Raw genomic sequence first — 41,964 nt, 5'->3', positions numbered from 1 at the left:
GACAGCGGTTTAGTTCAACGCTTATTAGACCCCGCATCGGGGCATATGCAACGAATGTTCAGCTTTGATCCGTGGCGCGTCAAGTAGGCAAATCCTACGGCTTGACGGGTGTTTGCCGGCTGCCGCCTGTGATCTGGCTGGGCAAGGATGTGCTTTGCATATCTCACCGATTGAAGTGCTATGTCTTATGACCCCGCAAACGCAGGAATAAACCGTATGGTCAGCGGCCCTTCGGCGCCGCGTTTGATGGATGAGGTGCGGCGCGTGTTGCGGCTGAAGCACTACAGCATCCGCACCGAGGGGGTGTATGTAGGGTGGATTCGTCGCTTCATCCTGGCCAATGGCAAGCGGCATCCGCGTGACATGGGCGAAGCCGAGGTCGAAGGGTTTCTGTCGGCGTTGGCGGTGCAGGGTAAGGTCGCCGCGGCCACCCAGAATCAGGCACTGGCGGCGCTGCTGTTTTTGTACAAGCAGGTGCTGAATATCGAGCTGCCATGGATGGAGGGTGTCGTGCGTGCGAAGCGGCCGCAGCGCGTGCCGGTCGTACTTTCGCGTGATGAGGTCACGCGTGTGCTGGCAAGGATGGATGGGCGTCCCTGGCTATTGGCCAGCCTTTTGTACGGTACGGGCATGCGCCTGATGGAAGTGTTGCGGCTACGGATCAAGGACGTGGATTTTGCTCGTAATGAAATCACCGTGCGTGATGGCAAGGGTGGCAAGGATCGGCACACCATGTTGCCGCGATCACTGGCGGAACCCTTGCTCCGTGAAATGGAACGCGCCCGCCTGTTGCATGAGGCCGATTTGGCGTCGGGGTTCGGCGCGGTGTGGTTGCCGCACGCGCTGGCCCGAAAGTATCCGGGCGCACCGCGCGAAATCGGCTGGCAGTATGTATTCCCAGCGGCGGAGCGCTCGATTGACCCGATGGACGGCGTCGAGCGCCGACATCATTTTGGTGATGCGGTGCTGTCGCGCGCATTGAAGGCAGCGTGTCGCGCTGTCGGCATTGCCAAGCCGGTGAGTGCGCACACGCTTCGCCATTCGTTCGCCACGCATCTGCTGGAGTCCGGCTACGACATTCGCACTGTGCAGGAACTGCTCGGCCACAAGGACGTGGCGACGACCCAGATCTATACGCATGTGCTCAATCGTGGCGGCCATGGGGTGCTGAGTCCGCTGGATCGTTGATGCATTGCGCGGCCGCTGACGTGTGCCGGTTCACTCCGCTCTGGGCCAGTTGAGTTCCACCTGGTGCTGCACGCCGTCGTCGGCCAGCGTGATTTGTCCGTCGGGCTGCGGTTCGCCATCCAGCCACAGTGCGGGCACGGTGCCGGGTTCGCCTTGCCGCAGGTCGATCCGGTACAGCGTGTCGTGGTGGCGGTAGTCCAGGCGGAAGCCGTCCCACTGCGCCGGCAGCACCGGCGCGAAGCGCAGCTTGCCGGCTTCCAGGCGCAGGCCGAGCAGGGATTCGACGATCAGCCGGTACATCCAGCCGGCCGACCCGGTGTACCAGCTCCAGCCGCCGCGGCCGACGTGCGGGGCGACGGCGTAGACGTCGGCGCTGACCACATAGGGTTCGACCTTGTAGACGTCCATTTGATTCGCGTCGCTGCCGTGGCTGACGGGGTTGATCATGCGCAGCAGTTCCCAGGCGCGCTCGCGATCGCCCAATTCGGCGAAGGCCATCGTGGCCCAGATCGCCGCGTGCGTGTACTGGCCGCCGTTTTCGCGCACGCCGGGCACGTAGCCCTTGATGTAGCCGGGGTCCAGCGCCGACTTGTCGAAGGGCGGATCGAGCAGCTGGATCAGGCCGGCATCGCGGCGCACCAGGTGCCGGTTCAGCGACTCCATCGCCTGCTGCCGCCGCTGGGCCGGCGCCATGCCGGACAGCACCGACCAGCTTTGCGCGATCGAGTCGATGCGGCATTCGTCGTTGCCGGCCGAGCCCAACGGGGTGCCGTCGTCGAAGTAGGCGCGGCGATACCAGGCGCCGTCCCAGCCGTGTTGTTCCAGTGCCAGGTGCAGGCGCGTGACCTCGCTTTCGCAGCGCTGGGCGAAGGCTTCGTCGCCATGCAGCCGTGCCACTTCAGCGAAGCGGGTCAGCACCTCGCCGGAGAAGAAGCCCAGCCACACGCTTTCGCCGCGACCGGCTTCGCCGACGCGGTTCATGCCGTCGTTCCAGTCGCCGCCGCCGATCAGCGGCAGGCCATGCACGCCGCGCTGGTCCAGGCTGTGCTCGATCGCGCGCACGCAGTGCCGGTAAAGCGTCTCGCGCAGGCCGGCGGGTTGCGGCAGGTCGTAATAGGACTCCTCGCCCGGATGCAGCGGGCGGCCGTCGAGGTAGCCGGCGGTCTCGTCGAGCACGCCGCGGTCGCCGCTGGCCAGCACGTAGCGCGCGGTGGCCAGCGGCAGCCACAGGTAGTCGTCCGAACAGGTGGTGCGCACGCCGCGGTCCAGCGGCGGATGCCACCAGTGCTGCACGTCGCCCTCGACGAACTGGTGCGCGGCGCACAGCAGCAGCTGCGCCCGCGCGATCGCGGGAGCCGCGTGCAGGGTGGCCATCGAATCCTGCAGCTGGTCGCGAAAGCCGAACGCGCCGCCGGACTGGTAGTAGCCGCTGCGCGCCCAGATCCGGCAGGCGATGGTCTGGTACAGCAGCCAGCCGTTGGCGAGCACGTCCAGCGCGGGCTCGGGCGTGTGCACCTGCACCGCGCCCAGCGTGCGTGCCCAGTGCGCGCGCACCTTGTCCAGCGCGTCGGCGGCGCTGCCGTTGCCGCGGAAGCGCTGCACCAGCGCGGCGGCGTCCGCGCCGTTGCGGCCCAGGCCGAGCCGGAAGATCAGCTGGCGTTCGGCGCCGTCGTCGAGGGTGAGTTGCGACTGCAGCGCGGCGCAGGGGTCCAGCCCCGCGCCCACTCGTCCGGACAGGTGGGCGCGGGCCAGGGCGGCCGGCGCGTGCATGCTGCCGTTGCGGCCCAGGAATTCGCTGCGGTCGCCATCGATGCCGCGTGCCGGGTCGTCCACGTCGAGGAAGGCCACCCGATCGGGGAACTCGGTGTTGTACGCGTTGCGGGCGAACAGTGCGCCGCTGGCCGGGTCGGATTCGGTCACCACGTGCATCGCGGTCTTCGCGCGCAGGTCGCCGAGCAGCCACTCGACGTAGGCGGTGACGCTGATTCGGCGCGCGCGGCCCGAGTTGTTGCGCAGCTTCAGCACCGAGAACTTCACCGAGGCATCCAGCGCCACGTAGATCCACAGCTCGGAGCGGATGCCGTCTTCCACGTGCTCGAACACGCTGTAGCCGAAACCGTGGCGGGTGGTGTAGCTGCCGCGGCCGCGACACGGCAGCGGGGTCGGTGACCACACCTGGCCGGTGTCCTCGTCGCGCAGGTACAGCGCCTCGCCGCCGCCGTCGCCGACCGGGTCGTTGTGCCAGGGCGTGAGGCGGAACTCGTGGGCGTTCTCGGCCCAGGTATAGGCGCTGCCGCAGTCGGAGATCACCGTGCCGAAGTGCGGATTGGCCAACACGTTGCACCACGGCGCCGGCGTGCCCTGCCCGCCCTGCTGCACGATGACGTACTCGCGGCCGTCGGCGCTGAAGCCGCCGTGCAGGTTGGCCAGTTGCAGCCGGGCCGGCGCCGGGGCTTCCGCCACGCCCGTGTCGCCGTCGCTGCGCAGCGGACGACTGGGCTCGAAGCGTGGCGCGTGCACGGCCGGTTGCCGTCGTCCGATCTGTTCGGCCAGGCTGCCCCGCGCGTCGCCAAGGATCAGTCGCGCGCTGGCCAGCATCACCACGCGATCCTCGCCGGACAGCTGCTGCGATGGGCGCACGAAGATGCCGCCGGGCCGGTCGAGCAGGCTGGCCTCGCTGCCCGACGCGATCAGGCCCATGATCTGGTCCTGCAGTTCCTGCCGGTAGCCGGCGCGGTCCTCGTTCCAGATCACCAGGTCCACCGCCAGGCCCTTCAGGCGCCAGTACGCGTGCGCCTGCACCAGCTGGCGCACCAGCTCGATCCGCGCGGGGCTGGTGATCGTCAGCAGCACGATCGGCAGGTCGCCGGAAATGGATTGTCCCCACAGGCCGGACTGGCCGCGCCGGTTGGCCCGCAGCACGGCGGGCTGGGCGCGCAGGCTGGCGTTGGGATACAGGATGCTGGTGGCCATGTGCTCGTACAGCTGGGCGTCGGCGAGGCTGGCGTTGAGCTGGCGCAGCAGCACCTGGCTGTGCGTCCAGGCCAGGTCGAACACGCGGTCGGCGAGGTGGCGGTCGCGGTACTTGCCGATCAGCTGGATACAGCCATCGCGCTGCTCGGCGATACCGCTGACGAAGTCGATGGTGGCGGTCTGGTCCGGTTCCAGCGTGATCCGGCAGCGGATCGCCATGATCGGGTCGAGCACCGAGCCGTCACTGTCGGAAAGTCGCGCCTGCTCGCGATCGAACACCTGCGGATCGGCCGTGCTGCGGCCGCGGCCGATGAAGCGCGCGCGATCGGTTTCGTAGGAGATCTCCACGATGTCGGCGTCGTGCACGGCCAGCAGGTGGAACATCCACGGCATGTGCTCGCCGGCCGCGCGGGGACGGCGGGTGCAGACGATCGCCTGCAGCTCGGGCACCAGCTCGGTCTGCACGAACAGCTTGCTGAAGGCCGGGTGCAGCGCGTCGGCGATCGGCGGCGCCAGCACCACTTCGGCGTAGCTGGTCAGCTCGATCGTGCGCCGCGTGCGACCCCGGTTGGTGAGGTGGGTGCGGCGCAGCTCGATGTCGTCTTCCGGTGACACCACGATCTCGGTATGCGCGTCGAACTCGCGTTCGCGCACGCGGAATTCGGCGCGCGCCTCGGAGAAGATCGCCTCGAACTGCTCGGTCTTGCGGCAGGTGGGCTGGTAGGCGGTGGACCAGCAGGCGTTGCTGGCGACCTCGCGCACGTAGCAGAAGCTGCCCCAGTGATCGCGGGTGATGTCTTCGTGCCAGCGGGTCAGCGCCAGTTCGCCGCGCCGGCTGTAGCCGCCGCCGCCGCTGCTGAGCATCACGTGGTAGCGCCCGTTGGAAAGCAGCTGCACCGCCGGCAGCGCCCGGTCGGGATCGGCGAACACGCGCAGCCGCGCCTCCGGGGGAACGCCGCCGGCGCGCTCGGGGAAGCCGGTGGCGTGCAGGTATTCGGCGGCGGTCTTCGGCACGCGCTCCTGCAGCAGCAGGCTGCTGGCCTGGAACTGCGGGTGCGATTCGAAGCGGCGCTGCATCGGTCGCTCCAGCAGGGCGTAGTCCAGCGCCAGCAGGGTCATGCCCTGGTGGTGCGCCATGAACTGCCGCACGATCGCCGCGTCCTGGCCCAGCGGCAGGCGCGCCGGCGTGTAGTCGATCGCTTCGTACAGGCCGTACAGGCCGCGCGCCCCGATGCCGGCCAGGCGCTGCAGGTTCCGGGTGGCCGCCGCGGGCGCCACCATCATCGCCAGCGCGCTGGCGTACGGCGCGATCACCACGTCGTCGCCCAGCCCGCGCTTCAGGCCCAGCCCGGGCACGCCGAACGCACGGTACTGGTAGGTGAAGTGCGCATCGAGCGTGTTGTAGCCCGATTCGGAAACGCCCCACGGGATGCCCAGCTGGTTGCCGTATTCGATCTGCCGGGCCACCGCGGCGCGACAGGTCTGCTCCAGCAGGGTGCCTTCGAAACCGGGCATCACCAGGGTCGGCATCAGGTATTCGAACATCGAGCCGGTCCATGACAGCAGCACCGGTTCGCCGCCCACCGTGGTCAGCAGCCGGCCCAGCGCGAACCAGTTGTCCTTGGGCAGCTGGCCCTGGGCGATCGCCACGAAGCTGGCCAGCCGCGCTTCGGACGCCAGCAGGTCGTAGTAGCTGGCGTCCAGCCGGTGCTGGTCGACGTTGTAGCCGATCGCCAGCAGGTCGCGCGTGCTGTCGTAGAGGAAGCGGTAGTCCATCTGCGCCAGCTGCTCGGCCAGGTGGGCCAGCTGTTCGATCAGCGCGATCCGGGCGGACGCACGCTCGCGTACGCCTTCGGCGTCGGCGGCGTCCGGCCAGCACAACGGTTCGATGCGCGCCAGCTGATGCAGGGTGGGAATGCCGCTGAAGCCCACGGCTTCGTCCGACGGCGCATCGAGTTCGAGCAGCACGGCGTCGGCATGCAGTTCGTCGATCTGCCCGCGCAGGGCATCCAGCCAGAAGCGCGCGTCGCCGGCGGCCGGCGCGTCCGCCGCCGCGGCCAGCGCATGGACGTGCCGGCGCAGCTCGGTGAGCAGCAGCACCGTGGCGCCGGTGGATGCCGGCGGCGTGGCGATGGCCTCGTGCAGCAGGCGTCGCAGCGGCACCAGCTGCGACGGAGCATCGCGCTCGAGTGCGTCGTGCAGCAGTTCCAGCGTGTCGAGCAGGCCTTGCAGCAGGTGCGCGCCGAACACCGGCGCGTCGATCAGCTCGAGCAGGCCGGGGCACAGGGTCAGCAGGTGGCCGGCCAGGTTGCCGCTGTCCACCGCCGACACGTACATCGGCGCCAGCGGCTGCAGGGTCTGGGTGTCGTACCAGTTGTAGAAGTGGCCGCGGTGGCGCGGCAGACGCTGCATGGTGTCCAGGGTCAGCCGGGTGCGTTCGAGCAGGCGCGCCGTGCCGAGGAAGCCGAAGTCGTGGGCGGCCAGGCCCGCCAGCAAGGCCATGCCGATGTTGGTGGGCGAGGTGCGGTGGGCGACCACCGGGCCGGGCTGCTCCTGCAGGTTGTCCGGCGGCAGCCAGTGCTCGGCGGCGTTGACGTGCACGTCGAAGAACGCCCAGGTCTGGCGCGCCAGCGTGCGCAGGAAGCGCTGCTGCCGCGCATCCGGCACGAAGCTGTCCTGCCTGCGCGGCTGGCTGATCCACCAGGCCAGCAGCGGCGAGGCCAGCCACAACAGCAGCAGCGGCGCGGCCAGCCACAACGCCAGCGGCCGTTGCAGCGCCAGCAGCACGATCATCAGCAGCGCCAGCGCGGGGCCGATCCACATCAGCCGCCACGTCGCCAGGGCCGCGTTGCTGCTGCGCCGCTCGACCTCGCTGGAGGTCTGCCATTGCAGCAGGTGCCGATGGCTGACCGCCATTCGCCACAGCGTGCGCACGATCGCGTCGAGATGGTAGTGCGCCTCGTGCGGCAGCCACGCCAGCCCCAGCGCCATCCGCACGAAGTGCTGCACGCCGTCGTGCAGGCCGGCGCGCAGGTGCTGGTCGAGTTCCACGTCGCGCGGCTTCTGCACCAGGTCCAGCAGGGCCGACAGCAGCGGCGGCACCAGCACCATCGCCAGCACCGCCAGGGTCCACGACAGCACCGGCGAGATCACCAGCCAGCCGACCAGCAGCAGTGCCAGCAGCGCGGCCGGCACCAGCGAGCGGCGCAGGTTGTCGAGGATCTTCCAGCGCGACAACGCGGTCAGCGCGTTGCGCCGCCAGCCGTCGTGCGCGGTCGGCGCCCACGGCAGCAGCCACGGCAGCAGCTGCCAGTCGCCGCGAATCCAGCGATGGCGGCGCCTGACGTCGGCGCCGTAGCGGGCGGGCCAGGCTTCGAACAGCTGCGTGTCGCTGAGCAGGCCCGAGCGCGCATGGCAACCCTCGACCAGGTCATGGCTGAGGATGCGGTTTTCCGGGAAGCGGCCATCCAGGGTGCGTTCGAAGGCGTCGACCGCGTAGATGCCCTTGCCGATGAACGAGCCTTCGCCGAACACGTCCTGATAGACGTCCGAAACCATCTGCGTGTACGGATCGATGCCGGCGTCGCTGCCGTACAGCTGGGCGTAGCGCGAGCGCGCCGTGCTGGGCAGGCTGATCCCCACGCGCGGCTGCAGGATCGCGTAGCCGCTGACCACGCGGCGCCGTTCGGGGTCGTACACCGCGCGGTTCAGCGGGTGATCGATGGCGCCCACGAATGCCTGCGCCGCATCGCGTGGCAGCTCGGTGTCGGTGTCCAGCGTGATCACGTACTGCACCGGCGGCAGCGAGGCGATGTCGCCCACCACGCGCATGAAGGCCGCGCCACCGCCGCCGCGCAACAGCGCGTTCAAGTCGGCCAGCTTGCCGCGCTTGCGTTCGTGGCCCATCCAGCACTGCTCGGCGGCATTCCAGCGGCGCGGGCGATGGAACAGGAAGAAGCGGTCGGCCGCGGCGCTGGCGTAGCGGTCGTTGAGCGCCTCGATGCGCCGCTGCGCCAGCCGCAGCAGGTGCTCGTCGCCGGGCAGGGTTTCGCGGTCGGCGTCGGCGAAGTCGGTGAGCAGGGCGAAGTGCAGGTGCTGGTCGCGATTGCCGAGGAAACGCACTTCCAGTGCCTCGACCAGGTCCTCGACGTCCTGTTCGCTGGCGAACAGGCTGGGGATCGCCACCAGCGTGCGCGCGTGCGCGGGGATGCCGCGCGAATAATCCATCCGCGGCAACTGCTGCGGCGCGATGGACAGCGTGGCCAGCCAGTTGAGCAGGCTCAGTCCGAGCTGGCTGGCCAGGATCACGGCGGGCACCGCGATCGCGATCAGCGCCCACGGCGGCAAGCCGTCATGGGCCGCGGCCGCCACCAGTGGTTGGGCGAAGGCGAAGGTGAGCACGGCCAGCGTGCCCAGGTAGATCGGCAGCGGCGCCCGGTCGAATGCCCGGCGCAGCACCACGGCCAGCCGCGGGTGGATGCCCAGGTGGCGCTCCAGCTCGACCCGGCCCCGGTCGACCAGGTAGTAGCCCACGTGTTGCGCCAGCGTGTCGCGGCCGGCGGCGACCGCGGCGGCGCTCAGCGCGATCGCGGCATCGGCCACCGCCAGTTCGGTCAGCTGGTGCTGGCGGGCGATCGATTCCACCACGTGGCGGTAGCGGTCCCGGGTGGCGAAATCCATCGCGGCGTAGATGCCGGCCGGATCGTCGCGCAGGCAGCGCTCGACCAGGCTGCAGTGCTCGGTGAAGTCGCGCCAGTCGATCGCCGCCAGCGTGCGCAGGCTGCCGATGCTGTTGCTGATGGTGACCTGGTTGGTGGCCTGCTGCTGCGCCTCGACCTGCACCAGGTGCTCGACGCTCTGCCCCGATGCGGCCAGGCGCTGCTCGATCCAGCTCAACGGCAGCGCCAGCGCCGGGCTCTGGCCCTGCAGCCGGCGCGCCATTTCGGCCACGAACGGGCCGTTCATCGGCGGGTCCGAGCGGGCCATGTCGGCCACCACCAGCACCACCGAGTTCGGGTCGGTTTCGGTGGTGGCGATCAGGTTGTCGGCCCAGCGCGCGGCGCGGCCGCGGTAGCGCCAGTCGGCCATCACCCGGGCGGCCACCCGGCGCAGGTTCTCGATCAGGGCCAGCCGCAGCATGATCGGGATCGCCCACAACTCGCCCAGCTTCAGCGGCGACACCTCCTGGTAGGCCTGGATGAAACGCTGCAGGCTGTTCACGTCGACGCGGCCGTCGCCGTGCGAAATGATCTCCAGCGCGATGTCGTAGACGCGCGGCAGGCCGGCGGACGGCCCCTGGGCCAGGCGCGACAGTTCGCGGCTGTAGCCCTTGGGCAGGTGTCGCCGGGCGATGCGGATCTGCTCCTCGACCAGGTAGAAGTTGTCCAGCAGCCATTCGCCGGCCGGGGTGATGCGCAGGCGCTTGCGGGTGGCGTGGGTCAGCCGTTCGCAGGTGTGGGTCAGCACCGCCTCGTTGTCGGCCAGCCGCGCCAGCAGCAGGTCGGCGTTGCGCCGCGCGCTGAGCCGGTGCTGGCTCGCCAGCGCCCGCCCGTGCCGCTCCATCTGTTCGGCGCTGAACAGTTCGGCGCGCAGCGCGGGCTCCTGCTCGGGCCGGGTGCGCGCGGCGGCGCGCCGGCGCCGGAATGCGTTCAACCGGCGCAGCTTCAGCAGGTCGAGGAAAGTGCCGATGTTCAAACGGGGCATCCTTGTGGCTTGCCGGTGGGGGACGACGGACGCGGCGGGAAACCCGGCGGCCGTGGCGCGGCGTGGCGAGGGGCCATTCGCCGGGCGCGGCCCCGGCGCAGAAACTACGCGGCGGCATGTGAAGGCCACGCAGGCTAGGATGTGGCCTCACCACCGATGGGAGTGATGCCGTGCCCCTGCAGATCCGTGCCGCCGAACCCGCCGATGTCGCCAGCCTGGTCCAGTGGAACGCGGCGATGGCCTGGGAAACCGAGCAGAAGCAGCTCGACCCGGCGATCCTGGCGCGCGGCGTGGCCGGCGTGTTCGAGCAGCCGCAGCGCGGCTTCTACCTGGTCGCCGAACGCGACGGTACGGCAGTTGCCAGCTTGCTGGTGACGCGCGAATGGAGCGACTGGCGCAACGGCGATTTCTGGTGGATCCAGAGCGTCTACGTGATCCCCGCCGCGCGCCGCGGCGGCGTCTTCCGCGCGCTGTACGCGGAAGTGGAGCGGCGCGCCGCGGCGGCCGGTGCGGTGGGCCTGCGGCTGTACGTGGAAACCGAAAACCGCCACGCCCAGGCAACCTACGCAGGCCTGGGCATGCAGCGCTGCCACTATTTCATGTACGAGATGCCGCTGGCGGCGGCTTCGTAGCGCAGGGCACGCCCTACGGCGCGGACACCGGTTCGGCGAGCAGCTTCTGCAGTTCGCTGGCCGGCATCGGCATGCCGTACAGGAAACCCTGCAGCTGCGAGCAGCCGGCGTGGCGCAGGAAACTGCCCTGCTCGCGCGTTTCCACGCCTTCGGCGATCACGTCCTTGTTGAGGCTGCGCGCCATCGCGATGATCGCGCTGGTGATGGTCGCGGTGTCGTGATCGCTGATGATGTCGCGCACGAACATGCGGTCGATCTTCAGCGCGTCGATGGGGAAATGCTTCAGGTAGGACAGGCTGCAATAGCCGGTGCCGAAGTCGTCCAGCGACAACCGCACGCCGCGGTGCTTGATCCGCTGCAGCAGGCCCGTGGTCGCCTCGCCGCCGGACATCACCATGCGTTCGGTCAGTTCCAGCTCCAGCAGGCGCGACTCCAGCCCGGCCTCCTCCAGCACGTCGTCCAGCCAGGTGTAGAAATCCGCGTGCTGGAACTGCAGCGGCGACACGTTCACCGAAATCGGGATCTCGTGCCCGGCCTGCTGCCACATCCGCGCCTGGCGGCAGGCCTGGCGCAGCACCCAGGCGCCGATCGGCAGGATCAGCCCGGAATCCTCGGCCACCGGGATGAACTGGTCCGGCTTGTACAGATCGCGCCCGTTGAGCTGCCAGCGCAGCAAGGCCTCGGCTCCGACGATGCGGCCGCTGTGCGCGTCGACCTTCGGCTGGTAGTGCAGCTTCAGCTGATTGCCCGGCAAGGCCTGGCGCAGGCCCGTCTCGATTCGCCGCTGCGCGCGCGCCCGCTCGTTCATCGACGCGGTGAAGAAGCGATAGCCGTGCTGGCCCTGCGCCTTGGCCGCCATCAGCGCGGTCTCGGCATGCTGCACCAGCTCGTCGGCGCCGGTGGCGTCGTCCGGATAGACGCTGATGCCGATGCTCAGGTGCAGCGACAGCTCCGGCTGGCCGGCGATGCGGGTCTGTTCGCCGTGGGTGATCAGGTTGCGGCACAGCACCGCCGCTTCGCCCGCGCTGTCCACGTGCGGGAGCACCACCACGAATTCGTCGCCACCATAGCGGCTGAGCAATTCGTCGCCGGTCAGGCAGCGCTGCAGCTGGCCGATGAACGAGCGCAGTACCTGGTCGCCGGCGGTGTGGCCGACCAGCTCGTTGACCTGCTTGAAGTTGTCGATGTCGATGTACAGCACCGCGGCGCGCTGGCGGCGCCGGCTGGCGCTGTCGATGGCCCGGTTGATGTGGCCGGGCAGCTGGCTGCGGTTGGGCAGGCCGGTCAGCGTGTCGTGCTGGGTCAGGTGGATCATCTTCAGCGCCAGCGCCCGGTTCTCGCTGACGTCATGGAACACCAGCACGCCGCCGATCACGTTGCCGGCGTGATCGTGGATCGGCGCGGAGGAATCCTCCACCGGCGTGTCGAAGCCGTGGCGATGGCGCAGCAGGGTCTTGCCGGCCAGGTCGACGATGAGGTTCTGCTCGATCGCCGAGCGCAGCGGGTTGGCCACGGCGAGGCCGCCCTGGGCGTCGAACAGCTGGAAGATCTCCTCGATCGGCCGTCCGTTCGCTTCGGCGCTGCTCCAGCCGGTCATCGCCTCGGCGATCGGGTTGAGCGAGGTGACGCGAACCTGCGGGTCGGTGGTGATCACCGCGTCGCCGATCGAACGCAGGGTCACCTCGGCCAGCTCGCGCTCGCGGTGCAGCGCGTCCTCGAAGGCCTTGCGCTGGCTGATGTTCTGCACCTGGGAAACGAAATACAGCGGCGTCCCGGCCGCATCGCGCACCAGCGACACGCTGAGCAGGATGTGCACCACGTGGCCGAGCTTGTGGAAGTTGCGTTTCTCCAACTGGTAGGAGTCGCGCTCGCCGGCCAGCAGCTGGGCCATCAGCGCCTGGTCGGCGGCGACGTCCTCGGGATGGCTCAGCCGGCCGATGTCCTGCTGCAGCAGCTCCTGCTCCGAATAGCCGAGCATCTGGCAGACCGCCGCGTTGACCCGCAGGAACTGGCCGTCCGGCTTGGTCAGCGCCATGCCGATCGCGGCATGCTGGAACGCGCTGAAGAAGCGCTGCTCGCTTTCGTGCAGCTGCAGTTCCAGGGTGCGCCGTTCGGTGATGTCGATCAGCGCGGTGAAGATGCCGCAGACGTGGCCGTCCGGATCGAAGTCGGGCTGGAAGTTGCCGTGCGCGTAGCGGCGCTCGTTGCCGTTGAACAGCTCGCCCTCGTAGCTGGCCGCGGTGCCCGCGTAGGCCTGGGCCAGCGCCGTGCCGGCCAGCCGGTGGTTGCGCTCGCCGATCACGTCGACCAGGTGCCGGCCGATCAGCCGCGCGGGATCGAGCCCCAGCCAGTGCCGATGGGTTTCGTTGGCATAGCGGAAACGCTGCTCGTGGTCGAGGTAAGCCAGCAGCACCGGCGTGCCGCGCAGCACCTTCTCCGACCAGTCCGGCCGGTTTGCGAGCGAAGGCAATACCTCGGCAGACTTGTGCGGCCGCATGGTCCTTCCGTCAGCGTGGCGCCCCCTGTGGCGCCGGATCATCATGCGCCGAGTTCCGGCGTTTGCCCAGACGGGGGGCGAACGATCCGCCCGCTAGTGGAGGATCGTGGCCGGCACCGCCAGTTGGCCGTCCCCGTCCAGCATGATCCGGCCCAGCGCATGCAGCTCGCCGGCGCTGCCGTGGCGATCGGCCAGCAGGGCGAGCAGGCTGCCCAGTGCCTGCGGCTTCAGCGGCCAGGCATGCGCCAGCACCCGCGACTGACCCTGCTCGCCACGCTGGCCGACGGTGATCGCCACCACGCCCAGGCCGGGCGCCTCGTGCGCAAACAGGGTGGGCGGGTCGTAACGGGCGTCCGCCGCGGCCAGGGTTTCCAGCAGGTAGCCGTCACCGGCCTCGACCGCAAGCGTCGGCGCCGGCTGCAACTGCAACGGCAGCTGGTGGGCGTCGAGCAGGGCCGCGTACTGGCGCAGCTCGAACACGATGCCGGCCAGCGCGTGTGCCCGTTCGGCGATGTCGCCGCCCTGCCCGGCCAGCCACTGCGACGGCGACTGCGCCAGCACCTTGCCGTCCGCGTAGCGCAGCGCCAGGCCGCGCGCGCTCATCGTGGATTCCTCGCGATACGGCGTCAGCAGCGCGGTTTCCAGCAGCGACCACAGCGGCGCCAGGTTGACGTGTTCGTACTGCACGCAGGTCAGCGCCAGCAGGTCGTTGCGGCTGAGGTAACGCACGTGTTCCAGCCGGATGCCCAGCGTGCGCATCAGCCAGTCGGCGGTCAGCGCGCCCGTCTCGCCGCGGCCGACCAGCTGGATCTCCAGCTGGTCGGAAAGTTCTTCGGCGAGTTCCGCCGGGGCCAGCAGGCTCATCGGCAGCAGCCGCATCGGGCCTTCGGCGTAGAGGGTCGAAGGTTCCAGCGGCTGCGCCGGCATGTGGCCGTCGTGGCTGCCGAAGGCCACCACGTTCTCCAGGTGCCCGCGCGGCACGCGCCGGGCCAGTTCGTCCAGCGTGCTCCACACCGGGAAGCCGGGGCGCAGCAATTCGACCTGGTCGAACAGCGCGCCGGCCAGCGCGAGCCGGGCCGCATCGACTTGCGGCACCAGCGCATGCAGGTCGGTGGCAACCAGGGCCGCCAGTTCGGCGGCTTCGTCGCGGGTCAGCGTCAGGCGCGCCGGCGGCTCGCCCGCGACCGGTTCCAGGGCCAGCACGATGGGCAGGGCGATCGGCGTTTGCGCTTCCACGGGGTTTGCATCCACGGACAAAGAGCACAATTCTACCATTCAGCGTTTTGGGCTTCCGCCGCACGGCATGGCGGGTTAGCCTTGACCCAACTTGAGTGGTGGACTGTTTTGAGCATGGAAAACACGCAGAGGCGCGTCGGCATCATCGGCGGGGTACGCATTCCGTTCTGCCGCAACAACACCGCCTATGCCGATGTCGGCAACTTCGGCATGTCGGTGAAGGTGCTGGGCGCACTGGTCGAACGCTTCGGCCTGCATGGCGTGGAACTGGGCGAAGTGGCGATGGGCGCGGTGATCAAGCACGCCTCGGACTGGAACCTGGCGCGCGAGTCGCTGCTCAGCTCCGGGCTGGCGCCGACCACACCGGGCATCACCACGGCCCGCGCCTGCGGTACTTCGCTGGACAACACCATCATCATCGCCAACAAGATCGCCGCCGGGCAGATCGAGGCCGGCATCGCCGGCGGCTCGGACACCACCTCGGACGTGCCGATCGTCTACGGCACCCGCCTGCGCAAGCGCCTGCTGGCGATGAACCGCGCCAAGACGCCGATGGACAAGCTGAAGGCCGCCCTGCGCGGGTTCTCCTTCAGTGAACTGAAGCCGTCGTTTCCCGGCGTGGCCGAGCCGCGCACCGGCAAGTCGATGGGTGACCACTGCGAGCAGATGGCGAAGGAATGGCATGTGGGCCGCGAGGCGCAGGACCAGCTGGCGCTGGACAGCCACCACAAGCTGGCGGCCGCCTATGCCGAAGGTTTCTTCGATGACCTGCTGGTGCCGTTCCGTGGCCTCAAGCGCGACGGCTTCCTGCGGCCCGATTCGAGCATGGAAAAGCTGGCCTCGCTGAAGCCGGCGTTCGACAAGCGTTCCGGCCATGGCACGCTGACCGCCGGCAACTCCACCGGCTTGTCCGACGGTGCCGCCGCGGTGCTGCTGGGCAGCGACGCCTGGGCGGCGCAGCGCGGGCTGACCGTGCAGGCGTACCTGCGCGACGCGGAAGTGGCCGCGGTGGATTTCGTCCACGGCGAGGGCCTGCTGATGGCGCCGACCATCGCCGTGCCGCGAATGCTGGCCCGCAACGGACTGAGCCTGCAGGACTTCGATTTCTACGAGATCCACGAAGCGTTCGCGGCGCAGGTGCTGTGCACGTTGCGCGCGTGGGAGTCGGCGGATTACTGCAAGCAGCGCCTGGGCCTGGATGCGCCGCTGGGTTCGATCGACCCGGCCCGGCTCAACGTGCACGGCTCCAGCCTGGCGGTGGGCCATCCGTTCGCCGCCACCGGGGCGCGCATCGTGGCCACCCTGGCGAAGATGCTCGAACAGAAGGGCTCGGGCCGCGGCCTGATCTCGATCTGCACCGCCGGCGGCATGGGCGTCACCGCCATCCTCGAACGGTGAGCGGGCCGCGGCTTCAGCCGCGATTCGCCCGGGCGGGTGCATAAAGGCGGCCATGTTTCGCCTGCGCACCACCTCCACTCTCAGCCTGCTGGCCCTGCTCGTCGGCACGGCCGGCACCGGCTGGCTCAGCACGCAGACCGGCGTCTGGCCCGGCCCGCCGGCGCGCTATGCCGCCACGGTCGACACACCCACCGCCGTGCGTGCCCGCCCGGCGCCGCGTCGCCCGCACCTCCGTTCGCGCGTGGTGCCGACGCGCCGCGCCCAGCCGCCGCGGATCGTCGCCGACGAGGTGCAGGCCGCCTTCGTGCCCGCGCCGGCGCCGGCGCTGGTGCCGCTGGCGACGCCCGCCGACACCTCGCAGTCGTGGGAGCAGTTGCGTGGCCACCTCGATGGCCGCGTGCTGCTGCACGTCGACATCGATGGCCAGGGCCGGGTCAGCGCCGCCAGCCTCATCCAGTCCAGCGGCGACCCGGTCCTCGACGAACACGCCTTGCGCAGCGTGCGCGGCTGGCGCTTTGCCGTGCCGGCGGATCACCCGGACGGCCTCAGCGGCGAGCTGCCGATGCGCTACGCCTCGCAGGGCGACCGCATCGCCGGCGTCCCGTAACGACGACTGTTCCTGTTTCGCACGGCCGCACTGCCTGACCGAACCGCATCGCGCGCAGTGCCTTGCGTCCTTCCCGTTCCCCGCTGCTGCCCCTACAGCACGCCCTTGGCCCCCACGCCGAACGCGGTGACCAGCCGGGTGATGATCAGCTTCGGCGACAGCGCCACGTCGGGGAAGTCGCCGACCGGCTGGTAACAGGCGTAGAAGTCCGGATCGGTGGCGCGCATCGGCTGGCAGCCGGGCTTGAGCTCGAAGCTGGTGGCATAGCGGAACGGCCACAGGTCGAACAGCGGCAGGCTTTCCGACACCGTGCCGATGGCCCGGTTGATGTCGGTCAGCACCGGCACCTTCGCCTGTCGCGGGGCGACCACCCAGGCGTTCTCCGGCTGCACGCTGCGCATGATGCTGTGGCGCAGCTGGTCGGCGAACGCATGGTCGTAGACGATCACCCCGGCCTCGGTGTTGTAGTGGTCCGAGCGCGGGTCGAAATTGTGCGAGCCGACCATGGCGAAGGCATCATCGACCACGATCGACTTCGCGTGCAGGCCGTAGCGCCGGCCTTCGCTGTGCAGCGGCGCCGGCCGGTTGTTGCTGCCGCGGCTGCCCAGTAGGTGGAAGTGGGCGCGCGCCGGACCGTCCGGGCTGACGATGTCCGGCGGCAGCGTGGCGGTGTCGGTGTCCAGGTTGGCCAGTTCGTTGTCCACCGCCGCGCTGGGTGCGTGCGGCTTGAACTCGTGGATCTCGAAGCCGAACTTGGTGAGGTAGCGCTTGCGGTGCTTGTACGACATCGCATACACCGCGAACGCATCGGTGGAGGCCAGCGAGTTGGTCGACACGATTACCCGTGGCGGGTCGGGAAGGCGATGCAGCACGCGGAAGATGTGTTGCGCGCGCTTGCTCATCACCAGATACGGCGTCTGCAGCAGGACCTCGCGCTTCGCCCCGCCGACCATGCGCATGATGTGGCGGGTGTACTGCAGCGCGCGCCGCTTGTCGGGCGCGTCGGTCTTGGCCGGCAGGTCGCTGAAGTAGTCGACCTTGCCCACCTGCAGGCTGGGGTCGACCAGCCAGGCCTGCAGCCACGCCGGATCTTCGGCGGCCTGCAGCAGCTGCGCCACCCGCTGCGGGCGCCGGTACTTCGGCGCCGGCCAGGCCGGTGGCGTGGTGTCGCCCAGCAGGCGTGCATTGACATCGCGCAGGTGGGTCAGCGGCGCCGCGCGGGGATGGGCCCAGAACAGCTCGAAGCTGTCCGCCATCACGCGGGCGGCCGGGCCGCCCACCATCACGTCGCGGTCGACGTAGTCGAAGGCATCGTCCCAGTTGAAATAGCGGTCCTGGTAGTTGCGCCCGCCGGTGATGCCGATCAGGCCGTCGACCAGCAACAGCTTGTTGTGCATGCGCTGGTTGAACTGCATGAAGCAGCACAGCACGCCGGCGGCGAACTCCAGTGGCTGGGTGCGCGCCTTGTGGAAGGTGGGGTTGTACAGCCGCACCTCCAGGTTCGGGCTGATCCGGGCCAGCCGGTCGAGCAGGTCGACGTTGCCGAACGAGAACAGCTGGTCTGCCAGGATGCGCACCCGCACGCCGCGCCTGGCCGCGCGCACCAGTTCGTCCAGCATCAGCTGGCCGGCGTCGTCCTGGTCCCAGATGAAGGTCTGCACGTCGACGGACTGCTGCGCCGCCCGCACCAGGTTGATCCGCGCAGCCAGCGCCGGCTCGCTGTCGTCGAGCAGGGTGACCACATGCACCGGCTGCGCCGGCGTGGACGCGGCCACGGCCGCCTCGGCGGCGGCCCGCAGCGGCGACGGCGTGGCGCAATGGTCGGGCCGGTCGCAGCTGCTGCTGCGGTTGGTGGTGGCGGCCACCACCGCGTCGGCGCGGCGGATCTGCGCCCGCGACACGGTGCAGCCCTGCAGCAGCGTCAGCGCCAGCAGCAGTGGTAGCAGGAATCGGCAGGTAACGGACATGGGCAGATGATACGTGCTGTGCCCGGTGCGGCCGTGATCGCACGGCCGCCAGCACGGTACGGGAAGCGTCGATGCCGGCGAAACGCCGGGCGGGGCGGAGCCGCGGGTCAGGGTGACCAGAAGGCGTCCAGTCGCGCGTTGCCCGGCTCCAGCGAGCCGTTCAGATGCAGCACGGCCAGCGCCCCCGGGGGCATGCCGCGGAATTCGTCGGAGCGGCCTTCGACCAGCAGCGCGACCAGGCGCTCGATGCCGGGATTGTGGCCGACCAGCAGCACGGTGCCGGCGTCGTCGTGCTGGTCGAGCAGGGCCAGCAGCTCGCCGGGCGAGGCGTCGTAGATCTCGGCCGCCTGCTGCGGCACCGGGGCGTTGTCGATCGCCGCCAGCGCCAGCCGGGTGGTTTCGTCGGTGCGCAAGGTGGGCGAGCAGAGCACCCGGTCCGGACGCAGCTTGTGCGAAGCCAGCCACAGGCCTGCGGCCTGGGCTTCCTGCTCGCCGCGGCTGCTCAGCGGACGGTGCCGATCCTCGCCGGCGGCTTCTATCGGCACCGCTTCGGCGTGGCGCAACAGGATCAATTCGTGCATGGGAAACTCCGGCAGTGGTTGCGCGAGGCGCGCGGGATGCATCAGGGAGCGTGTTTCAATGCTGGCGCTTGATCCAGCGCAGCAAGGCCTTCCAGTCCTGCTGGTGACTGCGGACCTGTTCGGACTGGTAGTCGAAGATGCCCTTGCCGAGGCCGGCCAGCAGCACATAGGCCTGGCTGTCGCGCAGTTGCGCCGCGATCGGGAAGGGCGACTGCTCGGCGAGCCGGGCCACCGCGTCCTGGCTGGCGTGGGTCCACGGCTTGAGCCGATTGGCCACCAGCGCCACCGGCAGCTTGCCGCGGTGGATGCGGTTGATCGAGCGCAGCTCGTCGAGGAAGTGCAGGGTGGCGTCGAGGTCGAACGAGGACGGCAGCACCGGCACCAGCAGCACGTTGGCCGATTCGAGGTAGGGCTCGAGGTCACGCTCGGTGGAACCGGCCGGGGTGTCGATCAGCAGTTGCTGCGTGTCCGGCGGCACCCGCTGCAGGCCGCGTCGACCGCCTTCGAGCGCCAGCACGCCGGGGACATTGTCCGGGCGGAGTTCGGCCCAGTGGAAGCTGGAATGTTGCCGGTCGCCGTCGACGATGGCCGTGTGCTGCCCCGCCTGTGCCCAGTGCGACGCCAGTTGCGTCACCAGCGTGCTCTTGCCGCAACCACCCTTGCTGCTTGCCACCAGCGTCGTAAGCATCGGATCACCCTTGCCACGTAAGGTGATCCCAGCCTAACGGGCGAGGCGCGAAAGGGGAATGGGGCCCGGGCAGGGAATCGGGGCGGGGGGAATCGGGACGCGGAGAAGCGCGCCGCTCCTTCCCCTGTGCCCTATTCCTGATTCGCCGCAGTTCGCGGCTGCCAGTCGGCGGGCGGGTCGGCGGGGATGTCGTTCTCGCGCAACGCAGCCAGTTGCAGGCTCATCTGGGTGCCGCCCTTGCGGGCCAGTGCCAGCAGGCGTTGCGACAGCGCGGCATCGTCCGGGGCGCGGGCCAGCAGCTGGGTGAAGTTCTGCACCTGCCAGATCAGCGTGCGGCGGGCATCCTTCGCTTCCTGTTGCGCCGCCGGGTCGTCGGAAAGCACCTCGCGCAGGTGCAGGCCCAGTGATCGGGCCAGCGGGCTGGAGCCCCATTCCAGGGTCTTGCCCAGCGCCAGGCAGTCGGACTTGATCGAGGCATCCTTGCCGGCGTTCTCGCAAAGCTTGGCGATCAGCGGCAGGCTCGGCTGCGGCTGGCTGCTGGCCAGTCCGAACACCAGGATGGTCTGCATGCCTACCGCGCCACCCGCATGGGCGGGGTCCAGCGTGTCGGCCGGTGGCGGCAGCACGCCGACCGAGCCGGCCAGCGCCTGCAGGCTGACGCCGCTGTAGTCGTCGTAGAGTTTTGCCGCCGCGGCCCGGGCCAGGTCGTCGCGCGCGTCATCCTGCTTCATGCCCCGCGCGTCGGCGCCCAGCTTGACCAGCCAGACGGCGGCATTGTCGGGTGCCTGAGTCAGCAGCTTGTCCAGCGCGGCGCTGTTCGGGCAGGCATCGGCCTCGGCGTCGCAATCGGCCAGCTGGGCCCAGCTGACGGCGGCGCCGGCGCCTTCGGCCATCGCTGCCCGCTCGATCAGTCGATGGAAGCTGTTGGCGGGCGGCTGATTGAACAGTGGGCGTGCCAGCAGCGCAGCCCCCAGCAGGCGGTTCGGATCGCCACCGGGTGCCAGCACGCTGACCAGGTCGCGCTGAAAGGCCAGCTGCGCCTTGTCACGGGCCTGGGCGCTGGCGCTGGGGCCGTGCGCCCTGGCCTCAGGCTTGGTCTTGGCGGCGAGCGCCGGCGCGGCCAGCAGTGACAGCGAGCAAACCAGGGCGAGGTGACGCAGTCCGTGCAGCATGGGCGTGCTCCGCAGTCAAAGCGTGCAGCATACCGCCCGCAGATTAAGCGCGGCTGATTCGGCGGCCAGCCAAAACGCGCGGTTTTCACGCGGCTTGCTACGATGGGCGTTCCCCGGCGCAGGGCCGCGCCCCCATGAGCATCGTTCGGGAGACGCGTAGTGGATCATCTGTCGACATTCGCCGACGGCGCACCCTGGTTTGTCGGTTGGGGCACGCTGGCCCTGATCAACGCCGCGCTGGCGCAGGGCAAGAACCGCAGCGGCCTGCTGTGGTTTCTGCTGTCGCTGCTGCTGGGGCCGATCGCCACCTTGCTGATCGTGCTGCTGCCGAAGGTGCGCGCGAAGATGTTCTGAGGGCGGGGCTGCTGGCCCGAGGTGGGCCTGGGCACCACCAGAGCGCGGTTGATCCAAGCCGCGCTTCGGAGATCCGCACGATGTCCATTTGAAGCTTTTGGCTTATTCGCCAAAAGCTTCGCGCATGAATTCCGGCTGGGCCAGTGCGCCCTTGTGGATCTCGGCGTTGTAGTAGCGGGTCGGGAAGTTCTTGCTCAGCGCGCCGCGCTCGCGGAAGCCGGACAGGTCGCCGCCCTTGCGCGCCATCGTGCAGCTCCACCAGCCGGTGGGGTAGCACGGCTGCGGGAACGGCAGGGTCTTCACCGCGCTGAAGCCCGAGGTGCGCATCGCCGAGCGCATCGACTTGATCAGCTCGAGGTGGGCCAGCGGCGATTCGCTCTGCTGCACCAGCAGGCCGCCATGGCGCAATGCCTTGAAGCAGCTGGCGTAGAACGCGGCATTGAACAGGCCTTCGGCCGGACCCACCGGGTCGGTCGAGTCGACGATCACCAGGTCCAGCGAATCGGGCTCGGCATCGGCCATGTACTTGATGCCGTCGATGAACAGCAACTCGGCGCGCGGGTCGTTGTTCGAGTCGCACAGCTCGGGGAAATACTGCTCGGCCAGGCGGGTGACGCGCTCGTCGATCTCCACCTGCACGGCCGACTCGACTTCCTCGTGCTTGAGCACCTCGCGCAGCGTGCCGCAGTCGCCGCCGCCGATGATCACCACGCGCTTGGCCCGCGCATGGGTGAACAGCGCGGGATGGGTCATCATCTCGTGGTAGAAGAAGTTGTCGCGGGTGGTCAGCATCACGCAGCCATCGATCACCATCAGGTTGCCCCAGTCGGTGGTCTTGTGGATCTCGATGGTCTGGAACGGGGTCTTCTCCGCGTGCAGCAGTTGCTCGGTGCGGAAACCGATGGAGGAACCGGAAGCCTGGTGGGCCTCGGTGAACCAGCTGGCTTCATTCGGCGTGGTCTGCTGCGACATGGCGGGTGTTCCTGACGAACCGTGGTGGGATAGCAAGACTGCCCATTGTAGCGACAACCGCCGTGAACGTCCCGCCAGCGGCGGCCGGCTCTTGCGCATATCGTCACACCTGCCCGTTACAATGGCCGCTGGCCTGCCGGCGTCCTGCCGGCGGCCGACCAGTCCGATCGGCCCCGCGGCGTGCGAGGCTTCCGGTCGCTCGGGCTCGTGCTCCTGTCGTTGAGCAAGACGTCAAGGCTCGCCGCTGCGACGACATCATCCTTTTCCATCGAGGAGATCTCTCACCATGGCGAACCCCTGGAACACCGACGCTGCCCGCCACACCTACGCCGTACCCCACTGGGGCGACGGTTATGTCGACGTGGACAGTGCCGGCGACATCGTGATGCGCCCGCGTGGCGTCAACGGCCCGGCGCTGTCACTGCCGCAGATCGTCGGGCGCGCCCGCGCCGAGGGCCTGCGACTGCCGCTGCTGGTGCGCTTTCCCGACATCCTGGCCGACCGCCTGGCGCGGCTGCAGGGCGCGTTCGCCCAGGCGATCGCCGAACACGGCTACGCCGGCGGCTATACCGCGATCTACCCGATCAAGGTCAACCAGCAGCGCGGCGTGGCCGGCGAACTGGTGGCGGCGGGCACGCATGGCTTCGGCCTGGAAGCGGGTTCCAAACCCGAGCTGATGGCGGTGCTGGCGATGGCGCGGCCCGGTTCCATCGTGATCTGCAACGGCTACAAGGATCGCGAGTACATCCGCCTGGCGCTGATCGGCAAGAAGCTCGGCCTGCGCGTGCACATCGTGATCGAGAAGCTGTCCGAGCTGGAGCACGTGTTCAGCGAGGCGAAGGCGCTGGACGTGGAACCGCTGCTCGGCGTGCGCGTGCGCCTCGCCTCGATCGGCGCCGGCAAATGGCAGAACACCGGTGGCGACAAGGGCAAGTTCGGCCTGTCGCCGAACCAGGTGCTGAGCCTGATCGAGCGGCTCGACGCGGCCGGCCTCAAGCACACGCTGAAGCTGCAGCACTTCCACATGGGCTCGCAGATCTCCAACGTGCGCGACATCGCCAACGGCATGCGCGAGGCCACCCGCTACTTCGTCGAGCTGCGCCGGATGGGCGTGCCGCTGGAAATCGTCGACGTCGGCGGCGGCCTTGGCGTGGACTACGAAGGCTCGCGCTCGCGCAGCCACAACTCGATCAACTACTCCATCGAACAATACGCCTCGACCATCGTGCAGTCGCTGGCCGAGGCGGTGGCCACCGAAGGCCTGGCCGCGCCGCACATCCTCACCGAGGCGGGCCGCGCGATGACCGCGCACCACGCGGTGATGGTGGTCAACGTGACCGAGGTCGAGGAGGTGCCGGCCGGCGCGATCCCGCCGCCGTGCGCGGACGAGCCGCCGGTGCTGCGCCGCCTGCGTGAAACGTACGGAGAACTCGATCGGCGGCCGGCGCTGGAGCTGTTCCACGAAGCCCAGCACCACCTCAGCGAGGGGCAGACGCTGTACGCGCTGGGCCAGCTGGCGCTGGCCGACCGCGCCCGGCTGGACGAGATGTTCTATGCCGTCGCCAACGCCGTGCGCACGCGCCTGCTGCCGGCCGAGCGCTCGCATCGCGCGGCGCTGGACGAGCTGGACGAGAAACTTGTCGACAAGTATTTCGTCAACTTCTCGGTGTTCGAGTCGATCCCCGACGTGTGGGCGATCGGCCAGATCTTCCCGATCGCGCCGATCGCGAGGCTCGACGAGCAGCCCACCCGTCGGGGCGTGATCGTCGACCTCACCTGCGATTCGGACGGCCGCATCGACCATTACGTCGATGCCGACGGTGTCGACGTGAGCCTGCCGTTGCACGCGTTGAGGGACGGCGAGAGCTACTGTCTCGGCGTGTTCATGGTCGGCGCCTACCAGGAGACCCTGGGCGACATCCACAACCTGTTCGGCGACACCGACGCGGTCAACGTGCGGGTGGAAGGCGATGGCTACGTGTTCGCGCACAGGCGCAGCGGCGACACCACCGACCTGATGCTCGACTACGTGGGCTACGACCTCGAAGCGCTGCGGCAGAGCTACCGCGAACGCATCGCCAGCGCCGGCGTGAGCGGTGCAGAGGCTGCGCGATTGTATGGCGTGCTCGACGGTGGCCTCACCGCCTATACCTATCTGGCCGAGGACGTCGGCTGAGGCCCTGTCCCAAGGTCCGATGGCGCCGTGTGCAGCGGCGCCTACAATTTGCGGCATGTGCGCGGCCGGCGGCCGCGCCTTCCCAACCCCGAGGAGCAATCGCATGAACAGTCTCGAAGGCAAGGTCGCCCTGATCACCGGCGCGGCCAGCGGCCTCGGCAAGGCGATCGCCGAGCTGTACGCGCAGCATGGCGCCAGCGTGGCGATCGCCGACATCAACCAGCAGGCGGCGGACGCGGTGGCGGCGCAGATCAGCGCCGCCGGCGGCAAGGCGATCGGCATCGCGATGGATGTCAGCAACGAGGAGGCGGTCAACGCCGGCACCGACCGGGTGGTCGCCGAGTTTGGCCGTCTGGACATCCTGATCTCCAACGCCGGCGTGCAGATCATCAACCCGATCGACCAGCTGGCCTTTGCCGACTGGAAGAAGATGCTGGCGATCCACCTGGACGGCGGTTTCCTCACCACCAAGGCCGCGCTGAAGCACATGTACCAGGACGACGGCACCGGTCAAAGCCGCGGCGGCATCGTGATCTACATGGGCTCGGTGCATTCGCACGAGGCCTCGATGCTGAAGGCGCCCTACGTCACCGCCAAGCACGGCCTGCTCGGCCTGGCCCGCACGCTGGCGAAAGAAGGCGCGCCGCACAACGTGCGCTCGCACGTGATCTGCCCCGGTTTCGTGCGCACGCCGCTGGTCGAGCGGCAGATTCCCGAGCAGGCGCAGGAGCTGGGCATCAGCGAGGACGAGGTGATCAGGAACGTGATGTTGAAAAACACCGTCGATGCCACCTTCACCACGCTCGAAGACATCGCCCAGACCGCGCTGTACCTGGCCACCTTCCCGTCCGCCGCCCTGACCGGGCAGTCGATCGTGGTCAGCCACGGCTGGTTCATGCAGTAACGGCCGGGGAACAGACGTTCGTCTGTTGGAGGGCGGAACTCGCAAGAGCGCAGGGCGGGCACCGCTCGCCAGGCCAGACTCGGCGGCGCGGTTTCTACGCGTCGCGCGCGACCTGCAAGCCCGCTGCCGACTGGCTGACCGGCATCACCTCGACGCGGTTGACGTTGAGGTGCGGCGGCATGTTGGCGATCCACCAGATGGTGTCGGCGATGTCGCCGGCGGTGATCGGATGGGCGCCGGCGTAGAGCTGGTCCGAGGCGGCCTGGTCGCCGCCGGTGCGAACCACGGTGAATTCGGTTTCGGCCATGCCCGGCTCGATCGAGCTGACCCGCACGCCGGTGCCGTGCAGGTCGCAGCGCAGGTTCTGCGAGAACTGGGTGACGAAGGCCTTGCTGGCGCCGTACACGTTGCCGCCGCGGTAGGCGTAGCTGCCAGCGATCGAGCTGATGTTGACGATCGCGCCGCGGCGTTCGATCAGCTGCGGCAGCAGCAGGTGGGTCATCGTCACCAGCGCGGTGACGTTGGTGTCGATCATCTGCTTCCACTGCGCCAGGTCCGCCTGCTGCGCCGGGGAAGTACCCAGCGCCAGACCCGCGTTGTTGAGCAGCAGATCGATGGCCGCGAAGGCCGGCGGCAGCGCCGCGTGCGCCGCGCGCATCGCGCTCTCGTCGCGCATGTCGAAAGCCGCCGCGTGCACCTTGTCGGCGCCGTGCCGATCCACCAGCTGCTGCAGGCGCTCGGCGCGGCGGCCGCTGGCGATCACCCGCCAGCCGCCGGCCACGAAGCGTTCCACGGCGGCGGCGCCAAAGCCGGAGCTGGCGCCGGTGATCCATGCGGTCTTGCTTGTCATGCGCAGTGTTTCCAGGAAGTGCTCAGCGACCTTCTTTCAGCGCGATCGCGTTGATGCCGGCGCCGGCCAGGCGCTGCTTGGTCGATTCCAGGTCGGTGGCCGAACGGAACGGCCCCAGCCGGACCCGGTGATAGGTCTGCCCGCCGATGCTGACCGACTGCACGTTGGCCACGAAGCCCTGCAAGGCCAGCTTCGCCTTCAGCGTTTCCGCATCGGAGGCGTTCGGGAAGGCGCCCACCTGCAGCAGGTAACCGCTGCCGGCACCGGGCTGCGCCACGGCACTGGCCGGCGCCGCGGTGACGTTCTGGGTGACCGCCTGGGGTGCATTAGCCTGCGCCGCGGCCTGCGCCGCCTGCTGCGCCTGCAGCTGGGCCGCCTGCTTCTGCTGCTGCTCGACACGCGCCTGCGCGCTGATCTCGGCGTCGGGGATGCGTACTTCCTTCTCCGACAGCACCGAGTAGAAGTCGAACTGCGGCTTCTTCGGCGCGGTGTCGCTGGCGCCGGACTCGAGCACGCCCGGCGCGCTGCCGCGCTCGGCGGTCGCCTGCGGATTCGCCTGCGGACCGTCGGCCTTGCGCAGGCTGGTCAGCAGGCTGCCGCGCATCATCACCGCCATCAGGATCACCCCGGCCAGCAGGCCGATGACGGCGTAGCCCCATCCCGGGAAGCCACTGCTGCCATTGCGCACGGCCTGTCGGCCCTTGCCCTTGCGTGCTGCCATTACATCTTCTCCGGGGCGCCGAGGCCCAGCAAATCCAGACCATTCTTCAATACTTGCCGCGTCGCCACCACCAGCGCCAGACGCGCGTTGCGCAGGTCTGCGTCCTCGACCAGGAACTGGTACGAGTTGTAGTAGGTATGAAACGCGTTGGCCAGTTCACGCAACCACGCGGCAACCAGATGCGGCTCCAGGTTCGCCGCAGCGGCCTCGACCACTTCCGGGTACTTCGACAGCTCGGTCAGCAGGATCTGCTCGTGCTCGTTGTCCAGTCGGTCGAGGTGGGCCAGGCCGTCGGCGACGTTCACCGTGAAGCCCTTCTCCGGCGCCTGGCGCAGCACGCTGCAGACGCGGGCGTGCGCGTACTGGATGTAGTACACCGGATTGTCGTTGGACTGCGAGCGGGCCAGGTCGATGTCGAACACCAGCTGCGAGTCGCTCTTGCGCGAGATCAGGAAGTAGCGCGTGGCGTCGCGGCCGACCTCGTCGATCAGGTCGCGCAGGGTGACGTAGCTGCCGGCGCGCTTGGAGATCTTCACCTCCTCGCCACCCTTCATCACCGTCACCATCTGGTACAGCATGTAGTCGGGGTAGCCCTTCGGGATACCGCAATCGAGCGCCTGCAGGCCGGCCTTCACCCGCGCCAGCGAGCCGTGGTGGTCCGAGCCCAGCACGGTGATGGCCTTGCCGTAGCCACGCTGCCACTTCGACAGGTGGTAGGCCACGTCGGGCAGGAAATAAGTATAAGTGCCGTCGGACTTGCGCATCACGCGGTCCTTGTCGTCACCGAACTCGGTGGTGCGCAACCACAATGCGCCGCCTTCCTCGTAGGTATGGCCGTGGGCGACCAGTTCGCGCACGGTCTCCTCGACCTTGCCGTCGCTGTACAGCGACGACTCCAGGAAGTACGTATCGAAGCTTACGGCGAACGCCTGCAGGTCCAGGTCCTGCTCGTGACGCAGGCTGGCCACCGCGAAGCGGCGGATCGCGTCGAGGTCGTCCACGTCACCCGCGCCGACCACGGTTTCGCCGTCAGCCACCACCGATTCGCGATCGAGATAGGCGCGCGCCACCTCGGCGATGTAGTCGCCGCGATAGCCACTCTCGGGCCAGTTGCTGTCTTCCGGCGTGATGCCGCGCGCGCGCGCCTGCACCGAGATCGCCAGGTTGGCGATCTGCACGCCCGCATCGTTGTAGTAGAACTCGCGCTTCACGTCCCAGCCGCTGGCATCGAGCAGGCGGCTCAGGCAATCGCCGATCGCGGCATTGCGGCCGTGGCCCACGTGCAACGGGCCGGTCGGGTTGGCCGAGACGAATTCCACGCCCACGGTCCTGCCGGCACCGCTGGTGTTGCGGCCGTAAGCATCGCCTTCGGCCATGATCCGACGCACTTCGGCGTGGTAGGCGCCGGCGGCCACGAAGAAATTGATGAAGCCCGGGCCGGCGATCTCGACTTTCGCCACCAGCGTGTTGGCCGGCAGTGCGGCCACGAGTTTCTCGGCCAGCTCGCGCGGCCTGGCGCGTGCGGCCCTGGCCAGCAGCATGGCTGCGTTGCAGGCGAAATCGCCGTGTTCGCGACTGCGTGCGCGTTCGATCACGAAGCCCGGCAATTCGAGATCGGTGGGCAGGGTGGCATCGGCTTGCAGGGACGTGATCGCCTGCAGCACCAGTTCGCGCAGCTGTTCTTTCACGGGTGGGGTCGGTTTCGTGATGGAACCGCCAATCCTAACAGACCGCCACGGCGGCGAAACGCGCCCGTATGGGTACCGGCGACGGCCGGTGGCTGCTGATCCCGTCTTGCTGCGGCGCCGCGAACCGGCTTGTGGATAAGTCTGTGGGGAAAGCTGCGTCCCGCAAACGGCGGCCTGCCCCTGACGCCATCCGGTTCCGCTGTCGCAAGAAATTGTTCAATTATTTCATGGGCTTGATGAATAAAACTCAGGTGAATCGGCGAGCCTGCCCGGCAAGGGTCGGTATCACCGTTTTGTGCATAAGTTTCGGCCACTTGGCGCTGCCTTCGCGGCAGGGAATCGTCATCGGCCTGTCATGCGGCGATGCGACACTGGCCAGGCCACGAGATGACCTCCCCTCCAGATCCTGGCAAACGGAGATGCCGCTCTCTCCTCTCCAATCGGCCCGCGGCGTGGCTCTTGCCACGCCGTCTTTTTGTGGACCGATGGCCTGGCAGACGCGCCCGTTCAGATCAGGCCGCGGGCGGCCATCGATACCGGCTCGCCGCTGCCGATCACCAGGTGATCGAGCACCCGCACACCGACGAGTTGCAGCGCGCTGCGCAATTCATGGGTGATGGCGCGATCGGCGGCGCTGGGTTCGGCCACGCCGGAAGGATGGTTGTGCGCAAAGATCACGGCGCAGGCGTTGTGCTGGAGGCAGGCGCGCACGACCTCGCGCGGGTGCACGCTGGCACCGTCGACCGTGCCCCGGAACAGCTCCTCGAAGGCGAGTACGCGGTGGCGGTTGTCCAGATAGAGGCAGCCGAACACCTCGTAAGGCAGATGGCGCAGGCGCGCGCGCAGGAAATCGCCGCTGTCGCGCGGATTGCCCAGGCTGGGCTTGTCCTGCAGTTGTTCGGCCAGGCTGCGCCGGGCCAGTTCCAGCGCCGCGGCGATGCGCGAACGCTTGGCCGGGCCCAGTCCGCCGACCCGGATCTGCTGTTCCGGGCGAGTCAGCAGCGCGCCCAGGCTGCCCGCGTTGGCAAGCAGCTCGCGGCCCAGCGCCAGCGCATCCTTGCCGCGGCTGCCGCTGCCCAGCAACACCGCCAGCAGCTCGGCATCGGACAGCGCGGAGCTGCCGCGCGCCAGCAGTTTTTCACGGGGACGTTCGCCCTCGGGCCAGTCGCGAATGCTCATGCACAGACGTTGCCGGAGCACGCCTGCAGCAGGCAGCGGTGGGCGGGGATGAATCCGGTAAGCTAGGCCACTGCCCGACTGTCAGGCCCGCCTTACATATGAGTCTTGCCCAACGCCGCATCCTGCTGGGAGTGTCCGGCGGCATCGCCGCCTACAAGTCCTGCGAGCTGGTTCGCCGGCTGCGCGACCTCGACGCCGAGGTGCGCGTGGTGATGACCGAGGGCGCCACGCATTTCATCAGTCCGACCACCTTCCAGGCACTGTCGGGACAGCCGGTGCGGGTGAGTCTGTGGGACGCCCAAGCCGAGGCGGCGATGGGCCACATCGAACTGGCGCGCTGGGCCGAACGCATCCTGGTGGCGCCGGCCAGCGCCGACCTGCTGGCCCGGCTGGCCCATGGCATGGCCGATGACCTGTTGACCACGCTGTGCCTGGCCAGTGCCGCGCCGCTGTACCTGGCGCCGGCGATGAATCAGCAGATGTGGGCGCACCCGGCGGTGCAGGCAAACATGGCGACCTTGCGCCGGCACGGTGCCCGCGTGCTGGGGCCGGCGGTGGGTGACCAGGCCTGCGGCGACGTCGGCAGCGGACGCATGCTGGAACCGCACGAGCTGCGCGATGCCCTGCTCGCCTCGTTCGGCGATCGCTGCCTGGCCGGCTTCAAGGTGGTGGTGAGCGCCGGGCCGACCTATGAAGACATCGATCCGGTGCGTTTCATCGGCAATCGCAGTTCGGGCCAGATGGGCTTTGCCGTGGCTGCCGCCGCCGTCGCAGCGGGCGCCGAGGTGACCCTGGTGGCCGGGCCGGTCAGCCTGGCCACGCCGGCGGGCCTGCATCGGCGGGTGGATGTGCGCAGTGCGGCGCAGATGCATGCGGCGGTGCTCGAGGCGGCGACCCATGCGGACGTCTATATCGGTGCGGCCGCGGTGGGCGATTACCGTCCGCAGGAAGTGTCGGCGCAGAAGCTCAAGAAGCGCGATGGCGGCGAGCTGGTCCTGCATCTCGATGAGAATCCGGACATCCTGGCCAGCCTTTCGGCGCAAACCGCGCACCCGTTCCTGGTCGGATTTGCCGCGGAGACGCATGATGTGGCCACGTATGCGCAGGGCAAGCTGCGCCACAAGGGGCTGGACATGATTGCGGCGAATCAGGTGGGCGGTGGCCTCGGTTTCGAGGCGGCCGACAATGCGTTGACGCTCTACTGGGCTGACGGCTCGGTCGAGCTGCCGCGGGTGGCGAAGACGGAGCTGGCGCGCCAGCTGATTGCCCGGGTGGCGGAACGTTACCGGGCCACCCGGGCATGAACATCGATGTGGCGATGAAGATCCTCGATCCACGCCTTGGCGACAGCATTCCGCTGCCGCAGGCGGCGACCGCAGGCAGCGCGGGCATGGATCTGCGCGCCGCACTGGAACAGCCGCTGACCCTGGCGCCGGGCGAGAGTGCACTGGTGCCCAGCGGCATCGCGATCCATATCGATGCCCCCGGCTGGTGCGCGCTGATCGTGCCGCGCTCGGGACTGGGTCACAAGCATGGCCTGGTGATGGGCAACCTGGTCGGGGTGATCGACGCCGACTACCAGGGGCCGTTGATGATTTCGTGCTGGAATCGCGGGCGCGAGTCCTACACCATCGCCGTGGGCGACCGCATCGCGCAGTTGCTGCTGGTGCCGGTGGCGCAGGCGCGACTGCATGTGGTCACCGAGTTCGCAGCGAGCCAGCGTGGCGAGGGCGGCTTCGGCTCGACCGGTATCCGATAGATCGACGAGCCGGTTCGGAGTGCACCGAACCGGCTTGCAGCTTCAGCCGCGGGGGCGGAAATGGCGTTGAACATCGCAAGAGAGCGCTTGAGCAACCTCAGGGTCGACTGGTCGACCCTGTTGCCGCTCGTCGGCGCCACCGTGCTGCTGCTGGTGGGCCTGTTCTGCGTCTGGCAGACCTGGCTGATCGCCGACGAGGGCGATGCAATCGATCGGGTGCACCAGGCCCAGGACCAGGCGGTCAGGGCGATGTCCGAGGAAATCGTCAACCAGCGCCGCTCGATCGAGAAGGTGCTGGCCGGGGTGGACCCGGCCACCCTGATGAGCGACCCGGCGCAATCCGCTGCCGCGCTGCGCCAGCAGTTGCCCCAGGCCAGGAAGCTCGAGTTGTACAGCGGTGACCTGGCCGAAGTGCTGCGCGCCAACTACCGAGAATTCGGTTATGCCAAGGCCGCCCAGCTGATGGCGGCGCAGAGTGCCGACGGGGTGCCGCCGGCACAGAGTGTTTCCTACGGCAGCGGGGACCGGCGGCTGAGCCTGGTGATCCCGCTGGGCCTGCCGCAACAGACCCAGGCGTGGGCCTGGGTCGAACTGCCGTTCGCCCCGATGAAGCAGCGCTTCGACGCCATCTCGCCGGCCGGTGGCCGGCTGGAGCTGCGCCAGGGTGACGACAGCGGCTACATCCAGCTGTTTTCCAACGGGTCGAACTCGGCCGAGATCGAGGCCGCCGGCAAGCCGGTCGCCGGCAGCGCCTTCAGCGTGGGCGTCGGTCTTCCCCGGGCGTTCATCGTGTTGCCGCGCTCGGTGATCCTGAGCGCGTTGCTGGCCCTGCTAGGGCTTGGTGGCGGCGCCTACCTGAGCTGGTTGCGTCTGCGTCGCCAGCAGGTGCCGGTCGAACCGGAGGAAGACGAACTGCCGCTGGCGCCGCTCACTCCCGCGACCGCGGAGGCGGCGAGGCAGCCCCGCACCTCGCCGCCAGCCCCGTCGCCGCCGCCAGCGGTCGCCCCGGTGCCCGCGCCGACCAGCGTGGACTCTGCCATCTTCCGTGCCTATGACATCCGGGGCGTGGTCGGCAAGACCCTGAACGCGGACGTGGCGCGCCTGCTCGGCCAGTCGATCGGCACGCTGATGGGCGAGAAGGGCTTGCGCGAGATCGTGGTCGGCCGCGATGGCCGGCTGTCCGGTCCGCAGCTCGCCGCCGCACTGGCCGACGGCCTGCGCGACGCCGGCATCGACGTGATCGACATCGGCGCGGTGCCCACGCCGGTGGTGTATTACGCGGCCTACCGTTTCAATACCGGCTGCGGCGTAGCCGTCACCGGCAGCCACAACCCGCCGGACTACAACGGCTTCAAGATCGTGATCGGTGGCGAGACCCTGTCCGAAGGTGCGATCCAGGACCTGTACCAGCGCATCGCCAGCGGCGCGCTGACTGGTGGCGGCTCCGGCGGGCTGCGCCAGGTCGACGTGGCGCCGGACTACATCGAGAAGATCGTTTCGGACGTGCTGGCCGAGCGCCGCCTGAAGATCGTCGTCGACTGCGGCAACGGCATCCCGGGGGCGATCGCGCCGCAGGTGCTGGAAGGCGTGGGCTGCGAGGTGGTGCCGCTGTACTGCGACGTCGACGGCAGCTTCCCGAACCATCATCCGGATCCGTCCGACCCGGCCAACCTGGAAGACCTGATACTCGCCGTCAGGCAGACCGGGGCCGATCTGGGCGTGGCGTTCGACGGCGACGGCGACCGCCTCGGCGTGGTCACCCAGTCCGGCGAGATCATCTATCCGGATCGCCTGCTGATGCTGTTCGCGCGCGACGTGCTGTCGCGCCAGCCCGGCGCCACCGTCATCTACGACGTGAAGTGCACCAGTCACCTGAAGGGCCAGGTGCTGGACGCCGGCGGCAGTCCGCTGATGTGGCGTACCGGCCATTCGCTGATCAAGGCGAAGATGCGCGAGACCGGGGCGGAGCTGGCTGGCGAGATGAGCGGGCACTTCTTCTTCAAGGAGCGCTGGTACGGCTTCGACGATGGCATCTACGCCGCCGCGCGGCTGCTGGAGATCCTGGCCGGCGACCTGCAGGGGCGCAGCCCGGCCGAGATCTTCGCGACCTTGCCCAAGAGCGTTTCCACGCCGGAACTGAAGATCGAGCTGGCCGAAGGCGAGCACTACCGGTTCATGGACAGGCTGCGTCAGCAGGCGACGTTCGAGGACGCCACCCTGATCACCATCGACGGCGTGCGGGCCGACTGGCCCGACGGCTGGGGTCTGGTGCGTGCGTCGAACACCACGCCCGCGCTAGTGCTGCGCTTCGAGGCGGACAATGCGGCGGCGTTGGCCCGCATCCAGCAGGTGTTCCGCAAGCAGTTGCTGGCAGTGGACTTCAAACTGAAGTTGCCGTTCCCGTAGGCAGGGCGTCGCCGCGACGTCGAGCTGCGGAACACGCGGCCCGCACCGGAGCTTGCTAGTCGTCCGAGCGCTGCTTGTCCTGGACCGCCTTGACCTCGCGGTAGTGCGCCATCAGCTGGGCCTGCTGCTGCACGGATTGAGCCCGCGCCGCCTGCTGGCGTTGCAGGGTGCCGCGCAGCGAGGCCACCACGTTGCGCTGTCTGGCGATGTTGTCGACCAGGGCCTTCGGCACGGCCTCCTTGCCGTTCTCGATATCGGCGGCGCGGCCCAGCAGGTCGGTCAGCGCCTTCTCCTGGCTGCGCAGGTTGATCCGCGTCGTGTTGATCTGCTGGTCGAAGGTGTCCAGCGCCTGCTGCAGCGAGATCTGGTAGGACTCTTCGTCGGGATAGGCGGACAGCATCTGCGCGTCGGCGTCCGCGCGCTCCTGGATGGCGCGATCCTTCGCGGCCTGTTCGGCAGCCAGCTTGTTGGCGGCCGCCCGCTCCTGGGCGTTCAGCTGGCGCGACACGCGTTGCACCACCAGGCCACGATCGTTGACCAGCTCGTAGCCGTACTTCATCGCCTCGGTGGTGAGGCTGTCGCTGAAATGCACCAGGCCCTGACCGTCGTGCCATTTGTAGCGAACGCCGGTGTTCTGCGCGTACGCCGAAGCGCCCGCGCACAGCACGATGGCAGCAATGATGAGCAATGGTCTACGCATGGATTTCCCTCTTGTCGGCCAGTATAGCCGCGCCGGTCACACTGGCTAGCTGCTGCCCGGCGGGATGCAGGGGCAATCGTGGCTACTGTGACCGGTGTCGTCGCAGTCTATGGGCCGGGGCCGAACTCATGGCTGAACCCCGTACTGCTGCCGATAAGCCAGCAGTCGGGCGTGTTCGGCGCTCAATTGCGGGCGCTCGCCGGCATAGGCCAGCACGTCGTCGAGGCTGGTGATCGCGATGACCGGGATGCCGTGGTCGGCAGCCACCTCCTGGGCGGCCGAGCGCCGGCCCAGGCCGCGTTCCTGCCGGTCCAGCGCGATCAGCACGCCGGCAGGCGTGGCGCCGTGAGCGCGGATCAGCGCCAGCGATTCACGCACCGCGGTGCCAGCAGTCATCACGTCGTCGACGATCAGCACGCGACCCTGGAGCGGCGCGCCGACCAGTACGCCGCCCTCGCCGTGCTCCTTCGCTTCCTTGCGGTTGTAAGCCCAGGGCAGGTCGCGTTGATGCTGCTCGGCCAGCGCGATGGCAGTGGCGGCGGCCAGCGCGATGCCCTTGTAGGCCGGACCGAACAGCATGTCCACCGGCAGCTCGGCGTTCATCAGCGCGGCAGCATAGGCACGGCCGAGCTGGGCCAGCGCGGCACCGGAATCAATCCGGCCCATGTTGAAGAAGTACGGGCTCTGGCGTCCGGACTTCAGGGTGAACTCGCCAAAACGCAGCACCTCGCGCTGCAGGGCCAGTTCGATGAAGTCGCGTTGGTAATCGTGCATGGTCGTCTCGCGCGGTTCGGTTTCGATGCAGCGTGTTCCACGGGCCGGGGAACGCTGGGCGGGCGCCATGGTACAGCCGGCGTCACGGCGATGCCGATGGCGGGTCCGGGAGACAGGCTTGTTATGATGGTCCATCCGCTTCGGGAGCATCCATGCGCATCATCAGCCTCAATGCCAACGGCATCCGCTCGGCCGCCAGCAAGGGCGTGTTCGACTGGCTGCGCACGCAGGACGCGGACGTGGTCTGCCTGCAGGAAACCAAGGCGCAGGAAAACCAGCTGAGCGACCCGATGTTCCGCCCGGACGGCCATCACTGCTTCTACCGCGACGCCAGCAGCAAGAAGGGGTACAGCGGCGTGGCGATCTACGCGAAACGCGAGCCCGACCAGGTACTGACCGAGCTGGGCTGGGTCGAGTTCGACAACGAGGGCCGCTACATCGAGGCGCGCTTCGGCAACCTCAGCGTGGTGTCGCTGTATTTTCCGTCAGGCTCCTCCGGCGACGAGCGCCAGCAGTTCAAGTTCAAGGCGATGGAGTGGATCACGCCGATCTTCGACCAGTGGCTGAAGAGCGGCCGCGACTACGTGATCTGCGGCGACTGGAACATCGTGCACACGAAGAACGACATCAAGAACTGGGCATCCAATCAGAAGAACTCCGGCTGCCTGCCGCAGGAGCGCGCATGGCTGGACCTGCTGTTCCAGCAGCGCGGCTGGGTCGACAGTTTCCGCGCGATCAAGCCCGAGGCGGTCGAATACACCTGGTGGTCGAACCGTGGCCAGGCGCGCGCGAACAACGTGGGTTGGCGGATCGACTACCAGGTCTGCACGCCGTCGCTGCGCGAGCGCATGCAGGCGTGCTCGATCTACCGCGACCAGCGCTTCTCCGACCACGCCCCGTACATCGTCGACTATGCCGACTGAGTCGGGCGCGCCCAAGCCGGCGAAGCCCTCGGTCTGGCGGGCGTTTGCCCAGCCGGCGGCGTGGACGATGTTCCTGCTCGGCTTCTCCTCGGGCCTGCCGTTTCTGCTGGTGGCCGGCACGCTGGCGTACTGGCTGAAGGAAAACGGCATCAAGCTGGCGGACATCACGATGATAGCCAGCGCCGGCATGACCTACGCGTTCAAGTTCGTCTGGGCGCCCTTGCTGGACCATGGCCGCATTCCCGGCTTCGCCCGGCTCGGACAGCGCCGCGGCTGGCTGCTGTTTGCGCAGCTGGGCGTGGTGATCGGGCTGTTCGCCATGGCGCTGCTGACGCCGGCGCAACTGCCCCTGTTCGTGGTCGCCACGCTGGTGGTGGCGTTCTTCGGTGCGACCCAGGACATCGCTGTCGATGCCTACCGGATCGAGATCGCACCGATCGAGGCGCAGGGCGCGCTGGTGGCCACCTACTCGCTGGGCTACCGGATCGGCCTGCTGCTGGCCGGTGCGGTGGCGCTGATCCTGGCCGACCACCTGCCATGGCGGACGGTCTACGCGCTGATGGCGCTGGCGATGGTCGTGCCCGTGGCGACAACCCTGATGGCGCGCGAACCCGAGGTGTTGCGGGTGCGCGCCGCACGCTGGCGCGACGCCATGCGCGAAAGCGTGATTGATCCATTCGCCGATTTCTTCCGTCGCTACGGCTGGGTGCTTGCCGTGGTCACGCTGCTGTTCCTGCTGCTGTTCAAGATGCCGGAGCAGGCGACCATCGGCGGCATCATGAGTCCGTTCTATCGCGACATGGGTTTCTCCAAGACCGAGATCGGCACGATCACGAAGATCTACGGCATCTGGATCGGCATTGTCGGCGTGTTCCTCGGTGGTGCCGCAGTAGCCCGCTGGGGCGCCTGGCGGCCGCTGGGCGTCACCATCGTGCTGTGCGGCTGCAGCAACCTGTTGTACCTGCTGTTGATCGCCCACCCCGGCAACCTGCTGGTGCTGACCCTGGTGATTTCCGGCGAGAACCTCACCCTGGGCATGCTGGGGCCACCGACCGTGGCGTTCCTCTCGTCCCTGGTCAACCGGCAGCACACCGCGACCCAGTACGCGCTGCTCAGTTCGCTGGTGAATCTGCCGGGCAAGCTGCTCGGATTTTTCGCCGGCGGCATCGCGACGGCCACCGGATACGGTGGCTACTTCGTGATCACCGTGCTGGCCGTGCTGCCTTCGATGATGTTGTTCGCGTGGCTGTGGCGATACTTTCGCGGCGCCGAGCGCGAACGGCTGGCGAACGAATCGGGCAGCTGAGGACGCAGCCCGCTCCGCGGGCCCTTAATTGACAACGCGCACAAGCGGACTGCGAAGCAGTCCACGGATTCGTGCTTCCGGCGCCCTGCCCGTTGATGGCTATGCAAACATCGGGGTACAGGGGCATGTGTAACATGGAGTGACGCTTGTGCCGGACATGATCTTGCAACACGTCGACAGCCTGCTCACCGAGCGCATCAGGGCGTTGGCCAAACATCGCCGCTGCTCCATCAATGACGTGATGCTGCAGGCATTGCGTAGCGGACTTGGCATTTCGGTGGCTCACCACTTCAGCGAAAGCCAGCGCGACCCCGACGCCTTCGGCAGCCTCGACGGGCACTGGGAAGATGCCGAACAGGGTGTGTTCCAGGAAGCCCTGCGCGCGCTGGCGCATACCCGGCCGACGCAGCTGGCTCCGGAGCGGATTCGTTACGACGAACCGGCCGCCGGCGCGGAATAGATGGCGCCCAGCACGCGGTGACCGCGTGCGCCGGTGACCGACGGAAGGTTGCCCGGCAATCCCAGCAGCCGCTGGCGCGCCAGCCAGGCGAAGGCAGTCGCTTCGAGGAAGTCGGGGTCGACGCCGTAACGCGAGGTGCCGAGAAGCGCCCGGGGCGCCAGCAGTTCCGCCAGCCGCCGCATCAGTGCGCCGTTGTGGACGCCGCCGCCGCAGGCCAGGACTTCGCGGGCATCCGGCGCGTGTTGCGTGATCGCTGCGACGACACTGCGCGCGGTCAGTTCCAGCAAGGTGGCCTGCACGTCGGTCGGTTGCACCGCCGCCAGCCGCAAATGGGTTGCGAGCCAGTCCAGGTGGAAGTATTCGCGGCCGGTGCTCTTGGGCGGCATCAGCGCAAAGTAGGGGTCGTCCAGCAACTGCGCGAGCAGGGCTTCGTCGGCTTGCCCGCTGGCCGCATACCTGCCATCCCGATCGAACGACTCGCCGCGCTGGCGCAGGCACCATGCGTCGAGCAGGCCATTGGCCGGGCCGGTGTCGAAGCCGAGCACGCTGCCATCGGCGCCGAGCACGGTGATGTTGGCGATGCCGCCCAGATTCAACACGACTCGCGTGTGCCCCGGTCGGGCCAGCAGCATCGCGTGCACGGCAGGCAGCAGCGGTGCGCCCTGCCCGCCAGCGGCGATGTCGGCGCGACGGAAGTCCGCCACCACATCGATACGGCAGCGCTCGGCGATGACGCTGGGGTCGCCCAGTTGCAGCGTGAATGGATAGTCGCCGCCGGGCCGATGACGCAAGGTCTGGCCGTGGGAGCCGATCGCGCGGACAGCCGACGCCGGCGTGCCGCTGCGCTCGAGCAGTTCCAGCGCCGCTTCGGCGAAGCCGTGGGCGATCTCCACGTCCAGTCGCCCCAGAGTGTCCAGATCCGGCGCGCTCTCGCCTTGCGCCAGGGCTAGCATCCGCTCGCGCAGCGCGCCGGGCCAGGGGTGCGAGTGACTGGCCAGCAATTGCGGCATGCCACGGGGAAAGCTGACCAGCACGCTGTCGATGCTGTCTGCGCTGGTGCCGGAAATCAGCCCGAGATAAGTCGCCGACGCATCGTCATCCACGAGTGGGATTGCTCAGTTGTCGTGGTTGGCAGGCGTGCTGGCGCGAGCCAGCCTGATGCGCGAGTCCAGTTCGGTGAGGCGCGCCAGCTGCGGCTTGACCACTTCAGCCTTGAATCGCGCCATTTGTGTGGCGGGCAACGGCTCGGGCTTCGGCAGGGTGACCGTCTGCGGATTGCGCTGCTGGCCATTGACGCGAAACTCGTAATGCAGGTGCGGGCCGGTGGCCAGCCCCGTCATGCCCACGTAGCCGATCACCTCGCCTTGGCGCACGCGTTCACCGACGTGCTGGCCCTTCACGAAACGCGACATGTGGCCGTACGCGGTACTGATGGTCTTGTCGTGCTGGATCACCACGAAGTTGCCGTAACCGCGTTCCCAGCCGTGATACTTGATGACGCCATCGCCGGCCGCGTGGATCGGCGTGCCGCTCGGGGCGGCGTAATCGACGCCCTTGTGTGCGCGCATGCGACCGAGGATCGGGTGCAGCCGCGCCGCGGTGAATTTCGAGGAGATCCGGGTGAAGTCGACCGGGATGCGCAGGAACGATTTCTGGATCGGCCGGCCGTCCTCGCTGTACCAGCCGTAGCTGCCGTCCGCCTTCTTGAAGCGGTACGCGGTATAGCGCTTGTCCTGGTTGATGAACTCGGCGGCGATGATGTTGCCCTGGCCGTAACGCACGCCATCGCGGTAGATGTCGTCGTAGATCACCGTGAAGCTGTCGCCGACGCGGATGTCCTGCACGAAGTCGATGTCGTACTTGAACAGGTCGGCAAGCTTGCCCACCATGGCCGCGTCCATGCCTGCCTGATCGCCGGCGGCATACAGGCTGCTGCGGATGACGCCATGGGCGACCTGTTCGCGCAGGTCCATGTCACGCTGCTGGATCGCCAGCGTCGGCTGTGCGCCATCGAGTCGAACGATGGCTCGGCTCGCCTGATCCTGGTCGAAACGAAAACCCTTCAGGCTGCCGTCGCTGCCGAGCAGGAAGTCGAATTCCTGCCCCGGGCGGATGCTGTGCAAGGCGGACTTCGCCGAACCGGCAGCGTCCATGACGCGTTGCAGATCCGCCATGCCAAGGCCACGTGCATTGAAAATGTCGGAGAGCGTCTGGCCGGGCTGCACCCGCACTACCTGCCAGTCGTCCACCGTCGGGCTGGTGATGCTGGACGGCAACGCCTTGGGCAGCGCAAGCGGAAGCAATGCGTGGACTTCCGGTGTCGGCGCCGGCCGCATCGCACTGGCCCATGCGGGCATGATGAAGCCGGACAGGGCGGTAATCAGCAGGGCGGTACCAGCCAGTACCAGGCGTTCGCGATGCCAGCGGATCGGTTCGATCTCGCCGGAACGATTGAACGACCAATGTGCACAGCGTTCGTAAAAGTTGGAGTGTCGGCGCTGTGCCTTGCGGCAGATCGCCTGCTTGCGGTTTTGCCGCGTCCCCTGCTTTTCTTCTGCCATGCTGTATCGCCCACGTTACAAAGTACAAACTGCGCGTACCATAACGGGCATGTGTAAAGGGCGTCAATGCCTTTCCCATCAAGGGTTTGCAACACATTCCTTGTTAACACACAATTAACGTTGACGGCACGGTCACACTGCTTGCCGCGACCCACTTTTCACCAGCAGAGAAAGAAACACATGAGCGAGCTCGAGCAGGCGCTGGCCACCATTGCCCGTGGCGCCGACGACATCATCAAGCGGGAAGACCTGGCCGAGCGCCTGAAGACCGGTCGTCCATTGCGGATCAAGGCGGGTTTCGATCCGACGGCGCCGGACCTGCATCTTGGCCACACCGTATTGCTGAACAAGATGCGCCAGTTCCAGGATCTGGGACACCAGGTGATTTTCCTGATCGGCGACTTCACCGGCATGATCGGCGATCCGACCGGCAAGAACGTCACCCGCAAGCCGCTGACGCGGGAAGACGTGCTGGCCAACGCCGAGACGTATGCGGAGCAGGTCTACAAGGTGCTCGACCGAGAGAAGACCGAGCTGCGCTTCAATTCCGAGTGGTTCGGCAAGATGAGCGCGGCCGACATGATCCGATTGGCGGCGCAGCACACCGTGGCGCGCATGCTCGAGCGCGACGACTTCACCAAGCGTTACGCGGCGCAGCAGCCGATCGCGATCCACGAGTTCCTGTATCCGCTGGTGCAGGGCTACGACTCGGTGGCGCTTAAGTGCGACGTCGAGCTCGGCGGCACCGACCAGAAGTTCAATCTGCTGATGGGGCGCGCGCTGCAGGAGCACCACGGCCAGCCGCCGCAGGTCGTGCTGACCATGCCCTTGCTGGAGGGGCTGGACGGCGTCAACAAGATGTCCAAGTCGCTGGGCAACTACATCGGCATCAACGAGCCGGCCATCGACATCGTCACCAAGACCATGAAGATCGGCGACGAGTTGATGTGGCGCTGGTTCGAGCTGCTCAGCTTCGAGGTGTCGCTGGACGAGCTTTCCCAGATGAAGCGGGACATCGCCAGCGGCGCCCTGAATCCACGTGATGCCAAGCTGCGTCTGGCCCGCGAGCTGGCCACGCGCTTCCACGACGCGGCAGCTGCCGAACTGGCGATCGCGGGCTGGCATGCGGTGGTACGTGGTGAGGGCGACACATCGTTGTTGCCGCAGACGGATATCGGCGTGCCCGGTGAGGGCCTTCGCCTGGCGGCTCTGCTCACCGCGGCCGGGCTGACGGCGAGCAACTCCGAAGCGAACCGGAAACTGAAAGAGCGTGCGGTGCGGATCGATGCCGAGGTGGTCGAGGATGCGCAGCGGGTCTTCCATGCAGGCTTCGAAGGCGTACTGCAGGTTGGCAAGCGCAATTTCGCCCGCGTGCGGTTGGTGCAGGGCTGACCGGGGCGTCGTTCCAGCGCTGCGTTCGGTGGACGCGAAAATTAAATTTCGCGTCGGCTCAGCGGTTTGCGCAACATCCGCAAGGTTTCTCTGAAGAAGCGCTTGCCAAACCGAAAACACATCGTATTATTCGCAGCCCGCAGTCGCCCAACGTCGCAAGACGGACCGCCGGGACCTCGAAAAAAGCTTTCACGAGG

General features: G+C 68.3%; 30 protein-coding genes. 14 read left to right on the top strand and 16 right to left on the bottom strand.

Annotated elements, in window-relative coordinates; genetic code table 11:
* The first annotated feature begins 216 nt into the window (after positions 1-216).
* Positions 217-1,188, top strand: coding sequence for an integron integrase (locus tag UU7_RS16995; RefSeq protein WP_007810558.1), 972 nt, complete (start codon positions 217-219; stop codon positions 1,186-1,188).
* Between the two features lie 30 nt (positions 1,189-1,218).
* Here UU7_RS16995 and UU7_RS16990 read toward each other — a convergent pair whose 3' ends face one another.
* Positions 1,219-9,864 carry a GH36-type glycosyl hydrolase domain-containing protein gene (locus tag UU7_RS16990; RefSeq protein WP_083846024.1) on the bottom strand — a complete coding sequence of 2,882 codons (8,646 nt, stop codon included), beginning with the start codon at positions 9,862-9,864 and terminating at the stop codon, positions 1,219-1,221.
* Positions 9,865-10,034: 170 nt separating this feature from the next.
* On the opposite strand from UU7_RS16990, the gene UU7_RS16985 reads away from it, so the two are divergent.
* Positions 10,035-10,496, top strand: coding sequence for a GNAT family N-acetyltransferase (locus UU7_RS16985; protein ID WP_007810554.1), 462 nt, complete (start codon positions 10,035-10,037; stop codon positions 10,494-10,496).
* A 13-nt stretch (positions 10,497-10,509) separates the two neighbouring features.
* On the opposite strand, the gene UU7_RS16980 is transcribed toward UU7_RS16985, so the two are convergent.
* A complete protein-coding gene (locus tag UU7_RS16980) occupies positions 10,510-12,993 on the bottom strand; it encodes a sensor domain-containing protein (protein ID WP_007810552.1) in 2,484 nt (827 codons plus the stop codon).
* A 93-nt stretch (positions 12,994-13,086) separates the two neighbouring features.
* Entirely contained in the window at positions 13,087-14,229 is a 1,143-nt protein-coding gene (locus tag UU7_RS16975; protein ID WP_007810550.1) for a hypothetical protein, read from the bottom strand.
* Between the two features lie 114 nt (positions 14,230-14,343).
* On the opposite strand from UU7_RS16975, the gene UU7_RS16970 reads away from it, so the two are divergent.
* Together UU7_RS16970 and UU7_RS16965 are read left to right on the top strand one after the other, a co-directional pair.
* Complete coding sequence (locus UU7_RS16970; protein WP_007810547.1) at positions 14,344-15,627, top strand: acetyl-CoA C-acetyltransferase; 1,284 nt, start codon at positions 14,344-14,346, stop codon at positions 15,625-15,627.
* Between the two features lie 52 nt (positions 15,628-15,679).
* Positions 15,680-16,234: an energy transducer TonB gene (locus UU7_RS16965; protein ID WP_007810545.1), complete on the top strand. Its 555-nt coding sequence runs from the start codon at positions 15,680-15,682 to the stop codon at positions 16,232-16,234.
* 92 nt (positions 16,235-16,326) lie between these two features.
* Here the strand turns inward: UU7_RS16965 and UU7_RS16960 are convergent, their stop codons facing one another.
* The 4 genes from UU7_RS16960 to UU7_RS16945 all read right to left on the bottom strand — a co-directional run bounded on the left by UU7_RS16960 (position 16,327) and on the right by UU7_RS16945 (position 20,642).
* Complete coding sequence (locus UU7_RS16960) at positions 16,327-18,201, bottom strand: phospholipase D-like domain-containing protein (RefSeq protein ID WP_007810543.1); 1,875 nt, start codon at positions 18,199-18,201, stop codon at positions 16,327-16,329.
* Positions 18,202-18,308: 107 nt separating this feature from the next.
* Complete coding sequence (locus UU7_RS16955) at positions 18,309-18,782, bottom strand: SixA phosphatase family protein (protein ID WP_007810542.1); 474 nt, start codon at positions 18,780-18,782, stop codon at positions 18,309-18,311.
* A 55-nt stretch (positions 18,783-18,837) separates the two neighbouring features.
* The gene (locus tag UU7_RS16950) at positions 18,838-19,470 is read right to left on the bottom strand and encodes a ParA family protein (RefSeq protein ID WP_007810540.1); all 633 of its coding nucleotides are present in this window, start codon (positions 19,468-19,470) and stop codon (positions 18,838-18,840) included.
* 131 nt (positions 19,471-19,601) lie between these two features.
* Positions 19,602-20,642, bottom strand: a complete 1,041-nt coding sequence (locus UU7_RS16945) for a hypothetical protein (protein ID WP_007810538.1) — start codon at positions 20,640-20,642, stop codon at positions 19,602-19,604.
* A gap of 159 nt (positions 20,643-20,801) precedes the next feature.
* On the opposite strand from UU7_RS16945, the gene UU7_RS16940 reads away from it, so the two are divergent.
* The gene (locus UU7_RS16940; protein WP_007810536.1) at positions 20,802-20,996 is read left to right on the top strand and encodes a hypothetical protein; all 195 of its coding nucleotides are present in this window, start codon (positions 20,802-20,804) and stop codon (positions 20,994-20,996) included.
* Positions 20,997-21,098: 102 nt separating this feature from the next.
* On the opposite strand, the gene speE is transcribed toward UU7_RS16940, so the two are convergent.
* Positions 21,099-21,968 carry a polyamine aminopropyltransferase gene (gene speE, locus UU7_RS16935; protein ID WP_007810534.1) on the bottom strand — a complete coding sequence of 290 codons (870 nt, stop codon included), beginning with the start codon at positions 21,966-21,968 and terminating at the stop codon, positions 21,099-21,101.
* Positions 21,969-22,254: 286 nt separating this feature from the next.
* Here speE and speA point away from each other — a divergent pair, with 286 nt between their 5' ends.
* Together speA and UU7_RS16925 are read left to right on the top strand one after the other, a co-directional pair.
* Positions 22,255-24,144 (top strand): arginine decarboxylase, encoded by a 1,890-nt coding sequence (speA, locus tag UU7_RS16930; protein ID WP_007810532.1) that lies wholly within the window; start codon positions 22,255-22,257, stop codon positions 24,142-24,144.
* 103 nt (positions 24,145-24,247) lie between these two features.
* A complete protein-coding gene (locus tag UU7_RS16925) occupies positions 24,248-25,048 on the top strand; it encodes a 3-hydroxybutyrate dehydrogenase (protein ID WP_007810530.1) in 801 nt (266 codons plus the stop codon).
* Between the two features lie 94 nt (positions 25,049-25,142).
* On the opposite strand, the gene UU7_RS16920 is transcribed toward UU7_RS16925, so the two are convergent.
* The 4 genes from UU7_RS16920 to radC all read right to left on the bottom strand — a co-directional run bounded on the left by UU7_RS16920 (position 25,143) and on the right by radC (position 29,486).
* Complete coding sequence (locus tag UU7_RS16920; RefSeq protein WP_007810529.1) at positions 25,143-25,898, bottom strand: SDR family NAD(P)-dependent oxidoreductase; 756 nt, start codon at positions 25,896-25,898, stop codon at positions 25,143-25,145.
* A gap of 22 nt (positions 25,899-25,920) precedes the next feature.
* Positions 25,921-26,619 (bottom strand): SPOR domain-containing protein, encoded by a 699-nt coding sequence (locus UU7_RS16915; protein WP_007810527.1) that lies wholly within the window; start codon positions 26,617-26,619, stop codon positions 25,921-25,923.
* On the bottom strand, positions 26,619-28,307 hold the full coding sequence (gene argS / locus UU7_RS16910) for an arginine--tRNA ligase (RefSeq protein WP_007810525.1): 1,689 nt from the start codon (positions 28,305-28,307) through the stop codon (positions 26,619-26,621). The genes UU7_RS16915 and argS overlap by 1 nt, the downstream gene beginning before the upstream one ends.
* Positions 28,308-28,814: 507 nt before the next feature.
* Positions 28,815-29,486, bottom strand: coding sequence for a RadC family protein (radC, locus tag UU7_RS16905; RefSeq protein WP_007810523.1), 672 nt, complete (start codon positions 29,484-29,486; stop codon positions 28,815-28,817).
* A gap of 98 nt (positions 29,487-29,584) precedes the next feature.
* Here radC and coaBC point away from each other — a divergent pair, with 98 nt between their 5' ends.
* The 3 genes from coaBC to UU7_RS19045 are packed head-to-tail and all read left to right on the top strand — an operon-like array spanning position 29,585 to position 33,651.
* A complete protein-coding gene (gene coaBC, locus UU7_RS16900; RefSeq protein WP_007810521.1) occupies positions 29,585-30,790 on the top strand; it encodes a bifunctional phosphopantothenoylcysteine decarboxylase/phosphopantothenate--cysteine ligase CoaBC in 1,206 nt (401 codons plus the stop codon).
* Complete coding sequence (gene dut, locus UU7_RS16895; RefSeq protein ID WP_007810519.1) at positions 30,787-31,245, top strand: dUTP diphosphatase; 459 nt, start codon at positions 30,787-30,789, stop codon at positions 31,243-31,245. Before coaBC ends, dut begins: the two co-directional genes overlap by 4 nt.
* 60 nt (positions 31,246-31,305) lie before the next feature.
* Positions 31,306-33,651 carry a phosphomannomutase/phosphoglucomutase gene (locus UU7_RS19045; protein ID WP_040673644.1) on the top strand — a complete coding sequence of 782 codons (2,346 nt, stop codon included), beginning with the start codon at positions 31,306-31,308 and terminating at the stop codon, positions 33,649-33,651.
* 55 nt (positions 33,652-33,706) lie between these two features.
* Here UU7_RS19045 and UU7_RS16885 read toward each other — a convergent pair whose 3' ends face one another.
* Together UU7_RS16885 and pyrE are read right to left on the bottom strand one after the other, a co-directional pair.
* The gene (locus UU7_RS16885) at positions 33,707-34,351 is read right to left on the bottom strand and encodes a DUF4124 domain-containing protein (RefSeq protein ID WP_040673643.1); all 645 of its coding nucleotides are present in this window, start codon (positions 34,349-34,351) and stop codon (positions 33,707-33,709) included.
* A gap of 126 nt (positions 34,352-34,477) precedes the next feature.
* On the bottom strand, positions 34,478-35,125 hold the full coding sequence (gene pyrE, locus UU7_RS16880; RefSeq protein ID WP_007810513.1) for an orotate phosphoribosyltransferase: 648 nt from the start codon (positions 35,123-35,125) through the stop codon (positions 34,478-34,480).
* Between the two features lie 152 nt (positions 35,126-35,277).
* Here pyrE and UU7_RS16875 point away from each other — a divergent pair, with 152 nt between their 5' ends.
* The 3 genes from UU7_RS16875 (at position 35,278) to UU7_RS16865 (ending at position 37,814) form a co-directional block, all read left to right on the top strand.
* The gene (locus tag UU7_RS16875; protein ID WP_007810512.1) at positions 35,278-36,048 is read left to right on the top strand and encodes an exodeoxyribonuclease III; all 771 of its coding nucleotides are present in this window, start codon (positions 35,278-35,280) and stop codon (positions 36,046-36,048) included.
* On the top strand, positions 36,038-37,354 hold the full coding sequence (locus UU7_RS16870; RefSeq protein WP_425480525.1) for an AmpG family muropeptide MFS transporter: 1,317 nt from the start codon (positions 36,038-36,040) through the stop codon (positions 37,352-37,354). The genes UU7_RS16875 and UU7_RS16870 overlap by 11 nt, the downstream gene beginning before the upstream one ends.
* Before the next feature lie 157 nt (positions 37,355-37,511).
* Positions 37,512-37,814 (top strand): hypothetical protein, encoded by a 303-nt coding sequence (locus UU7_RS16865; RefSeq protein WP_007810509.1) that lies wholly within the window; start codon positions 37,512-37,514, stop codon positions 37,812-37,814.
* On the opposite strand, the gene UU7_RS16860 is transcribed toward UU7_RS16865, so the two are convergent.
* Positions 37,784-38,917, bottom strand: coding sequence for an anhydro-N-acetylmuramic acid kinase (locus tag UU7_RS16860; protein WP_007810507.1), 1,134 nt, complete (start codon positions 38,915-38,917; stop codon positions 37,784-37,786). The two genes, UU7_RS16865 and UU7_RS16860, sit on opposite strands and share 31 nt — an antisense overlap.
* 12 nt (positions 38,918-38,929) lie before the next feature.
* Positions 38,930-40,375, bottom strand: a complete 1,446-nt coding sequence (locus UU7_RS16855) for an OapA family protein (protein ID WP_007810505.1) — start codon at positions 40,373-40,375, stop codon at positions 38,930-38,932.
* A 180-nt stretch (positions 40,376-40,555) separates the two neighbouring features.
* On the opposite strand from UU7_RS16855, the gene tyrS reads away from it, so the two are divergent.
* On the top strand, positions 40,556-41,767 hold the full coding sequence (gene tyrS, locus UU7_RS16850; protein ID WP_007810503.1) for a tyrosine--tRNA ligase: 1,212 nt from the start codon (positions 40,556-40,558) through the stop codon (positions 41,765-41,767).
* Positions 41,768-41,964: the final 197 nt, after the last annotated feature.

Source organism: Rhodanobacter spathiphylli B39, assembly GCF_000264295.1.
In the GTDB taxonomy this organism is placed as follows: domain Bacteria; phylum Pseudomonadota; class Gammaproteobacteria; order Xanthomonadales; family Rhodanobacteraceae; genus Rhodanobacter; species Rhodanobacter spathiphylli.
Note: the sequence above shows the minus strand (reverse complement) of the source record. Positions and strands in the feature narration are given on the sequence as shown.

What these genes read in the sequence shown, in the direction of transcription:
- UU7_RS16870 (WP_425480525.1), top strand. Translation starts at nt 36,038, where the DNA reads ATGCCGACTGAGTCGGGCGCGCCCAAGCCGGCGAAGCCCTCGGTCTGG.
- UU7_RS16875 (WP_007810512.1), top strand. Translation starts at nt 35,278, where the DNA reads ATGCGCATCATCAGCCTCAATGCCAACGGCATCCGCTCGGCCGCCAGC.
- UU7_RS16865 (WP_007810509.1), top strand. Translation starts at nt 37,512, where the DNA reads ATGATCTTGCAACACGTCGACAGCCTGCTCACCGAGCGCATCAGGGCG.
- coaBC (WP_007810521.1), top strand. Translation starts at nt 29,585, where the DNA reads ATGAGTCTTGCCCAACGCCGCATCCTGCTGGGAGTGTCCGGCGGCATC.
- UU7_RS19045 (WP_040673644.1), top strand. Translation starts at nt 31,306, where the DNA reads ATGGCGTTGAACATCGCAAGAGAGCGCTTGAGCAACCTCAGGGTCGAC.
- UU7_RS16970 (WP_007810547.1), top strand. Translation starts at nt 14,344, where the DNA reads ATGGAAAACACGCAGAGGCGCGTCGGCATCATCGGCGGGGTACGCATT.
- UU7_RS16915 (WP_007810527.1), bottom strand. Translation starts at nt 26,619, where the DNA reads ATGGCAGCACGCAAGGGCAAGGGCCGACAGGCCGTGCGCAATGGCAGC.
- UU7_RS16950 (WP_007810540.1), bottom strand. Translation starts at nt 19,470, where the DNA reads ATGCTTACGACGCTGGTGGCAAGCAGCAAGGGTGGTTGCGGCAAGAGC.
- pyrE (WP_007810513.1), bottom strand. Translation starts at nt 35,125, where the DNA reads ATGCACGATTACCAACGCGACTTCATCGAACTGGCCCTGCAGCGCGAG.
- UU7_RS16980 (WP_007810552.1), bottom strand. Translation starts at nt 12,993, where the DNA reads ATGCGGCCGCACAAGTCTGCCGAGGTATTGCCTTCGCTCGCAAACCGG.
- UU7_RS16920 (WP_007810529.1), bottom strand. Translation starts at nt 25,898, where the DNA reads ATGACAAGCAAGACCGCATGGATCACCGGCGCCAGCTCCGGCTTTGGC.
- UU7_RS16855 (WP_007810505.1), bottom strand. Translation starts at nt 40,375, where the DNA reads ATGGCAGAAGAAAAGCAGGGGACGCGGCAAAACCGCAAGCAGGCGATC.
- radC (WP_007810523.1), bottom strand. Translation starts at nt 29,486, where the DNA reads ATGAGCATTCGCGACTGGCCCGAGGGCGAACGTCCCCGTGAAAAACTG.
- speE (WP_007810534.1), bottom strand. Translation starts at nt 21,968, where the DNA reads ATGTCGCAGCAGACCACGCCGAATGAAGCCAGCTGGTTCACCGAGGCC.
- UU7_RS16885 (WP_040673643.1), bottom strand. Translation starts at nt 34,351, where the DNA reads ATGCGTAGACCATTGCTCATCATTGCTGCCATCGTGCTGTGCGCGGGC.
- dut (WP_007810519.1), top strand. Translation starts at nt 30,787, where the DNA reads ATGAACATCGATGTGGCGATGAAGATCCTCGATCCACGCCTTGGCGAC.
- speA (WP_007810532.1), top strand. Translation starts at nt 22,255, where the DNA reads ATGGCGAACCCCTGGAACACCGACGCTGCCCGCCACACCTACGCCGTA.
- UU7_RS16925 (WP_007810530.1), top strand. Translation starts at nt 24,248, where the DNA reads ATGAACAGTCTCGAAGGCAAGGTCGCCCTGATCACCGGCGCGGCCAGC.
- UU7_RS16945 (WP_007810538.1), bottom strand. Translation starts at nt 20,642, where the DNA reads ATGCTGCACGGACTGCGTCACCTCGCCCTGGTTTGCTCGCTGTCACTG.
- UU7_RS16990 (WP_083846024.1), bottom strand. Translation starts at nt 9,864, where the DNA reads ATGCCCCGTTTGAACATCGGCACTTTCCTCGACCTGCTGAAGCTGCGC.
- UU7_RS16955 (WP_007810542.1), bottom strand. Translation starts at nt 18,782, where the DNA reads ATGCACGAATTGATCCTGTTGCGCCACGCCGAAGCGGTGCCGATAGAA.
- UU7_RS16960 (WP_007810543.1), bottom strand. Translation starts at nt 18,201, where the DNA reads ATGTCCGTTACCTGCCGATTCCTGCTACCACTGCTGCTGGCGCTGACG.
- UU7_RS16965 (WP_007810545.1), top strand. Translation starts at nt 15,680, where the DNA reads ATGTTTCGCCTGCGCACCACCTCCACTCTCAGCCTGCTGGCCCTGCTC.
- tyrS (WP_007810503.1), top strand. Translation starts at nt 40,556, where the DNA reads ATGAGCGAGCTCGAGCAGGCGCTGGCCACCATTGCCCGTGGCGCCGAC.
- UU7_RS16995 (WP_007810558.1), top strand. Translation starts at nt 217, where the DNA reads ATGGTCAGCGGCCCTTCGGCGCCGCGTTTGATGGATGAGGTGCGGCGC.